General features: G+C 53.2%; 67 protein-coding genes and 1 tRNA gene (2 of these 68 running past the window's edge). 54 read left to right on the top strand and 14 right to left on the bottom strand.

Translation table 11 applies throughout. From position 1 onward, the window contains the following. The 6 genes from ETHHA_RS14625 to ETHHA_RS09100 all read right to left on the bottom strand — a co-directional run. A protein-coding gene (locus ETHHA_RS14625; protein ID WP_013485681.1) for a HamA C-terminal domain-containing protein crosses the window boundary here: on the bottom strand, positions 1–244 show its beginning. The gene continues 686 nt to the left of window position 1, outside the view; 244 of the gene's 930 nt are visible here — the first part of the coding sequence; the start codon lies at positions 242–244; the stop codon falls past the left edge of the window. Positions 245–273: 29 nt separating this feature from the next. Next, positions 274–3,369 carry a type I restriction endonuclease subunit R gene (locus ETHHA_RS09080; protein ID WP_013485682.1) on the bottom strand — a complete coding sequence of 1,032 codons (3,096 nt, stop codon included), beginning with the start codon at positions 3,367–3,369 and terminating at the stop codon, positions 274–276. A 2-nt stretch (positions 3,370–3,371) separates the two neighbouring features. Beyond that, positions 3,372–4,760: a restriction endonuclease subunit S gene (locus ETHHA_RS09085; protein WP_013485683.1), complete on the bottom strand. Its 1,389-nt coding sequence runs from the start codon at positions 4,758–4,760 to the stop codon at positions 3,372–3,374. Then, positions 4,760–6,766, bottom strand: a complete 2,007-nt coding sequence (locus tag ETHHA_RS09090) for a type I restriction-modification system subunit M (RefSeq protein ID WP_013485684.1) — start codon at positions 6,764–6,766, stop codon at positions 4,760–4,762. Before ETHHA_RS09090 ends, ETHHA_RS09085 begins: the two co-directional genes overlap by 1 nt. Positions 6,767–6,856: 90 nt before the next feature. After that, positions 6,857–7,072, bottom strand: coding sequence for a helix-turn-helix domain-containing protein (locus ETHHA_RS09095; RefSeq protein WP_013485685.1), 216 nt, complete (start codon positions 7,070–7,072; stop codon positions 6,857–6,859). Then, a complete protein-coding gene (locus tag ETHHA_RS09100; protein ID WP_013485686.1) occupies positions 7,065–7,922 on the bottom strand; it encodes an NBR1-Ig-like domain-containing protein in 858 nt (285 codons plus the stop codon). The genes ETHHA_RS09095 and ETHHA_RS09100 overlap by 8 nt, the downstream gene beginning before the upstream one ends. Positions 7,923–8,161: 239 nt before the next feature. Between ETHHA_RS09100 and ETHHA_RS09105 the strand changes: the two genes are divergently transcribed. The 47 genes from ETHHA_RS09105 to ETHHA_RS09320 all read left to right on the top strand — a co-directional run bounded on the left by ETHHA_RS09105 (position 8,162) and on the right by ETHHA_RS09320 (position 47,742). Continuing rightward, entirely contained in the window at positions 8,162–8,353 is a 192-nt protein-coding gene (locus ETHHA_RS09105) for a hypothetical protein (RefSeq protein ID WP_013485687.1), read from the top strand. Positions 8,354–8,645: 292 nt separating this feature from the next. Further along, positions 8,646–9,146: an RNA polymerase sigma factor gene (locus tag ETHHA_RS09110; protein ID WP_013485688.1), complete on the top strand. Its 501-nt coding sequence runs from the start codon at positions 8,646–8,648 to the stop codon at positions 9,144–9,146. A gap of 282 nt (positions 9,147–9,428) precedes the next feature. After that, on the top strand, positions 9,429–9,761 hold the full coding sequence (locus ETHHA_RS09115) for a hypothetical protein (RefSeq protein ID WP_013485689.1): 333 nt from the start codon (positions 9,429–9,431) through the stop codon (positions 9,759–9,761). Continuing rightward, the gene (locus tag ETHHA_RS09120; protein ID WP_013485690.1) at positions 9,751–10,893 is read left to right on the top strand and encodes a DUF2800 domain-containing protein; all 1,143 of its coding nucleotides are present in this window, start codon (positions 9,751–9,753) and stop codon (positions 10,891–10,893) included. The genes ETHHA_RS09115 and ETHHA_RS09120 overlap by 11 nt, the downstream gene beginning before the upstream one ends. Then, positions 10,886–11,464 (top strand): DUF2815 family protein, encoded by a 579-nt coding sequence (locus tag ETHHA_RS09125; RefSeq protein WP_013485691.1) that lies wholly within the window; start codon positions 10,886–10,888, stop codon positions 11,462–11,464. The genes ETHHA_RS09120 and ETHHA_RS09125 overlap by 8 nt, the downstream gene beginning before the upstream one ends. A 12-nt stretch (positions 11,465–11,476) precedes the next feature. Continuing rightward, positions 11,477–11,674 (top strand): hypothetical protein, encoded by a 198-nt coding sequence (locus tag ETHHA_RS09130; protein ID WP_013485692.1) that lies wholly within the window; start codon positions 11,477–11,479, stop codon positions 11,672–11,674. A gap of 78 nt (positions 11,675–11,752) precedes the next feature. Further along, positions 11,753–13,741, top strand: a complete 1,989-nt coding sequence (locus tag ETHHA_RS09135; protein WP_013485693.1) for a DNA polymerase — start codon at positions 11,753–11,755, stop codon at positions 13,739–13,741. Between the two features lie 96 nt (positions 13,742–13,837). Continuing rightward, positions 13,838–14,260 (top strand): DUF7768 domain-containing protein, encoded by a 423-nt coding sequence (locus ETHHA_RS09140; protein ID WP_013485694.1) that lies wholly within the window; start codon positions 13,838–13,840, stop codon positions 14,258–14,260. After that, on the top strand, positions 14,260–16,512 hold the full coding sequence (locus ETHHA_RS09145; protein WP_013485695.1) for a DUF3987 domain-containing protein: 2,253 nt from the start codon (positions 14,260–14,262) through the stop codon (positions 16,510–16,512). The genes ETHHA_RS09140 and ETHHA_RS09145 overlap by 1 nt, the downstream gene beginning before the upstream one ends. A 244-nt stretch (positions 16,513–16,756) precedes the next feature. Continuing rightward, positions 16,757–17,314 (top strand): hypothetical protein, encoded by a 558-nt coding sequence (locus ETHHA_RS09150; protein ID WP_013485696.1) that lies wholly within the window; start codon positions 16,757–16,759, stop codon positions 17,312–17,314. Continuing rightward, the gene (locus tag ETHHA_RS09155) at positions 17,311–17,598 is read left to right on the top strand and encodes a VRR-NUC domain-containing protein (RefSeq protein ID WP_013485697.1); all 288 of its coding nucleotides are present in this window, start codon (positions 17,311–17,313) and stop codon (positions 17,596–17,598) included. The genes ETHHA_RS09150 and ETHHA_RS09155 overlap by 4 nt, the downstream gene beginning before the upstream one ends. Next, the gene (locus ETHHA_RS09160) at positions 17,576–18,088 is read left to right on the top strand and encodes an HNH endonuclease (RefSeq protein WP_013485698.1); all 513 of its coding nucleotides are present in this window, start codon (positions 17,576–17,578) and stop codon (positions 18,086–18,088) included. The genes ETHHA_RS09155 and ETHHA_RS09160 overlap by 23 nt, the downstream gene beginning before the upstream one ends. Next, positions 18,072–19,424, top strand: a complete 1,353-nt coding sequence (locus ETHHA_RS09165; RefSeq protein ID WP_013485699.1) for an SNF2-related protein — start codon at positions 18,072–18,074, stop codon at positions 19,422–19,424. Before ETHHA_RS09160 ends, ETHHA_RS09165 begins: the two co-directional genes overlap by 17 nt. Beyond that, entirely contained in the window at positions 19,421–19,642 is a 222-nt protein-coding gene (locus ETHHA_RS09170) for a hypothetical protein (RefSeq protein WP_013485700.1), read from the top strand. The genes ETHHA_RS09165 and ETHHA_RS09170 overlap by 4 nt, the downstream gene beginning before the upstream one ends. Then, positions 19,639–20,052 (top strand): sigma factor-like helix-turn-helix DNA-binding protein, encoded by a 414-nt coding sequence (locus tag ETHHA_RS09175; protein ID WP_013485701.1) that lies wholly within the window; start codon positions 19,639–19,641, stop codon positions 20,050–20,052. The genes ETHHA_RS09170 and ETHHA_RS09175 overlap by 4 nt, the downstream gene beginning before the upstream one ends. Before the next feature lie 154 nt (positions 20,053–20,206). After that, a complete protein-coding gene (locus ETHHA_RS09180; protein WP_013485702.1) occupies positions 20,207–20,560 on the top strand; it encodes an HNH endonuclease in 354 nt (117 codons plus the stop codon). A gap of 136 nt (positions 20,561–20,696) precedes the next feature. Continuing rightward, entirely contained in the window at positions 20,697–21,248 is a 552-nt protein-coding gene (locus ETHHA_RS09185; protein ID WP_013485703.1) for a P27 family phage terminase small subunit, read from the top strand. Further along, positions 21,249–22,511, top strand: coding sequence for a site-specific DNA-methyltransferase (locus tag ETHHA_RS09190; RefSeq protein WP_013485704.1), 1,263 nt, complete (start codon positions 21,249–21,251; stop codon positions 22,509–22,511). Beyond that, on the top strand, positions 22,504–22,872 hold the full coding sequence (locus ETHHA_RS15885; protein WP_198009331.1) for an HNH endonuclease: 369 nt from the start codon (positions 22,504–22,506) through the stop codon (positions 22,870–22,872). The genes ETHHA_RS09190 and ETHHA_RS15885 overlap by 8 nt, the downstream gene beginning before the upstream one ends. A gap of 406 nt (positions 22,873–23,278) precedes the next feature. After that, positions 23,279–24,010: a hypothetical protein gene (locus ETHHA_RS09200; RefSeq protein WP_013485705.1), complete on the top strand. Its 732-nt coding sequence runs from the start codon at positions 23,279–23,281 to the stop codon at positions 24,008–24,010. Continuing rightward, entirely contained in the window at positions 24,007–24,231 is a 225-nt protein-coding gene (locus tag ETHHA_RS09205) for a DUF4314 domain-containing protein (protein ID WP_013485706.1), read from the top strand. Before ETHHA_RS09200 ends, ETHHA_RS09205 begins: the two co-directional genes overlap by 4 nt. A 1-nt stretch (position 24,232) precedes the next feature. Continuing rightward, positions 24,233–24,418: a DUF5049 domain-containing protein gene (locus ETHHA_RS09210; protein WP_013485707.1), complete on the top strand. Its 186-nt coding sequence runs from the start codon at positions 24,233–24,235 to the stop codon at positions 24,416–24,418. 120 nt (positions 24,419–24,538) lie between these two features. Next, entirely contained in the window at positions 24,539–25,015 is a 477-nt protein-coding gene (locus tag ETHHA_RS09215) for a DUF7698 family protein (RefSeq protein ID WP_013485708.1), read from the top strand. Between the two features lie 2 nt (positions 25,016–25,017). Then, entirely contained in the window at positions 25,018–25,245 is a 228-nt protein-coding gene (locus ETHHA_RS09220; RefSeq protein ID WP_013485709.1) for a DUF7678 domain-containing protein, read from the top strand. A gap of 161 nt (positions 25,246–25,406) precedes the next feature. Further along, the gene (locus tag ETHHA_RS09225; protein ID WP_175405630.1) at positions 25,407–26,972 is read left to right on the top strand and encodes a terminase large subunit; all 1,566 of its coding nucleotides are present in this window, start codon (positions 25,407–25,409) and stop codon (positions 26,970–26,972) included. 78 nt (positions 26,973–27,050) lie between these two features. Continuing rightward, on the top strand, positions 27,051–28,397 hold the full coding sequence (locus ETHHA_RS09230) for a phage portal protein (protein WP_013485711.1): 1,347 nt from the start codon (positions 27,051–27,053) through the stop codon (positions 28,395–28,397). Then, positions 28,394–29,140 carry a head maturation protease, ClpP-related gene (locus ETHHA_RS09235; RefSeq protein WP_013485712.1) on the top strand — a complete coding sequence of 249 codons (747 nt, stop codon included), beginning with the start codon at positions 28,394–28,396 and terminating at the stop codon, positions 29,138–29,140. The genes ETHHA_RS09230 and ETHHA_RS09235 overlap by 4 nt, the downstream gene beginning before the upstream one ends. A gap of 19 nt (positions 29,141–29,159) precedes the next feature. Beyond that, positions 29,160–30,365, top strand: a complete 1,206-nt coding sequence (locus tag ETHHA_RS09240; protein ID WP_013485713.1) for a phage major capsid protein — start codon at positions 29,160–29,162, stop codon at positions 30,363–30,365. Positions 30,366–30,433: 68 nt separating this feature from the next. Then, the gene (locus tag ETHHA_RS09245; RefSeq protein ID WP_013485714.1) at positions 30,434–30,712 is read left to right on the top strand and encodes a head-tail connector protein; all 279 of its coding nucleotides are present in this window, start codon (positions 30,434–30,436) and stop codon (positions 30,710–30,712) included. After that, complete coding sequence (locus ETHHA_RS09250) at positions 30,712–31,044, top strand: phage head closure protein (RefSeq protein ID WP_013485715.1); 333 nt, start codon at positions 30,712–30,714, stop codon at positions 31,042–31,044. Before ETHHA_RS09245 ends, ETHHA_RS09250 begins: the two co-directional genes overlap by 1 nt. Then, positions 31,041–31,421, top strand: a complete 381-nt coding sequence (locus ETHHA_RS09255) for an HK97 gp10 family phage protein (protein WP_013485716.1) — start codon at positions 31,041–31,043, stop codon at positions 31,419–31,421. The genes ETHHA_RS09250 and ETHHA_RS09255 overlap by 4 nt, the downstream gene beginning before the upstream one ends. Beyond that, complete coding sequence (locus ETHHA_RS09260; RefSeq protein ID WP_013485717.1) at positions 31,418–31,744, top strand: hypothetical protein; 327 nt, start codon at positions 31,418–31,420, stop codon at positions 31,742–31,744. The genes ETHHA_RS09255 and ETHHA_RS09260 overlap by 4 nt, the downstream gene beginning before the upstream one ends. A 5-nt stretch (positions 31,745–31,749) precedes the next feature. Further along, entirely contained in the window at positions 31,750–32,346 is a 597-nt protein-coding gene (locus tag ETHHA_RS09265; RefSeq protein ID WP_013485718.1) for a major tail protein, read from the top strand. Positions 32,347–32,357: 11 nt separating this feature from the next. Beyond that, positions 32,358–32,735, top strand: a complete 378-nt coding sequence (locus tag ETHHA_RS09270; protein WP_013485719.1) for a hypothetical protein — start codon at positions 32,358–32,360, stop codon at positions 32,733–32,735. Continuing rightward, on the top strand, positions 32,732–32,896 hold the full coding sequence (locus ETHHA_RS15890) for a hypothetical protein (RefSeq protein ID WP_013485720.1): 165 nt from the start codon (positions 32,732–32,734) through the stop codon (positions 32,894–32,896). Before ETHHA_RS09270 ends, ETHHA_RS15890 begins: the two co-directional genes overlap by 4 nt. 15 nt (positions 32,897–32,911) lie before the next feature. Beyond that, positions 32,912–35,626, top strand: coding sequence for a phage tail tape measure protein (locus ETHHA_RS09275; protein ID WP_013485721.1), 2,715 nt, complete (start codon positions 32,912–32,914; stop codon positions 35,624–35,626). After that, complete coding sequence (locus ETHHA_RS16445) at positions 35,626–37,530, top strand: distal tail protein Dit (protein WP_013485722.1); 1,905 nt, start codon at positions 35,626–35,628, stop codon at positions 37,528–37,530. The genes ETHHA_RS09275 and ETHHA_RS16445 overlap by 1 nt, the downstream gene beginning before the upstream one ends. Continuing rightward, on the top strand, positions 37,527–38,906 hold the full coding sequence (locus ETHHA_RS16450; protein WP_013485723.1) for a phage tail spike protein: 1,380 nt from the start codon (positions 37,527–37,529) through the stop codon (positions 38,904–38,906). The genes ETHHA_RS16445 and ETHHA_RS16450 overlap by 4 nt, the downstream gene beginning before the upstream one ends. 12 nt (positions 38,907–38,918) lie before the next feature. After that, positions 38,919–39,113, top strand: a complete 195-nt coding sequence (locus ETHHA_RS09285) for a hypothetical protein (protein ID WP_013485724.1) — start codon at positions 38,919–38,921, stop codon at positions 39,111–39,113. Between the two features lie 2 nt (positions 39,114–39,115). Beyond that, the gene (locus tag ETHHA_RS09290; protein WP_013485725.1) at positions 39,116–39,697 is read left to right on the top strand and encodes a hypothetical protein; all 582 of its coding nucleotides are present in this window, start codon (positions 39,116–39,118) and stop codon (positions 39,695–39,697) included. Further along, positions 39,694–42,174 carry a glycosyl hydrolase family 18 protein gene (locus ETHHA_RS09295; RefSeq protein WP_013485726.1) on the top strand — a complete coding sequence of 827 codons (2,481 nt, stop codon included), beginning with the start codon at positions 39,694–39,696 and terminating at the stop codon, positions 42,172–42,174. Before ETHHA_RS09290 ends, ETHHA_RS09295 begins: the two co-directional genes overlap by 4 nt. A gap of 87 nt (positions 42,175–42,261) precedes the next feature. Further along, entirely contained in the window at positions 42,262–42,675 is a 414-nt protein-coding gene (locus tag ETHHA_RS09300) for a phage holin family protein (protein WP_013485727.1), read from the top strand. A gap of 2 nt (positions 42,676–42,677) precedes the next feature. Further along, positions 42,678–43,628, top strand: coding sequence for a GH25 family lysozyme (locus ETHHA_RS09305; RefSeq protein ID WP_013485728.1), 951 nt, complete (start codon positions 42,678–42,680; stop codon positions 43,626–43,628). Between the two features lie 121 nt (positions 43,629–43,749). Then, positions 43,750–44,172 (top strand): hypothetical protein, encoded by a 423-nt coding sequence (locus tag ETHHA_RS09310; protein WP_013485729.1) that lies wholly within the window; start codon positions 43,750–43,752, stop codon positions 44,170–44,172. Next, positions 44,165–44,329: an SHOCT domain-containing protein gene (locus tag ETHHA_RS15895; protein WP_013485730.1), complete on the top strand. Its 165-nt coding sequence runs from the start codon at positions 44,165–44,167 to the stop codon at positions 44,327–44,329. Before ETHHA_RS09310 ends, ETHHA_RS15895 begins: the two co-directional genes overlap by 8 nt. A 57-nt stretch (positions 44,330–44,386) precedes the next feature. Continuing rightward, positions 44,387–46,180 (top strand): recombinase family protein, encoded by a 1,794-nt coding sequence (locus tag ETHHA_RS09315; RefSeq protein WP_013485731.1) that lies wholly within the window; start codon positions 44,387–44,389, stop codon positions 46,178–46,180. Then, complete coding sequence (locus ETHHA_RS09320; RefSeq protein WP_013485732.1) at positions 46,159–47,742, top strand: recombinase family protein; 1,584 nt, start codon at positions 46,159–46,161, stop codon at positions 47,740–47,742. The genes ETHHA_RS09315 and ETHHA_RS09320 overlap by 22 nt, the downstream gene beginning before the upstream one ends. Before the next feature lie 44 nt (positions 47,743–47,786). On the opposite strand, the gene ETHHA_RS09325 is transcribed toward ETHHA_RS09320, so the two are convergent. Further along, entirely contained in the window at positions 47,787–48,113 is a 327-nt protein-coding gene (locus tag ETHHA_RS09325) for a hypothetical protein (protein ID WP_013485733.1), read from the bottom strand. 129 nt (positions 48,114–48,242) lie between these two features. Between ETHHA_RS09325 and ETHHA_RS09330 the strand changes: the two genes are divergently transcribed. Then, positions 48,243–48,806: a hypothetical protein gene (locus ETHHA_RS09330; RefSeq protein WP_013485734.1), complete on the top strand. Its 564-nt coding sequence runs from the start codon at positions 48,243–48,245 to the stop codon at positions 48,804–48,806. Between the two features lie 69 nt (positions 48,807–48,875). Here ETHHA_RS09330 and ETHHA_RS09335 read toward each other — a convergent pair whose 3' ends face one another. From ETHHA_RS09335 to ETHHA_RS09355, 5 genes are all read right to left on the bottom strand, one after another. Further along, complete coding sequence (locus tag ETHHA_RS09335) at positions 48,876–50,255, bottom strand: hypothetical protein (RefSeq protein ID WP_013485735.1); 1,380 nt, start codon at positions 50,253–50,255, stop codon at positions 48,876–48,878. Next, on the bottom strand, positions 50,252–50,806 hold the full coding sequence (locus ETHHA_RS09340) for a hypothetical protein (RefSeq protein ID WP_013485736.1): 555 nt from the start codon (positions 50,804–50,806) through the stop codon (positions 50,252–50,254). The genes ETHHA_RS09335 and ETHHA_RS09340 overlap by 4 nt, the downstream gene beginning before the upstream one ends. A 72-nt stretch (positions 50,807–50,878) precedes the next feature. Then, on the bottom strand, positions 50,879–51,574 hold the full coding sequence (locus ETHHA_RS09345) for a type I restriction-modification system subunit M N-terminal domain-containing protein (protein ID WP_013485737.1): 696 nt from the start codon (positions 51,572–51,574) through the stop codon (positions 50,879–50,881). Then, positions 51,564–51,782: a type II toxin-antitoxin system Phd/YefM family antitoxin gene (locus tag ETHHA_RS09350; protein WP_013485738.1), complete on the bottom strand. Its 219-nt coding sequence runs from the start codon at positions 51,780–51,782 to the stop codon at positions 51,564–51,566. Before ETHHA_RS09350 ends, ETHHA_RS09345 begins: the two co-directional genes overlap by 11 nt. A 498-nt stretch (positions 51,783–52,280) precedes the next feature. Beyond that, positions 52,281–52,356 (bottom strand) — tRNA-Ala (locus tag ETHHA_RS09355). A 494-nt stretch (positions 52,357–52,850) separates the two neighbouring features. Between ETHHA_RS09355 and ETHHA_RS09360 the strand changes: the two genes are divergently transcribed. After that, positions 52,851–53,207 carry a hypothetical protein gene (locus ETHHA_RS09360; RefSeq protein WP_013485739.1) on the top strand — a complete coding sequence of 119 codons (357 nt, stop codon included), beginning with the start codon at positions 52,851–52,853 and terminating at the stop codon, positions 53,205–53,207. Between the two features lie 98 nt (positions 53,208–53,305). Here ETHHA_RS09360 and ETHHA_RS09365 read toward each other — a convergent pair whose 3' ends face one another. Both ETHHA_RS09365 and ETHHA_RS09370 read right to left on the bottom strand, forming a co-directional pair. After that, positions 53,306–53,623 (bottom strand): type II toxin-antitoxin system RelE/ParE family toxin, encoded by a 318-nt coding sequence (locus ETHHA_RS09365; RefSeq protein WP_013485740.1) that lies wholly within the window; start codon positions 53,621–53,623, stop codon positions 53,306–53,308. Then, complete coding sequence (locus tag ETHHA_RS09370; protein WP_013485741.1) at positions 53,607–53,891, bottom strand: type II toxin-antitoxin system Phd/YefM family antitoxin; 285 nt, start codon at positions 53,889–53,891, stop codon at positions 53,607–53,609. Before ETHHA_RS09370 ends, ETHHA_RS09365 begins: the two co-directional genes overlap by 17 nt. Positions 53,892–53,994: 103 nt before the next feature. Between ETHHA_RS09370 and ETHHA_RS15615 the strand changes: the two genes are divergently transcribed. The 5 genes from ETHHA_RS15615 to istB form a co-directional block, all read left to right on the top strand. Then, the gene (locus ETHHA_RS15615; RefSeq protein ID WP_013485742.1) at positions 53,995–54,210 is read left to right on the top strand and encodes a hypothetical protein; all 216 of its coding nucleotides are present in this window, start codon (positions 53,995–53,997) and stop codon (positions 54,208–54,210) included. A 108-nt stretch (positions 54,211–54,318) separates the two neighbouring features. Beyond that, positions 54,319–55,017, top strand: a complete 699-nt coding sequence (istA, locus tag ETHHA_RS16105; RefSeq protein ID WP_106919231.1) for an IS21 family transposase — start codon at positions 54,319–54,321, stop codon at positions 55,015–55,017. A gap of 261 nt (positions 55,018–55,278) precedes the next feature. Next, a complete protein-coding gene (locus ETHHA_RS16350) occupies positions 55,279–55,428 on the top strand; it encodes a hypothetical protein (protein ID WP_423219390.1) in 150 nt (49 codons plus the stop codon). Then, entirely contained in the window at positions 55,395–55,538 is a 144-nt protein-coding gene (locus ETHHA_RS16110; protein ID WP_156793973.1) for a hypothetical protein, read from the top strand. Before ETHHA_RS16350 ends, ETHHA_RS16110 begins: the two co-directional genes overlap by 34 nt. Further along, a protein-coding gene (istB, locus tag ETHHA_RS09385) for an IS21-like element helper ATPase IstB (protein ID WP_013485743.1) crosses the window boundary here: on the top strand, positions 55,535–55,810 show its 5' portion. 522 nt of this gene lie beyond the right edge of the window; only the first 276 of its 798 coding nucleotides appear in the window; it begins with the start codon at positions 55,535–55,537; the stop codon falls past the right edge of the window. Before ETHHA_RS16110 ends, istB begins: the two co-directional genes overlap by 4 nt.

Genomic DNA, 55,810 nt, shown 5'->3' on the forward strand with positions numbered 1-55,810 from the left:
TCACAAGGTCGAAATTGCCTGTATTCCGATAGTTCTCCTGCTTTGCCCGAGAGAACACATACTGCCCGATGTTGAGCATGGTAAATTTCTCAAGATCGGATGATTTGATGTTTCCGTTTCTGACGTTGAGGCAAAAAAGGCGCAGAGAACCAGGGCGTACCATTCCGCTGATCGTCTCGGAATGCTCCACCTCTGTAAAGTAATCATCGAATGTCTTGTCCTTTACAGTTTTGGATAACTCCACGCTTGCTGCCTCCCTTCATTTGCGTCTGTCTACTTTTTAGAATCGCTGTCCTTCTTTTCACCGAACGTTACTTTGCCATCGGCTACCATCATTCCGCTTCTTGGCGCTTCTGTTGGATATCGATAGCTTGTGAAATTGTCGCTGGCGACTTTCGGAGAATCCAAATCGTCTGGTGCTTCATACGGTTTCCCCTCCTTGTTGTACGTCATGTTGAATACCATATTCGTAAGCCACTTCTTGAACGACGGATTGTCCTGAAACTGCTTAAAGAGCTCCATGTTGTCCGCCATGATGGAGAAGATGACCTTCTGCAGGGCGCGCTCGCTTTCTGTTCGGGCTTCCTGCTCATCAGAATTCTTCATGGCATTCTGGTATTTCTCGTCACGAGAAACCATCGCCGGAATCTGGAGGATCTGGCGCTGTACGTTATCAGCGTCATTCCACTGGATGTTTCCGAACATATCGTTGAAATCCATGATGATCTTGGAAAGCGGATCAAGTTCCGGCTCAACGTTATGGCCGACCTTTCCGGCAGGGACCGGAGCAATCTCGGCCTCCTCGTCCTCCAGTTTTATGGCCACGGCCTCCTGTGCTTCATTCCGATAACTGTCCAGATCAATCGTAGACAAAATGCCCTCTGACAAATCATCCTCACGAGGTGACGGAAGTTTCGGTATTAGCAGATTCAGGAAGATCGACAACTTTTCCCAGTCCACATTCCCATAGGGAAGAATGGAACCAAGGAAACCGTATGTACGGACAAATGACTTTGCTGCGCTCTTGAACTTGATCTGATCGTCCGTTTCGAGTTCGTTGTAGGTAGCCACGCACGGATCAAGCAACGGATCAAGCCTGTCTCTCTCAGCTCCGCCAAGGAACAAATCAACTACGTGCTCTACATCGTCAGCGTCATATACCTGATAGCTCTCCATGAGCGTGATCAGGTCGTAAAGCTTGTTCGGATCAGTCTCTCCAGACAGTATCGTTGTCCTGTAGAACTTCGAGAAGGCGTCCTGAATCGTCGATGTCTTGTTTGCAAAGTCCAGCACATAGACTTCGTCCTTCCCGGGAGCCGCGCGGTTCAGACGGGAAAGCGTCTGCACTGCCGCAATGTCATAAAGCGGCTTATCCACGTACATGGTCTGCAGAAGTGGCTCATCAAATCCGGTCTGGAACATGTCTGCAACTACCAGAAGACGATACGGATCTTTCTTGAACTCCTTCGGGATCTTGGCGTCCGGGAACCCGTTCAGTCCTGCCGACGTCAGGGCAGGTTCCTGTCCGTTGTATTTGCACTCGCCGGAGAAAGCGATAATCGCCTTGTACGGACTATGTCTGTCTGCAAGGCACTTGTTGATGGCATAGTAGGTCTCGATGCAGCGTGGGATGCTCGCGGTCACCACCATTGCGCGGGACTTTCCGTTCAGCTTCTTCTTAGCGATGATCTGCTCATGGAAGTGATCCACCATCATGGCAGCCTTCTTGGCGATGACATCCGGATTCCCCTCGACAAAGGAACGCAGTTTTTTCTGGGCGCGCTTCTTGTCGAACATCGGATCGTCCTCGACCTTCTTGGCAATCTTGTACCAGCTGTCGATCGCCGTATAGTTCTTCAAGACGTCAAGGATGAAGCCTTCCTGAATGGCCTGCTTCATGGTGTAAACATGGAAAGGCCTGTGCTTGATTTCGCCATCCTCTTCATATGGCGTTCCGAAAACCTCCTCGGTCTTGTTCTTTGGGGTCGCGGTGAACGCAAAATAGCTCGCGGTCTTTACGAGCTTCCGGCCCTCGACAATCGCATTGATCTTGTCTTCATTGTCCATTTCGTTGTCTGAAGCCATGCCGGAAAGCGCCAGATTCATATTCGCGGAATTGCGCCCGCTCTGGCCTGAGTGTGCCTCATCGATGATAATGGCAAAATGATTATTGATATGTTCCTGACCGATTTCCTGCGAGATGTACGGGAACTTCTCAACCGTGGTTATAATGATCCGCTTGCCATCCTGGATTGCCTTTTTCAGGTCTCCGGAATGCTGTGCCCAAACGACCGTGTTTTTCACCTGCATGAACTGCTTGATGGTATCGCGGATCTGCTTGTCCAGAATCCTGCGGTCGGTGACGACGATAACGGAATCGATCATCGGATGGCCGTCTTGTTCCAATCCAATCAGCTGATGAGCAAGCCATGCGATAGAATTCGACTTTCCGGAGCCTGCACTGTGCTGGATGAGATAGCGCTTACCGACACCGTTTTGTTTCACATCTGTGAGCAGCTTCTCCACGCAGTCCAGCTGATGGTAGCGTGGCCAGATCTGTTTCACGGTTTTCTTCTTCGTGTCCGGATCTTCGTCAACGACGACCTGAGCGTAATTCTCGATAATGCGGGAGAGCTTCCACTTCGTCAGAATGTCCTTCCACAGATAGTCTGTCATGATGCCGTCCGGATTCGGCGGATTGCCCGCGCCATCGTTATAGCCCTTGTTGAATGGCAGGAACCAGCTGTCTTTACCAGCAAGCTTCGTGCAGAACATGACGGTCTGGTCATCGACTGCGAAATGCACCATGCACCGTTTGAACGAGAACAGCGTGTCCCGCGGATCGCGATCTTCCTTATACTGCTCAACGGCATCTGCTGTCGACTGACCAGTGAAATGATTCTTGAGCTCAATCGTGACGACCGGAAGACCGTTGATGAACAGGCAAAGGTCGAGTGCGAGCTTTGAAGCGTCGATGGAATAGCGAAGCTGCCGTGTCACACTGAAGATATTCTTTTCAAACATCTGCTTCGACTTCTCGTTGTTCTCAGTCGGCGTGAAGTAGAACATGATGAGGTCAGCCGGATACGCTTTCACACCGTTTCGCAACACATCAATAATGCCGCGCTTGGCAATCTCTCCGGAAAGGCGGTTTAGGAACTGCCGCTTCTTCTGATCGCTGTTATTTACACCAAGCTTTGCCATTTCCCTCGGCTGCGTATCATTCAGGAACCGGAAGAGGCGGGTTTCGTCTACGGCGTATTCCTTACTGTAGTCGTCATTCGTTCCCTGCTCGTAGCCATTCTGCTCCACGAGCCAGTTCACGATGATCGTCTCAAATCCCCTCTCGGTTTTATCCGTAAAAGCCATGATCAGCCCTCCTCTCCATCGATTTCTGTTACCTCTGTTTCTTCGCCGTCCTCATTGTTATCATCGTAGATGTCGTCGATGTGCTCATATTCGGGAATAGTGACATTGCGGACATCGATCTTTCCGGTGACTACATCCGAGATGATTGTTGACTTTAGCTCCTGAAGCGCTTTTATTTTGCTTTCTGCTAATTGAATAGCTTTATCAAGCATGTCGCATTTATCGTCCAAATAACAAGCAATTTTCTCTTGCTCAGTAACATCAGGATAAGCAAGTTTTAACTGTTCCAATACTCTCATGCCGATGTTTTGCTGAGTACCATATGACCAACCATCCTGCACCTGTTGTTGATATGGCAAAGCCTGCAAAGCGTAAAAGAGAAAACGCGGTAACATCACTTCTTGATTGCAACGGAAAACGGCAAGTGGAGACCATATAGTAAATATTCTGTCTGTATCTACAATTGATACTCGTCCAGTAGTCGCGCCAGATTTGATCATGTATATATCATCAATCTTAGGCACATATTTCTTACAACATTCTTCATAAAAGTCCTGAGAAATAAATCCTCGAATATGATTAAAATCAATTTTTCCATTACCACACGAAACAGCTTCTGCAGAAACAAAGGGGATACCCTCCTCATATAACTGTGGAGTTGTATGTGGGCCGTCCGTCAGCGGTTGTGAAAGGACACGGAGTGTTTTCGTAATTCGCCATCCTTTTGGAATCATCCGATAGTAGCTATTATCTGTCCCACAAAGTTCTTCTCGTTTTAGTCCTGTAGTTACAGTTTTAGTAATAACCGTGTTCTTCAGTTGATTGAATTCCTGTATTTCCTTCCGGCGGATTCCGATCAACTTGTTGATTTCGGAGACCTTCCAGTCAAGAAAACGCACAATTTGATCCTGCTCAGCGCGGGGAGGAACAGGAAGGAGAATGGTCCTCATCTCGCTGTAGCGAGTGGTCCAAAGATCAGCAACAATTCCTCTGCCATTCCTATAGTATTCTTCCGAGAATCTATAGTTGCGAAGCAGGTAATGTACATAGTCATTGTTCAGCTTGCTTCGTGGTGTCAGAACAAGATTGATAAGTGAAACTGATCCGTCCAGTTTAGATACACCACAGGAGCCTTTTCGATCTGAACGGCTATTGATAACAAAATCTCCAGCTTTCACCAGTTTGCGGTTATCACTGTCGTTTGATTTTGCGGCGTGCTCAAGCTGAGGAAGAATACCTTTTTTCGTTACTGACAGTGGCGCATAATCCTTGTCCGATACTTTTGTCTTTCGCTCTGTGAAGAGGGCGTCTATTTTCTGCAATTGCCAATGCGCTGGGATCTGCGGGAGCCATGCGGCATCTGTGTTAATAACATCTGTGTATTCAACCATTACTCCATTCCCTCCACGATCTCATCCATGACGCCATCCGATTCCCTCTCGAGCTCCTTAAGCGAGGCAAGGATGTCTTTCATATCACGGAGTTGTACCGGCTTGTAGAAGTACTTCGTGAAGCTGATCTCGTAACCGATCTTTGTCTTGCTCTCATCCACATAGGCGTCCGGTGCATATGGCTTGACTTCCTTTTCGATGAATGCATCGATCCCACCATCGTAGTTGAACGGTATGTTTTCCGAGTCGCGGAGGTTCGGATCGGATTCGCCTTCAACCTCTTTTGCATGTGGATCAGTTTCCGTGATAAACGGACGGATCTTCTTGAGTTGCGTCTTTTTGAGCTTTGTCGCCTTGGCAAAAGCGTCCCAATCGTCCAGTGGAGTTCCGACTGGAGCATTGGCAACCGCCTCACGAACAGAATCAAGCTCTGACTGCTTCTTGAATGTATCTTCCGGGATTTCTCGTTCCGGGAATACGCGCAGGCGCAGCGGGCGCTCGACAGTTACATTCCAGTAGCCGAACTCACTGTTATCGAATATCATGCTTACGTCGCTTTCCTCCATGTCGAGGAAGATGCGGACAATTTCCTTACGGATTTCCGGCGTGAATTCGCAGTTCTTATTGCCCATGTTCTTGCGCAGCGAGGACTTCATATTTGTCGCGTCGATGAGCTGAATCTTGCCTTTGCGGCGTTCTTCCTTCTTATTGGAAAGCACCCAAATGTATGTGCCAATGCCTGTGTTGTAGAACATGTTGTCAGGCAATGCGATGATGGCCTCTACCAGATCACGCTCGATCATATACCGGCGGGCATTGCTCTCGCCGCTTCCTGCATCGCCCGTGAACAGGGATGAGCCGTTATGTACTTCGATGATACGGCTACCGAGTTCCGTATCGGTTTTCATCTTGGATACATTGTTAAGCAGGAAGAGAAGCTGTCCGTCACTTGTGCGCGGGATCATCTTTAGCTCCTCACCGCCGGGAAGGTATGCATTGAAACGAGTGTCAAGGATTTCACTCTTGCCACCCATCTTGTCTGCATCTGTTTTCCAGCTTTTCCCATACGGTGGATTGGAAAGCATGAAGTCGAACTGCCGCGACGGATTCCCATCCAGCGATAGCGTTGAGCCATAGAAGATGTGTTCGGCTTCCTCGCCATCGCCCTTGAGCAGCATGTCTGCTTTGCAGATGGCGTATGTTTCCGGCTGAACCTCCTGACCAAACAGGTGAATAGAGACATTCTTTCCGCGACGACCCGCGAGTGTCAGGAGTCGTGCCTGAGCAACCGTAAGCATTCCTCCTGTGCCACAGGCACCGTCATAGCAGGAGTATGTTGCATCTTTGATCTGGTCTTCAACGGGATAGAAAGCAAGGTCAGCCATGAGCTCGACAACGTCCCTCGGTGTCCAGTGTTCTCCGGCTTCCTCATTGTTTTCTTCGTTAAATCGGCGGATTAACTCCTCGAAGATTGTTCCCATGCCGTGGTTATCGAGTCCCGGCAGCTTCACGATCTTTTTCTCCGCGTCCTTATAGACAGGATCCGGGCTGAGATTGATATCCGATGACGTGAACTTATCGATGACCGCGCCAAGGATATCCGCATCGACCATAGTCTTGATCTGGTCGCGGAATTTGAACTTGTCGAGGATCTCCTGAACGTTCGGAGAGAAGCCGTCCAGGTATGCCTTGAAGTCGGCTTCAAGCGTCTGCTTCTTCGCGCGGCTCGTCAGATCCTTTAAAAGGAACGGCGAATCATTACAGAATGCTTGTCCAGCCGTATTGCAGAGCGCAGGCCACTGGTTATCGATCTTGGCGGCTTCCAGCTGCTTCTTCATGGTAAGGACGGCTTTCTTTGTTCCTTCAAGCATTGCATCAAGGCGGCGGATGACTGTCATCGGCAGAATAACGTCACGGTATTTACCACGGACATAGACGTCGCGCAGGCAGTCGTCTGCAATTCCCCATATAAAACTGACTATCGAGTTGTACTCCTGATTGTCCATTGACTTTCTCCTTCGCACCGCTGTTTCTTCGCAGCGGCCTTTTTCATTTATTATGTATTACCGGCTGTCCAATAGTCTGGACTTCGCCGATCAGTTTTCCTTGTTTTCCTTTTCGCTGTTTTCTTCGGCAGCTCCGCCGGAGCGAATCCAGTCATCGACTTCGCTCAGTTTGAATTTCCAAAGTCGCCCGACTTTGTATGCAGGCATGTTGCGCTTGTTGATCCATTGCATGATGCTTTCGCGGCCTACCCCGAGGTATTCCTGCACTTCCTTCATCGTTGACCATTTTTCTATATTCTTATCCACGCGTGTCTCCTTCGTCCGACGTATGGAACGTCACCTGAATCCTTATATTGAAATCCCACCGCTTATTCGGAAAGCAGTTTTCTCCATCAGCATCCTGCATTTCCCACTTGCATTCGAAGTTTCCCTCGAAGCCACGGGCATCTATGTCTGTGGCTATTTTTGTAAATTCGCCCGGTCTTGTATCCAGTACCGGAATAACTGTTTTTAGGGGCCGAGGATGTATTTCTGTCTGATTCACCAGAACCAGCTTCCGGTCATGCCATTTACATGTTCCACGGTTCTGTAATTTCCATTCGTGGTGAATGATCTCATAGCAGTCCGCTTCATGACGCCTGCCGCCGAATTCAACCATAACATCATCGCCAGCATACCGAGGGCCGCTTATGTCATCTGCAGATATCGGTTGCCCTGCCAGAAGCGTCTGATACATCTCCCAGACTGCGTTGTCAACGTCGTCACCGGGAGTTGTCACGAACAGACTGAACTGTGCTGCAAGAGCATGAGCGAACTTGGCCTTGTCCAGTTGCGCTCCAGAAGGAATTCCGAACTCCGCCATGCAGGCTGCGAGCTTGTTGGCGGGCAGGTTCTTGTCAATGAATGCAGCAAGCCCATCCAGGTTAATCGGATTCGGGAACGACTCCTTTATTTCCGGGATGAGCGGTCTGTCCTTGGCATAATGCCTCTCGCCTTCAAGAGCTTCATTTGTCCTGTTCTTATATGCAAGAGGCATCACAAAATAATGGCTTCCAGCAGCATTGAAGAACTCGATGATATAGGTTCCTTGATTCCGCTGATTATCTAAAAAGCCATACAGCTTATTGAGAAATTCGTTGCTCTTAATACTGATCACCTCCTCAGGACCTGATTCAGGACCTGCAAGACCTGATTTGCTGCGTGCCTCCCTTTTTCAGGACCTAACTGTCATTCGACAATAAGGTCAGTTGATCGAACGGGCCCTGAAGACAACAAAAGACAGACCTCTGAAATTAATTATACGAGTTCTTTATAAACAAATCAACAGTATCAGATTTCAGAAGCGTCAAACACACATAAATCGACAAATACAGGCAAACAAATGGAGGTGAGACAGTGACTCACGACGATAGAGAAACGTGGCGCATCAATATCGAGAACGATGCTGACCAGGTCTGCTCCATCTACGGAGAGGCAGCTGTCGATGGCGTGTTTCAGCGCTACGACGCGACCTGCTTCGACGATCTCTGCCCTTCCTATTACGAGGAAGTGTTCGGCGATCTGGAGCTGATGATTAACGACAACTGAGAATCTCCTATGAAACATATCGAAAAAGGGCTACAAAACAGCCCACAAAGCTCCATATGTTAGGAAGTTCGGATTTGCCCTGAACAAGGCGTTAAAAGGTTCACCGCCATAGCCGTTCACCCCGGTGCACAGAGGTGGCTCGAGCGGGCCTAGCGGTCACAAGTGAACAAGAAACCAGTCTACGAGCGTGGCTGGCCGAACGAAACGAGTTGAATTCCCGTTCCGTCTGGCCTGTCACGCCTTCTTTTTTGTGCGGCCTCCGGTTCGGGAGAAGCGAACGGAGGTATCGCACATGAAAAACAATGTCAACCAGAGTAAACGCATCTACGACAAGACCACCAAGCAGTGGTACGAGATCCCGGAGGACCAGTATCGCGAGTACGACCGCTGGCGCACGGCGCTGAGGAAACGCATGCAGTATCGCGGCGAGTGCTTCTGCCCGCGCAGCAAATGGTGGCTGTGCGACGGCAACTGCCTCGACTGCGAATTCCACAACAACACGACCGTCTCTCTTGACGATCCACTGCCGGACGGCGAAGGAACGCTCGCCGATTACGTTCCGGACGACGCTCCTCTTATTGAAGAGGTGCTTTCCGAGAAGGCGGAGCTGGACCAGCTCTTCGAGCGTCTGCAGGAGCTCATGCCGGAGGCCAAGCGTATCGGAGAGCTCCGCGAGGAAGGCCTCTCCGACGAGGCCATCGCCGACACCATCGGCATCAAGCGCACGACGTTCCTGTCCCGCCTGAAGAAGGCCGAGGGGAAGCTGTCTCAGGAGTTCCCCGACTGGTTCTAATCATGCGGCTCCGGCTGCCCATCGTGGTGGCCGGAGCTTTTTCTGAAATTCTTCTTTTCCCTTCGTCAAAACGGCCCGCCCGCCTCCAGTGGGAAGTGTAAGGAGCACGAAAACAGATGCTCCGGATTGGAGGAAACGTGATGAACAAGACACGCAACAGAAGTCCTGCGGACACCGAGGTTATCGCCGTTCTTATCGCGATAAGCCATGTATCCGCAAGACTGGCAAGGAACCTCTCGATCCTTGCCGCAGACAGACAACCATTGGAAGGAGGCAAAGAGAATGTCAAAAATGGCAGAAATGGATCAGACCATCAAGGAACTGCGCGATGCCGCCGCTGCTATTAACAGCGCGGCCGACTGGCTCTACCAGCAGTTCTCCGGCAACGACGAGGAACCCGCTCCGCAGCCTGAAGAGACGCAGGCCGAGCCTGAGCCGAAGAAGGAGCTGAAGCTGGAGGATGTGAGGAAGGTTCTCGCCGAACGGTCGCGCGCAGGCTATACGGCGCAGATCCGCGAGCTGCTCCACAAGTACGGTGCGAGCAAGCTGTCGGCTGTCGATCCGAAGGACTACGAGGCCCTGCTCTTTGATGTGGAGGGACTCAATGAATTCTGAAAGACAGCATGCGGTCCTCTCCGCATCAAGCTCCGACCGGTGGATTCACTGCCCGCCGTCGGTACGGCTTAGCGAGGGATTCGAGGACAAAGGAAGCGACTACGCACTGGAAGGCACCTGCGCTCACGCGCTCGCCGAATACAAGCTCCGCAAGGCGCTCGGCTACCCGGCACAGGACCCGACCGAGGACCTCGCCTTCTACAACGAGGAGATGGAGGAAGCAACAGACGGCTATGTCAGCTACGTACTGGAAAAGGTCGAGGCCGCAAAAGAGGCCTGCTCTGATCCGGTTGTTCTGGTCGAGCAGCGCGTGGACTACTCCCGCTGGGTGAGACAGGGCTTCGGCACATCCGATGCGCTGATCATCGCGGACGGCACGCTCCGGATCATCGATCTGAAGTACGGCACCGGCATCGCCGTGTCGGCGGAGGACAATCCGCAGCTCAAATGCTACTCGCTGGGTGCCTTGGAGCTGTTCGACGACATCTACGACATCGATTCGGTCGCCATGTCGATCTACCAGCCGAGACGGCAGAACGTCAGCGAATGGCAGATCAGCAAGAATGACCTGCTCGCATGGGCGGACGAGGTTCTGAAGCCTACGGCGGAGCTGGCCTGGGACGGCAAGGGGGAATTCTCCTGCGGCCCGTGGTGCCGGTTCTGCAAGGCGAAGACCATCTGCAGGAAACGGGCCGAGGAGAACCTGAAGCTCGCGCAGCATGAGTTCAGGCTGCCGCCGGAGCTCTCCGACGCGGAGATCGAGGTCATCCTTTCCCAGGTGGACGAGCTGGTCTCGTGGGCGTCCGACATCAAGGAGTACGCGCTCCAGCAGGCGCTTTCCGGCAAGGAGTGGCGCGGCTTCAAGCTCGTAGAGGGCAGGTCCGTCCGCAAGTACGCCAATGAAACCGCCGTCGCCAAGACGGTCGAAGACGCCGGATTCGACCCGTATGAGAAGAAGCTGCTCGGCATTACTGCCATGCAGAAGCTCCTCGGAAAGAACCGGTTCAATGAACTCCTGTCAGGCTTCATCGAGAAGCCGCAGGGCAAACCAACACTCGTCCCGGACTCCGACAAGCGTCCGGCGATGAATACAGCAAAAAACGACTTCAAGGAGGTCAAAAATCATGAGTAAGACAACTATGCACAATCCGATGAAGGTTATCACTGGCCCGAACACCCGCTGGTCCTACGCGAACGTCTGGGAGCCGAAGTCCATCAACGGCGGAACGCCGAAATACAGCGTAAGCCTCATCATCCCGAAGTCCGACACCGTGACGGTCGCCAAGGTCAAGGCCGCCATCGAGGCTGCCTATAAGGAGGGCGAAGCCAAGCTCAAGGGCAACAGCAAGTCCGTTCCCGCGCTGTCCGTGATCAAGACGCCGCTTCGTGACGGCGACGCGGAGCGTCCGGACGACGAGGCCTACCGCGGCTCCTACTTCGTGAATGCGAACGCAACGACCGCTCCGGGCATCGTGGACGCGGACCTGAATCCGATTCTTTCCCGCAGCGAGGTGTACTCCGGCGTGTACGGCAGAGCCAGCATCACGTTCTACGCGTTCAACTCCTCCGGGAACCGCGGCATCGCCTGCGGCCTGAACAACCTGCAGAAGATCCGTGATGGCGAGCCGCTCGGCAGCAAGGCCAGCGCAGAATCCGACTTCGCGGATTTCACAACCGACAACGACGACGATTTCCTGAACTAAGGAGGCAAGCCAATGGAAACCATCATGAACATGATTCTCTGCATCATCTACGACCTGCTCGGCCTCAGCGGCATCGCGCTCCTGATCATCATCTCGGTCACGAGCGCCCGCTCCTACCGGGAGGACAAGGAACTCAGGCTCCATCAGGAGGAGCGCGACAAGGAGTACCACGAGCGCCGCATGAAGGAACTCGAAGCGCATCGCAGCTAATCCACAGAACATAAAGCTGTTGGCGGGCGGCAGGGACCTATCTCCCTGCCGCCTTATTCGTGAATTGAGGTGAAAAATGTGAAGACAATCAGCATAGATATCGAGACGTTCAGCGACGTCGATCTTGGCAAATGCGGCGTTTATCGCTATTGCAGTTCGCCTGCCTTCGAGATTCTCCTGTTCGGCTACAGCGTGGACGGAGGCCCGGTTAAAGTCGTCGACCTTGCCTGCGGTGAAAAGATCCCGGAGGACATCCTCGACGCGCTGACCGATGACACGGTTCTCAAATGGGCATTTAACGCAAACTTCGAACGCGTCTGCCTGTCGCGCTACCTGCGGGACATGGGCCGGGGCCTTGACCCGTTCCATGACAATCATCCGCTGTCATTGGAGCATGCCCGGTTCCTGAATCCGGAGGGCTGGCGCTGCTCGATGGTCTGGGCGGCGACAATGGGACTCCCTCTCAGCTTGAAAGGCGTCGGCGCAGTCCTGCAGCTTGCCGACCAGAAGATGGATGAAGGCAAGGCCCTCATCAAATACTTCTCCGTCCCCTGCGCACCCACCAAGGCGAACGGCGGACGCACTCGGAACCTGCCATCGGATGATCCCGGCAAATGGGCGACATTCAAGAAGTACAACCAGCGCGACGTCGAGGTCGAGATGATGATCCAAAGGAAACTGCGGAGCTTCCCGGTGCCGGACTTCGTGTGGGACGAGTACCACATCGACCAGGAGATCAACGACCGAGGCGTGCGCATCGACATGGATCTCGTGGAGAAGGCCATCGACATGGACACCCGCTCCCGCAGCGAGCTGACAGAGAAGATGCAGGCGATTACGAATCTGGAGAATCCGAACAGCGTCCAGCAGATGAAGCAGTGGCTCTCCGACAACGGCATGGAGGTCGACAGCCTCGGCAAAAAAGCAGTGACAGCCCTGCTCAAAACCGCGCCACCTGAACTCACCGAAGTGCTGGAACTCCGGCAGCAGCTTGCGAAATCCAGCGTGAAGAAATACCAGACCATGCAGCGCGCCGTATGCTCCGATAGCCGTGCTCGCGGCATGTTCATGTTCTACGGCGCGAATCGCACAGGCCGCTGGGCCGGACGGCTCATCCAGCTTCAGAATCTGCCGCAGAACCATCTGCCTGACCTGGATGCTGCAAGGGCGCTTGTGAAGTCCGGCGACTACGAGGCCGTGAAGATGATCTACGAGGATGTCCCGGACACACTCAGCCAGCTTATCCGCACTGCCTTCATTCCGAAGGACGGCTGCCGGTTCTACGTGGCGGACTTCTCCGCCATCGAGGCACGCGTCATCGCATGGTACGCAGGCGAAAAATGGAAGTCCGACGCGTTCGCGAACGGCGAGGACATCTACTGCTCGACGGCAAGACGCATGTTCCACAAGCCGGTCGTCAAGCACGGCGTAAACGGCGAGCTTCGCGCCAAGGGCAAGATCGCTGAACTGGCGTGCGGCTACGGCGGCTCGACCGGCGCTTTGAAGGCGATGGGCGCACTCGAAATGGGCCTGTCGGAGGATGAGCTTCCGGACATCGTCTCCTCATGGCGTGACGCGAACCAGCAGATCGTGAAGTTCTGGTGGGACGTCGACAAGGCCGTCATGGCTGCCGTGAAAAACCACAAAACCACCCGGCTCGGCAGGCTCGCCTTCTTCTGGCAGGCGGGCATGCTGTTCATCACCCTGCCCTCCGGGCGGAACCTCGCCTATGTGAAGCCGAAGGTCGGCATGAACCGTTTCGGCGGCGAGTGCATCACCTATGAGGGCGTGGGCGGCACGAAGAAATGGGAACGCCTCGAATCGTACGGCCCGAAGTTCGTGGAGAACATCGTGCAGGCCACAAGCCGCGACATTCTGTGCAATTCGATGAAGATGCTCCGTCATTGCGACGTCTGCATGCATATCCACGACGAGCTGGTTATCGAAGCCGATCCGCGCGTATCGCTTGACACCTTGTGCGAGCAGATGGGACGCGTCCCTGCGTGGGCGGACGGTCTGGTGCTCCGCGCGGACGGTTACGTCTGCGATTTCTATAAGAAAGACTGAATCTGTTTCGTCAAAAGCGGTCCGTCTCCTCCAGTGGGAAGTAGAGGCGGGCCGCTTTGTTTTGTCCGCCTGAATTTTTGAAAGGAGGATACCGGTTTGGATTACAGAAACTTTGAGGGCTATCCGGACCCGACATGCTGCGAGGCCTTGAGCCGCATCGAAATGGCGGAACGCAAGGCGCTCCGCGCGTTCCGGCCCATCATCTACGTCTGCTCGCCATACGCAGGAGACATCAAACACAACGTGGAGGCCGCACGCCGCTACTGCCGGTTCGCAGTCGAACAGGGATACATTCCGATTGCGCCGCATCTGCTGTTTCCGCAGTTCCTTGACGACACCGATCCGACTGAGCGTGAGCTCGGATTGTTCTTCGGCAATGCGCTGATGAGCAAGTGTACGGAGGTCTGGGTGTTCGGAAGACACATTTCTCGCGGCATGGCTGCGGAGATCCGGCGAGCCAGATGGAAAGGCCATCGCCTCCGCTACTTCACGGAGGATCTGAAGGAGGTGTACGACTGATGTTCACCATCTATACGTCCGACGCCTACCAGCAGGAATCCAACTGCACCTACCCGCACCTAGTCCAGGTCACCGACGAGGCGAGCTTCAGGAAAGCCGTCTCGCACGACCACGTGTGCGCCAAGTACAGGAACAACTACCGCGGCAACGAGAACTTCATCTCCTCGGACTGCCTGCCGGTCGACTGCGACAACGACCACTCAGAGAACCCGGCGGACTGGAAGACGCCAAGGGATATCGAGGTGGCGCTGCCCGGCGTGTTCTTCGCCGTCCACTACAGCCGCCACAACAACCGGCCCAAGGACGGCAAATCCGCAAGGCCGCGCTTCCACATCTTCTTCCAGATCGACCCGATCTCAAACTACGAAGCGTATGCCGCATTGAAGCAGCTCCTACACGACATATTCCCCTACTTGGACGGGAATGCGCTCGACGCGGCACGCTTCCTCTACGGGACAAGGAACCCGGAGGTCGAGTTCCATCCCGGAGGCAAGACGCTCACGGACTTCCTGTTCGGCGACGAGTTCGACAGGGACATGCCGGGCGGCTACGAGAAGCAGGCCACGATTCCGGAGGGCAGCCGGAACAACACGATGTTCCACTGGGCAGTACGCTCCATGAAACGCTATGGCGATTCAGAGGAATCCAAGAACGCGTATTTCACGGAAGCGGAGAAATGCCAGCCGCCGCTCTCCACGGAGGAGCTGAACCACATCTGGAGAAGCGCACAGAAATACTATGCGAAGATCGCAAGCCAGCCCGGCTACGTGAACCCGCAGGAATACAACAATCCGAATCCCGGCTGGGACGAGCCGCTGCCGTTCTCACGGTACACGATGGCACCCTTCCCGGTCGACGCCCTGCCAGCTTCAATAGCCGACTACGTTCGCGCCGTCGCGGAAAGCACGCAGACCAGCGTCGACATGGCGGGCTCGATCGCAATATCCGTTCTCTCAACCTGTCTTCAGAAGAAGTACCGGATACAGGGCAAGTCCGACTGGATGGAACCCTTGAACACGTATGTGATCGTGATTGCGCCGCCTTCGGAGAGGAAGTCCTCGGTGCTGCATCTGATGCTGCAGCCTGTCAACGACTACGAGGTCGAATACAACAAGACCAATGCCGCGGCGGTCGAGGCCGGGCGCATGCAGAAGCGCGTACTGGAACGCAGGCAGAAGGCCCTCGAGGAGAAGGTCGCCAAGGGCAACGCCGATCCGGAGGAGCTTGAGCGCATCGCGCAGGAGGTCGCCGACTTCGAGGAAGTGAATCCGCTGCAATTGTATGTGGATGATATTACGACCGAGAAGCTCGTCTCCGTCATCGCCAGCAACCACGGCCACGCCTCGCTGATCTCCAGTGAGGGCGGCATCTTCGACACGCTCTCCGGCATCTACACGCGGAACGTGAACATCGACGTCATGCTCAAGGGCTACTCGGGAGACACGATCCGCGTCGACCGTATTGGCAGGGACAGCGAAAGCATCATGGACCCGGCGCTCACCATCCTCCTGATGGCGCAGCCGAACGTCGTATCCGCTGTCCTCAGCAACACGACCTTCCGCGGACGAGGCCTCACCGCAAGGTTCCTCTACAGCATGCCGGTCTCGAGTGTGGGAAGCCGCAGGTACCGGAGCGAGGCCGTGACCGACGGCATCTACCGTGCCTACGAGCGTCTGGTCGTAAACCTGCTGGACGACGAGTACCCGGCGAAGCCGCAGATTATAACGCTCTCGCCGGAAGCGGACTCTGAGCTTGAGTCGTTTGCGAACTGGCTGGAGCCCAAGCTTACGACCGATTATGCAGAGATGGCCGACTGGGCAGGAAAGCTCGTCGGCAACGTGCTGCGCATGTCCGGCCTCCTCTGCCGGGCTGGCACCTACCAGAGCCACGACTTCCTTGACACCCACGGCGCGTTGACGGTCTCCGGCAAGACGATGGCGGACGCTATCCGGCTGGGCCGCTACTTCCTGAACCACGCGCAGGCCGCGTACTCCGTGCTGCCGGAGGATGCGATGTACCGGAATGCGGGCATGATCCTGCAGCGCATCAAGGAGCGGAAGCTCACCGCTTTCGACAGGCGTGCCGCGATGCGCATGTGCCGCACCTTCAAGACGGTCGACTCCATCCAGCCAGTGCTGGACTTCCTTGAGGACTACGGGTACATCGCGCAGAAGCCTCAGAAGTATTCCGGCACAGGCAGACCGCCGCTTCCCAAGTACGCCGTCAATCCGTGGCTGAAGGAGCACAAGTGAGTTTTGTCATTTCGTCCTATGCCTGTCCTGACCTTCAGGACAGGTTCAGGGACACGAAAACATCAGCATCCATGCGGCTTTCAGGGTTTTGTCCCTTTTGTCCGAACCCCTATAAAAAGCAAAAAAGACTTATTTATTTATTATCAATTCTTCTACAAAACCATATGGAAATACGGATAGAGGGACAAAAGCGACAAAAGGGACAAAGCCTCAAAAACGTTGAAAGCACGGAGGTTTTAACACCATGAACAATTCAGGACAAGTCTTAGGCATTGACGGCCTAAAGGACAAAAGCTATCTCGCCCGCTGCCAGAAGACACTACGCAGCTGGGGAGCACCGTTCTCCGGATGGACATGCAAGGAGATCTACGACGTACGTGATGACGACTGGAACGCACCGCTCCACGCATGCGAGCTGTGCGGCTGCACCAAGGTCCGCTACGTTCACGTCATGACGCACCCGGACTACTTCGAGGATGTATCCGTCGGCTGCATCTGCGCCGGAATCATGGAAGGCGACATCCTCGCCGCCAAGGACCGCGAACGGCTGATGAGAAACCGCTCCAAGCGGAAACGCAGCTTCCCGAAACGCAAATGGACAAGGACGACAAACGGCTGGAGTCTCACCTACCACGGAGAGCAGATCCTCATCGGGCGCAGCCGCCACAACCCGGAGCGCCTCGGCGTCAAATACAACGGCCAGTGCGTCTGGACATACAAGGGAAAGCCGATCACCGACTTCCTCTCCGCAGCCTACGCCGCATTCAACCTGGCCGACCCGGTTCCGGAGGCGAAACCATGAGAAGTGAAAAGCAGATCGAGCAGAAACTCGCCAGCGAGGTGAAGCGCCGCGGCGGCATCGCGCCGAAGTTCGTCTCACCCGGCTTCGACGGGATGCCGGACCGGATCATCCTGCTGCCCGGCGCACGCATCGCCTTCGCAGAGCTCAAGGCACCCGGAAAGAAGCCAAGAAGACTGCAATATGCACGGCACCGACTCCTGCGGAAACTCGGATTCCGCGTCTATGTCATCGACAATCCAGAACAGATCGGAGGTGTGATAGATGAAATTGAAAATAGTCTGTGATTGGTGCGGACGTGAATTCTTCCGAGATTCAGCCCAGCTTAAAGGCAAGAAGCACCACTTCTGCAGCAGACAATGCCTCGCGGATTTCAGCAGCAAAGCGAAGAACCCAGACGGCTATGCCAGCCTCAAGGACTTCACTAACATAAGCCAGCACATAACAAAGCTAAACGAGGAACTCAACCCGGATCGTATGACGCCTGAGACCAAGGAGAAACTCAGAGAATCCCGCCTCGGAAAAGGCAGATGCGACGGTTATTCCAAAATCCATGGACTCGCCGCACATCGCGTCGTAGCTGAACAGATGCTTGGAAGGTCATTGATGCCCGGAGAAGTCGTACACCATCGTGACGGAAACCGATACAACAATTCTCCCGAGAATCTGGTCGTTTTTCCGTCGCAAAGTGCACACGCTCACCACCACAGCGAATTGAGATGGTTCATCAAGCAGATAAAAGAAATGGAGGCCGAAGAAAATGCAAAAACTAAGTGACCTTCATTCCTACCAGAAATACTGCGTCTCCTATATCGAGACTCACAACACAGCTGCCATCTTCCTTGATTGCGGTCTTGGGAAAACCATCATCACGCTGACTGCTGCCGTCGACCTTCTGTTTGACAGCTTCGAGGTCAGCCGGATTCTCGTAGTCGCGCCTCTTCGAGTGGCCCGCGACACCTGGCCCGCTGAAATCAGGAAATGGGAGCACCTCTCCGGTCTCACCTACGCCGTTGCAGTCGGAACCGCACGGGAACGCAAGGCGGCACTCATGCAACAGGCGGATATTACGATCATCAACCGGGAGAACCTTGGATGGCTGATCGACGACTCCGGCATTCCCTTCACCTACGACATGGTGGTATTGGACGAGCTCTCCTCCTTCAAGAACCACAAGTCAAAGCGGTTCCGCGCCCTGATGAAGGTCAGGCCCAAGGTGAAGCGGATCATCGGCCTCACCGGCACGCCATCAAGCAACGGATTGATGGATCTGTGGGCGGAGTTCAAGGTGCTGGACAAGGGAGAACGTCTCGGACGCTTCATCACCCAGTACCGGACGGCCTACTTCATGCCCGACAAGCGCAACGGCGAGATCATCTACTCCTACAAGCCGCTGCCGTATGCAGAGGACGCGATCTACCGGAAAATCTCGGATATCACGATTTCCATGAAGTCGACCGATCATCTGAAGATGCCGGAGCTCATCTCCACGCAGTACGAGGTGCAGCTGTCCGCCGAGGAGCGCAAACGGTACGAGGAGCTGAAGAACGATCTGGTGCTGGAACTTCACGGCGACGAGATCACCGCAGCGAACGCGGCAACGCTTACCGGGAAGCTCTCTCAGCTTGCAAACGGCGCGATCTACTCCGACGACGGGAAGATCATCGAATTCCATGACCGGAAGCTCGACGCCTTGGAGGACATCATCGAGGCCGCGAACGGGAAGCCGCTGCTTGTCGCCTACTGGTTCCGGCACGATCTGGAGAGAATCCGCAGACGGTTCGACGTCCGGGAGATCAAGTCGTCGCAGGACATCGATGACTGGAATGCGGGCAATATTCCTGTAGCAGTCATCCACCCGGCCTCCGCCGGTCACGGGCTCAACCTGCAGTCCGGCGGATCGACGCTTGTCTGGTTCGGCCTCACGTGGTCATTGGAGCTCTACCAGCAGACGAACGCAAGGCTCTGGCGGCAAGGCCAGAAAAGCCGGACCGTCGTCATCCAGCACATCGTCACTGCGAGCACCATTGACGGGCAGATCCTCAACGCCTTGAAACACAAGGACAAGACGCAGTCAGCGCTTATCGCTGCGGTGAAGGCGGTGATGCGATGAACGACCCCTACGAGAATCTCGCCAACGCCGTCATCCTGCAGGCTGTCCGCGACTACCGGACAGCACTGAAGGCCCTGCGCATGAACCCGCGGAACAAGGCCGCGCAAACGGAGAAGGAATCCGTCGAACGGTTCTTCCGGTCCCAGTGGTATCAGGCGCTGACGACGGTTGACGGCGAGATGCTGATAAAAAAGCTCAACGAGGAGGTGATGAGATGACTCCGAAGCAATATCTGAATCAGGCCAAGCACCTGGATGCGCTGATCCACTCGCGGCTCCGGGAGATCGACTACTGGAGGGAAATGTCCACCAGCGTCAGCGGCATGCGCTACGACGGCATGCCGAGGAACCCGAACACGCCAAGCGACGCGCACTTCGTCACCTGCCTCCACAAGATCGACGAGATACAGGCCGACGTGGAGAAGAAGGTGGCGCAGCTCATTACGCTGCGGGACGAGATCAACGCGCGTATCGACCTGCTGGCTGATCCCGAGGAGCAGCTGGTTCTCCGCTACCGGTACATCGACAACTGCACATGGGAGGAGATCGCCAGCATGCTGAACGTCAGCCTCCGCACCGTACACCGCATCCACGGATCGGCACTTCAGAACTTCACAATGCCGGATTAGAAAAGTTGGCACGGTTTGGCACACTTTGGCACAGAATGGCAGACGCCTTCTGTGTTATCCTTACAATAGCGAAAACCATAAGAAGAACCACGAAGCCTTGCGAGCACCGCGCCCGCAGGGCTTTTCTTATGCCCGAAGGGAGGCGGCAAACGCTATGCCAATGAAACCGAAACGGCCCTGCCGCTATCAGGGCTGCCCGAACCTGTGCGAGGACGGCGAACAGTACTGCCCGGAGCACAAGGCTCTGATGGAGAAGCACTACGAGAAGTTCACGCGCGGCTACTCGACCGGCAAACGATACGGACGCTCCTGGCAGCGCATCCGCACACGCTACGTCCACAAGCATCCTCTCTGCGAGATGTGCCTGAAGCAAGGACGTTACGTTGCGGTCGAGGAAGTCCACCACATTGTTCCCCTGTCGGAAGGCGGCACGAACGACGAGAGCAACCTCATGAGCCTGTGCAGGTCGTGTCACGAGAAGATACATAAAGAGCGCGGCGACCGGTAGGGGCGGTTGAAATCTCTACGAGGCGGCGCTGCGGAAAACGGCGCGGGGCTTTCTGTACGAAAAAAGCGAAATCAAACGGGTAATAACCCGGCTCCTTATCTATTACGCGCGTACATGCGAGAAAGGCGGTGACGAAATGCCTACAAAATCGAATAACACTGGCGGTCGCGGCGGCAGACGTCCCGGCGCTGGCCGGAAGAAAACCGCCGTCAAGGAGAAATACGAAAACGGGAATCCGGGCGGACGAAAGCTCGAAGTGCTCGACATCCCAGACACCGAGGGCGAGGACATGCCGGAACCGCACGAGTTCCTCTCGGCTCGGCAGCATGACGGCTCCACTCTGGAGGCCGCCGACATCTACCGCGAGACTTGGGAATGGCTCGACAAGCTCGGCGTCGCAAAAGCCGTATCACCGCAGCTGCTGGAACGGTATGCGATGTGCTCCGCGAGATGGATTCAGTGCGAGGAAATGACGACCAAGCTCGGATATTTGAGCAAGCATCCGACGACCGGAAAGCCGATCCCGTCGCCGTTCATCAATATCGGCATCAACTACATGAATCAGGCGAACCGCCTGTGGGACGAGATCTTCCAGATCGTGAAGGAGAACTGCTCCACCGAGTATGGCGGCGCGAATCCGCAGGACGACGTGATGGAGAGACTGCTTCGTGCCAGAAAGGGAATGTAAATGAACACACAAAGACTTGAACAGGTACCGATTGACAATCTGGTGCCATATGCCCGGAACGCCCGGACACATAGTAAAGAACAGATCGCGCAGCTCCGCTCCTCCCTCCGGGAGTTCGGATTCGTAAGCCCTGCGGTCATCGATCAGGATTACAACATCCTCGTCGGCCACGGACGGATTGCTGCTGCACGAGAGGAAGGGTACAAGACCGTCCCTTGCGTATTCGCCGAGGATCTGACCGACGCGCAGAAACGCGCCTACATACTCGCCGACAACCAGCTCGCGCTGAACGCCGGATGGGACGAGGAAATGCTGTCCGTCGAATTAGCTGACCTGCAAGAGAACGCGTTCGACCTCTCCCTGCTCGGTTTCGACGACAAGGAGCTGGAGAAGCTGCTCGGCAGCGATACAGAGGCTGAGGAGGACGATTTCGATGTTGATGCGGAACTGGAAAAGCCGTGCTTCTCAAAACCCGGCGACCTCTGGCATATCGGGAAGCATACGGTCGTCTGCGGAGACTCCACCGACCCGGAAACATTCGCGAAGCTGCTCGGCGACAAGAAGGTCAACCTCGTCTGCACCGACGCGCCGTACTTCGTCAACCTGGAGAATGCGTCCGGGAAGATTGCCAACGACGACCTCAAGGGAACGCAGGCTTATGACTTCCTGATGAAATGTTTCTCTAATTTCAAGAACGCTATGGCGGACGACGCTTCGATTTACGAGTTCTATGCGACCATGCAGGCGCGCGTGTTCTACGACGCCTTCGAGGACGCCGGATTCAAGGTCGGAGCCGGACTCATCTGGAAGAAGCCGCGCGCTCCGCTCATGCGCACCGACTGGAAGTTCAACATGGAGCCGATCATCTTCGGCTGGCGCAAGGACGGCAAGCACAAATGGTACGGCGACCAGAAGCAGAAAGCCGTATTCGAATTCGACGGCGTGAAGAACTCCAAAGAGGACGGCTTCGGACACCCTTCCAGCAAGCCCGTGCCGCTCATCGCCTACCTCATCGAACAGAGCACCGCGACAAACGGACTCGTGCTTGACGGGTTCCTCGGCTCCGCCTCAACGCTCATCGCCTGCGACCAGATCGGACGCATATGCTATGGCGTGGAGCTTGAACCCAAATATGTAGATGTAGCCGTCGTCCGTTACCTGCATTCACATAATGAAGATTCAAGCGATGTGAAGCTCGTCCGTGACGGGAAGGAATACACATACGAACAGGCGCTTGAAATGATGGAGGCTGTTGATGAGTAATGTGAAATACAACTTCTCGGATGATGGAACTACAGCTTATGGCGAATTGCCCAGCGGCGAAGTCTTTGTCCTCGACGCAGACATGCTTGCAGCAATCAATGGCATCAATTTCTATATAGGAAGCAAAGGACCACACTCTTCCGGTTTCTACGTAATTGACTGCAACGGACGCGCTCTCCACGATTACTTGTTCGAACATAGAGATGGATTTGAAATTGATCACATCAATCTTGATACGCTCGATAATCGCAGATGCAACATCCGATATTGCACCCACCAACAGAATCAGATGAATCAACCGCTCCAGAAAAACAACACATCTGGAGTAAGCGGAGTCAGCTATTATCCTTCGCGGCACTAGTTCCGTGCAAGGATCAAAGTCAATCAGCATGAGATTCATCTGGGCTATTACGACACCTTCGAAGATGCCGTCATGGCAAGGAATGTCGGAATGCTCTGTATGTTCGGGCAATATGGCCGTTATAACGATGTCGGGAGAACCCCAGAATGGATTAAAAACAATGTTGCAGATAGATGTGCGCGCTTTGAGGAGTTATCTCAGAGTAGCGCATTTTTTGATTTCTGGAGAGTCGACGAAGTCTGATTCCTTTGTGTACTAAGCACAGTTTCATGCCCTGATAATCGGCTTATTTTCTACCGGATAAATCTCGAAGATTCGCTTGCTATTACAGGCCTTCAGAGTGATGTATATACATGCCGAAAGGCACATGGCCTTCGGACAGACGCATACCAAGGAGGTTAACACAATGCGAATCAACTACAACGTAACCGGAGCAAAGAGAAAAGAACTGGTGAAGGTCATCTCCGACACCACCGGAGCCAGGGCGGAATACAAATTCATGCCGACCTGCAACTACGAGATCGGCTTCTTCACCGTCACCAAGGACGGCGCGCTCGAGTTCGACGACATGGCGGACAGCGAGGAGGTCGAGAAGGTTCTCGAAGCCATCGCAGCCGCAGGATTCGAGCCCGAGCCGCAGGAACCCACGGAACCGGAAGCCGCAGCCGAGTCGGAGGAAGACGCCGAGGAAGCGCCGGAAACCGAGGAGATGGGCCTGACAGTTGAGCTTCCGCTCGACAAGGTCGCGGTCGGAACGCTGACCAACATCCTCGAAGCCAAGGGAACGCTCATCAAGAAGGCGCTCGGCATAGACGACCTGCGGTTTGAAATCAAAGAGGGCCGCATCGCATTCCCATGGTTTCCGGAACTGCCGGAGCCGGACGAGGTCAAAGCCTACACCGAGTTCATTTCCCTGCTCTGCAAGCTCTCGAAGGAACTGAAGCGGGCAAGCTCCACGGAAACGCCGGTGACGAATGAGAAGTACGCATTCCGCTGCTTCCTGCTCCGCCTGGGATTCATCGGCAGCGAATACAAGAAGGAACGCAAGATTCTCCTGCAGAACCTCTCCGGCAACTCAAGCTGGAAAAACGGCGCTCCTGAAAAGAATACCAAGAACAGCGAGGAGGTGCAGGCATGAGGCTGATCAGACCAGAGGAGCTTGAACGGCTTCGCAAGACTTACCCGAACGGCACCCGCGTGGAGCTTATCAAAATGGATGATATCCAGGCTCCGCCCATCGGCACGAAAGGCACTGTTTACGGCATTGATGATACCGGAAGCCTGCTCGTCCACTGGGACAACGGCGGCGGACTGAACGTCATCTACGGCGAGGACATTGTGAGAAAGGCTGGTAACTGATATGGATGAGAAAGTCAGAGAACAAATTATGGCCATCCGGGATACCGGCAAGGTCAACATGCTCTCAGTCATCGAGGTTCAGCGGCTGGCGTTCGATTCCGGATATTACGAGCTGGTCCTCTACATTGAAGAACACCGCCGCGAATACTGGCACTTCATCATGACCGGCGAGACGGAAGAATCCTGATTTTTAAGACACAGAAAGTTATCAATTTATCTTGCAGAATTGACTTGCTATATGTGCCAAACAGAGTGATATATGTACACACCGAAAGGGAAAACCACAGAAAATCAGGAGGAAAGCACGATGACAGAGAACAGATTTTTCGAGGAAATGAGAGCCACAGCAATCGCCTACAACGAGGCGCAGGCCATCCGGAAGGAACAGCGCGACGCGATGATCGAGGCTGACGACTGGGACGGCGTGAAAGCCTTTGACGAGCGGGAAAAGAAAGAGTTCCCTTACCCTTTCACCTCCGGCGAGAACAAGGCGCTGGTACAGTACGACAGATCCTTAAGGAACGGCGCAGACGCATTCGAGGTCGAGGACCTTCCCTGGGATTACGAGCTTGCAGACTTTGTCGAAACGCTCCGCAAGGCTGACATCGACAGGATCACGGTAACCGACCAGAGCACCGGCCTGATGGACGGCATCTACGGACTTACCGCCCTCGGCTGCAAAATGAGCGGACTCAAGACCGTCACCAGAGCCAACGACCACCGCTTCGGCAGCAAGGAGCCGGAACGCAAAAACGGCATCGAGTTCATCATCGAGGAGGCTTAACCATGTGGGAAAAAGGATCACTGCTCATCGAAGGAACGGTCGTTAAATACTGGGTAAAGCACTACGAGGAGCCTTCCGAGGAATACGGAATCGAAGGCGGACGCATTTCCAAGATGGAGCTCAGAATTGGCGGCGAAGTCACGCTCAGCTACGAACGCGGCTGGGGCAAGGAACCCGAGGACGAAATAAGCCAGCTCGCTTACGCGATCCTCATGAAGAAATACAACTAAAGAAACACCACTGAATTTGAATATTCCGAAAGCAGAGCCTGAGAACGGCTCTTGCTCTCGTACTGATAGACAGATCGCTTCGGCGGTCTTTTATTTTGCCCTGAAAGGAGGTCTGGTCCGTGGCAGTAAGGAAACTGAAAAACTATAAGACGACGCGGTTCATGGAGCCCAGCTCCCACTACGACGAGAATCTCGCCGATTACGCCTGCCTCTTCATCGAGCAGCTCTGCCATACCAAAGGAACCTGGGCGGGTAAGCCGTTCGAGCTGATCGACTGGCAGGAGCAGATCGTCCGCGACCTGTTCGGCGTGATCAAGGAAAACGGCTACCGGCAGTTCAATACAGCCTATGTTGAGATACCCAAGAAGCAAGGCAAGTCAGAGCTTGCCGCCGCCATCGCGCTGCTCCTCACCTGCGGCGACAACGAGGAACGCGCCGAGGTGTACGGCTGCGCAGCCGACAGAAATCAGGCCAAGATCGTATTTGATGTCGCTGTCGATATGGTGCGGTTCTGCCCGGCACTCTCCAAGCGTGTGAAGATTCTGGAATCACAGAAGCGACTGGAGTACCTGCCGACGCACAGCTTTTATCAGGTGCTCTCCGCCGATGTCGCGAACAAGCACGGCTTCAATACCCACGGCGTTATCTTCGATGAGCTGCATACGCAGCCGAACCGGAAGCTGTTTGATGTTATGACGAAGGGCTCCGGCGACGCGAGGATGCAGCCGCTGTTCTTCCTGATAACCACCGCCGGGAATGACACCCATTCCATCTGCTACGAACAGCACGAAAAAGCCCTCGATATCATGAGCGGACGAAAGCATGATCCGACATTCTATCCGGTCATCTTCGGCGCGGATGAATCCGAAGACTGGACTGACCCGCAGGTCTGGAAGAAAGCGAATCCTTCTCTTGGCATCACGGTCGGCATCGACAAGGTGAAAGCCGCCTGCGAGTCGGCAAAGCAGAATCCCGGCGAGGAGAACTCCTTCCGGCAGCTGAGACTCAACCAATGGGTGAAGCAGTCCGTCCGCTGGATGCCGATGGACAAATGGGACGCCTGCGCGTTCCCTGTCAATGAGGATGAGCTGGAAGGCCGCGTCTGCTATGGCGGTCTGGATCTGTCCTCCACCACTGACATCACGGCTTTCGTGCTTGTCTTTCCTCCGCTTGATGAGGACGACAAGTACATGATCCTGCCGTACTTCTGGGTACCGGAAGAAACGCTCGACCTTCGTGTCCGGCGCGACCATGTTCCGTATGACCTGTGGAACCGTCAGGGAGTCCTCGAAACGACCGAGGGAAATGTCATCCACTACGGATATATCGAGAAGTTTATTGAGAACCTCGGCGAACGGTTCAATATCCGCGAGATTGCCTTCGACCGCTGGGGAGCGGTTCAGATGGTGCAGAACCTTGAAGGCATGGGTTTCACAGTCATTCCCATCGGACAGGGCTTTAAAGACATGAGCCCGCCGACAAAAGAGCTGATGAAGCTCGTACTTGAGAAGAAAATCGCCCACGGCGGGCATCCGGTCCTCCGGTGGATGATGGACAACATCTACATCCGCACCGATCCGGCAGGCAATATCAAAGCCGATAAGGAAAAATCCACAGAAAAGATCGACGGCGCAATTGCGACCATCATGGCGCTCGACCGGGCGATCCGCTGCGGGAATGACAATGCTGCTTCTGTCTATGACAGCCGCGGCATTCTTTTTATCTGAGGAAAAACAAATGATTCTGATTTCACTCTTGGGCTTCCTGATTATTAAGGAAGCCCTTAATCAAATGGAGGTGTGGCAATGAGCATATTTAACAGATGGTTCAGAGGGCGTGATGCTCCCAAGGACTCAACGACCGGCAGCAGCTATCGCTTCTTCTTCGGAGGCACGACCTCCGGCAAGACGGTGACGGAACGCTCCGCCATGCAGATGACTGCGGTCTACTCATGCGTCCGAATTCTTTCCGAGGCTATTGCGGGCCTGCCGCTGCATTTATACAGATATACAGACACCGGCAGCAAGGAAAAAGCCATCGACCATCCTCTCTATACGCTTCTGCATGATGAACCGAATCCGGAGATGACGTCGTTCGTCTTCCGGGAGACGCTCATGACGCACCTGCTCCTGTGGGGAAACGCCTACGCGCAGATCATCCGCAACGGCAAAGGCGAGGTCGTGGCACTCTATCCGCTGATGCCGAACCGCATGACGGTCGACCGTGATGAGAACGGTCAGCTCTACTACGAATATCAGACCTCGCAGGATGAGGCGCACACGATGAAAGGCTCTCTTGTTAGATTGTCGCCGCACGATGTGCTGCATATTCCGGGACTCGGCTTTGATGGCCTAGTCGGCTACTCGCCCATCGCGATGGCCAAGAACTCTATCGGCATGGCGATTGCCTGCGAGGAATACGGCGCTAAGTTCTTTGCCAACGGCGCGACTCCCGGAGGAATCCTTGAGCATCCCGGCGTGGTAAAAGATCCGGAGCGCATCAGGGAATCGTGGAACTCAGCCTTCGGAGGCTCTGCCAATTCCAACAAGGTGGCCGTTCTCGAGGAAGGTCTTAAATATACGCCGATCTCTATCAGCCCGGAACAGGCGCAGTTCCTCGAAACACGCAAGTTCCAGATAGATGAGATTGCGAGGATATTCCGTATCCCGCCGCACATGATCGGAGACCTTGAGAAGTCGAGCTTCTCGAACATCGAGCAGCAGTCTCTGGAATTTGTGAAGTACACGCTTGATCCGTGGGTATCGAGATGGGAACAGTCGATGAGACGCGCCCTGCTCCGCCCGGAGGAAAAAGCGGAATACTTCTTCAAGTTCAATGTGGACGGGCTGCTGCGAGGCGATTACCAGAGCCGCATGAACGGCTACGCCACCGCCCGTCAGAACGGGTGGATGTCAGCAAATGATATCCGCGAGCTTGAGAACCTCGACCGTATCCCGGAAGAATCCGGCGGCGACCTTTACCTTATCAACGGAAACATGACAAAACTTGAGGATGCCGGAATATTCGCGGCGTCCGCATCAACGCAGGAGGAGCAGCCTGATGAAGAACAGGAATCGACCGAGCAATCGGAAGAAGAATCACAGGAGCCGGAGCAATCCTCAAATCTCCGGGAAAGGAGGAAACCGCTATGACCAGAAAATTCTGGAGGTGGGCGCGAAACGAAGCGCCGGACAGTTTTGGCAGCGACCGAACGCTTTACCTCGACGGGGAAATATCCGATGAGACCTGGTACGGCGATGAAGTCACACCGCAGGTTTTCAAGGATGAGCTGAACTCCGGCAAAGGCAACATTACGCTTTGGATCAACTCGCCCGGCGGAGACGTATTCGCGGCTGCCCAGATCTACAACATGCTAATGGACTATCCCTATGACGTGACCGTCAAGATTGACGCTCTCGCGGCATCTGCTGCAAGCGTCATTGCGATGGCAGGCACGAAGGTGTGCATGAGCCCGGTTGCGATGCTGATGGTGCATAATCCCGCGACTATCGCTATCGGCGACAGCGAGGAAATGCAGAAAGCCATCGACATGCTCTCCGAGGTGAAGGAATCCATCATGAACGCCTACGAGATCAAGTCCGGCCTGTCCCGGAACAAAATCTCGAAGCTCATGGACGCCGAGACCTGGATGAACGCCAAGGAAGCCAAGAAGCTGGGATTTGCTGATGAGATTCTCTTTGCGGACGGTACAGAGCCTTCCGGGGACAATGACAGCACAGAGCATGATGACGGCGAGATCGAGATGCTTTTCTCCCGGAAAGCCGTCACGGACTCACTGCTTTCGAAGCTGATACCAAAACGAAAACCTGAAATAAAGACACAGACCATTAAGGTCGCAGATCTTGAGAAGCGGCTCTCGCTTCTCAGCCACTAATGAATGGAGGATAACAATTATGACCAAGATTATGGAACTTATGGAGCGCAGAGCTAAGGCGTGGGACGCGGCGAAGAACTTTCTCGATACCCATTCCGATAACGGCGGCAATGTATCCGCGGAGGACGCTGCCACCTATGACAAGATGGAAAAGGAAGTGACCGACCTCACTCATGACATCGAACGCCTGCAGAGGCAGGAGCAGATCGACAAGATGATGAGTCAGCCGACTTCTTCTCCGCTTACCACAAAGCCGGGAGCCAAGGATGAGCCTGACGACAAGCCGGGTATCGCGTCCAAGGCGTACAAGACCGCCTTCTGGGATTCTATCCGCAAGAGGAACTGGTACGACGTTCAGAACGTTCTGGAAGTCGGCACTGACGCCAACGGCGGCTATCTCGTGCCGGATGAATACGAGCACCAGCTGATTCAGGCTCTGACCGATGAGAACTTCTTCAGAAGTCTTGCGCATGTGATTCAGACCGATTCCGGCACTCACACCATCCCGATTGTCGCTTCTCACGGCACTGCTTCGTGGATGGAGGAAAACGGGCTGTATCCGGAGTCTGACGACACCTTCGATCAGATCACGCTTTCGGCGTATAAGCTCGGAACCGCGATCAAGGTATCCGAGGAACTGATGAACGATTCTGTTTTCGATCTCGAGTCCTACATCTCCACGGAGTTCGCAAGACGTATCGGCGCTGCCGAGGAGGAGGCTTTCCTTGTGGGCGACGGTCAGAAGAAGCCGGAAGGCGTCTTTACCAAGGTCGCTGCGACCGAGGGAGCGACTACGGAGATTGCCAATACCACGCTGACCTTCGACTCCATCATGGATGTATTCCACAGCCTGAGAAGCGTGTACAGGAACCGCGCTGTGTGGATTCTGAACGACAGCACCGTCAAGGCTCTCCGCAAGATCAAGGACGGAAACAACAATTACATCTGGCAGCCCTCTGTTGTGGCTGGCCAGCCGGATACGATTCTGAACCGTCCGTACAAGACGAGCATTTACGCTCCGGAGCTTGCGGCGGGCAACGTGCCGCTCCTGTTCGGAGACTTCTCCTACTACTGGATTGCCGACCGTCAGGGACGCAGCTTCAAGAGGCTCTCTGAGCTTTACGCTGCAAACGGTCAGATCGGGTTCCTCGCTTCCGAGCGTGTGGACGGCAAGCTGATCCTGCCGGAGGCTGTGCGCGGTCTTTCCGTCAAGGCTGCTGGCTGATTTACGCAGTAATCATCGAATGGCCGCTCTCACTATGAGGGCGGCTGTTCCTTTTATGGAGGTATCTCATGGAAGTAACGCTTGATGAAGCAAAAACATATCTGAGAGTCGCATCGATCGATGAGGATGAGCTGATCACAAGCATTATCGGCTCTGCCACAAAGCTCGTGCAGGATGTGTCAAGGATATCTGATGAGGATTGGGAAACCGCCGACTCTGCGGTTATCCGCATAGCGATCCTCTACACCATCGCCTATCTCTATGAACACCGTGAGGAAGCTGATCATAGCCAGCTGAACCTGACGCTTAGGGCGCTGCTCTTCGGCGTTCGTGAGGAGGGATTCTGATGAATATCGCGGCAATGAGAGTCCCAGTGACCTTTCAGAAGAATACGGTCGCCACGGACAAGTACGGCAACCACACGGCTTCATGGACGGACTACTTCAAATGCTGGGCGACCATCGGAACACAGAGCGGATCGGAGTCAAACGGCGAGGTGATAAACCCGGAGGAATCTCTCGATTTCACCTGCCGATGGTGCTCAGAGCTTGCGGCTGTGGAATCCACAAAGTACCGGATTCTCGCCGAGGGCAAGACCTACAACATCACCTATGTGAATCCGATGGGCTATAAACGCAACAGCATCAAATTCAACTGCAAGCTGGAGAAAAGCTCATGAGCAATACCGTATCAATAGACCAGATGGATTCAGCCATCATGGACGAGCTGACGAAATACGCCGGACTTGCGGCGGACGACCTCAAGGATGCCGTAAAGGATACAGCGAAATCTGTACGCAAGGACATCATGGACAACGCTCCCGTGGATACGGGCAAATACAAGAAGTCGTGGTCCGTAAAAAATGTGCATGAGGACGCGGAATCTATCGACCTTGTCGTGCATTCGAGGAACCGCTATCAGATAGCGCACCTTCTGGAGCATGGCCATGCCAAGCGAGGCGGAGGCAGAGTCGCCGCCCGTCCGCACATCGCCGCTGCTGAGGAACGCGGAAACGAAAAGCTCGTGCAGACATTGGAGGAGAAACTGAAAGGATGACTTACGACGAAATAGTAACCATGCTCGAAGAATCCGGCCTGCCGACAGCCTACGACCACTTTGCCGAGGGCGAGTCTCCCGATCCGCCCTTCACCTGCTTCCTCTTTCCGGGAAGCGACAATGTTTTCGCGGACAACGTGGTCTGGCAGAAAATCGATGAACTGAATATCGAGCTTTACACAGACAAGAAGGACCCTGACATCGAATCGAAAATCGAGGATATCCTGACCGCTCACGAGCTTCCCTATGAGAAGTCCGAGGTCTGGATTGAGGACGAAAAGATGTACGAGGTTCTTTATCAAACTGAGATTATTGGAGGTTAACGATTATGGCTAACACAAAGAACAAGGTCAAGTTCGGCCTGAAGAACTGCCACTACGCCATTGCGACGCTTGCCGAGGATGGCACCGTGACATTTGCGACACCTGTGGCTATGCCAGGAGCGGTCAGCCTGTCCCTCGATGCTGAGGGCGACAACGATCCGTTCTATGCGGATGATTCTGTTTACTACATGGTATCGAACAATAACGGATATTCCGGCGACTTCGAGCTCGCGCTGATTCCGGAGAGTTTCCTCACGGACGTCATGCATGAGACTGAGGACGCGAATGGCGTGATTGTCGAGAACAAGGATGTCGAGCCGGAGCATTTCGCTCTGCTTTTCGAGTTTTCCGGAGATCAGCGGAAGATCCGCCACTGCATGTATTACTGCTCTGCGACAAGACCTTCTGTTTCCGGTCAGACCAAGGAGGACTCCACAGAAGTCCAGACCGAAACGCTGTCGCTGACTGTTTCTCCGCTGCCTTCCGGACTCGTGAAGGTCAAGACCGGCACGAATACCACGGACGCTGTTTACAACGCCTGGTACGACAAGGTCTACGAGCCGAGCGCGAGCGCGACAACGAGCGGCTCTACTACTGAGTGAGGTGACGAGATATGGCAGTAACAAAAACTATCACGATTGACGGTCAGGAGGTCACATTCCGTGCCTCCGCCGCTATTCCGCGGCTTTACAGAAATAAGTTTCACCGGGATATCTACCGGGACTTAAACGAGCTGCAGAAAGGCATCGATGAGAGCAACGCCGAGAATTCAAATCTCGACACCTTCTCTCTGGAGCTTTTCGAGAACATCGCATGGCTCATGGCAAAGCATGCGGATTCATCTGTTCCCGATACGCCGGAGGAATGGCTCGACGCATTCAATACTTTCTCGATTTACGAGATACTCCCGCAGATTATCGAGCTGTGGGGACTGAATACCGAACAGCAGGTCAGTTCTAAAAAAAACATCGCCAGACAGAGCGGGAAATGACGACTCCGCTCTTTTTGCTGCGGTGTGTGCAGATCGGATTGAGTATCTCTGAACTTGACCTGCTCACCATCGGCACGGTCAACGATATGTATGCCGAAATGAGCAACGACGACTGGGATTACCCGGAAATCGCGACACAGGAAATGATGGACAGATTCTAACGAGAGGAGGTCTGTATGGCTGACAGAATTAAAGGCATAACTGTTGAAATTGGCGGCGATACGACCGGCCTCTCGAAGGCTCTGTCTGGCGTCAACAAGGAAATCAAAAGCACCCAGACACAGCTGAAGGATGTGAATAAGCTCCTGAAGCTCGATCCGACCAACACCACTCTGCTCGAGCAGAAGCAGAAGCTCCTGCAGACCGCTATCACGGAAACAAAGGATAAGCTCTCCCAGCTCAAATCCGTCCAGGACCAGATGGATGAAGGCCTGAAAAACGGCACCGTCACGCAACAGCAGTATGACGCGTGGCAGCGGGAAATCATCGAAACCGAGAACGAGCTGAAGAACCTCGAGAAGGAAGTCAAGAATACCGACTCCTCTATCGAGGCGACGCTCAAAGAAACCGGCTCCAAGATGCAGGAGGTCGGCGGGAAAATATCCGGCGTGGGCGAATCTCTCTCCAAAGGCGTGACGGCTCCGATTGCTGCTATCGGCGCGGCTTCTCTCGCGGCGTTCAGCGAGGTGGATTCCGGGCTTGATATCGTCGAACAGAAAACCGGCGCTACCGGAGATGCCCTCGAGGAAATGAACCAGATCGTAAAGGACCTGGCTACAGAAATCCCGACTGATTTTGAAACCGCTGGCTCCGCAGTCGGCGAGGTCAATACCCGTTTCGGACTTACCGGGCAGGCCCTTGACGACCTTTCAGCGAAGTTTATCAAATTCGCATCTCTGAACGATACGGATGTTTCGACCTCTGTCGATAACGTCTCCTCGGTTCTAAACGCCTTCGGCCAGTCAACAAACGATGCCGGGAACCTCCTCGATGCTCTGAACGCCACAGGTCAGGCGACCGGTATCTCAATGGATACGCTTGCCAACGACCTCTCCCAGAACGCGGCGCAGTTCAAGGAAATGGGACTGACCGCGCAGGAGGCTGCCGGATTCATGGGCATGGTCGAGATGTCAGGTCTTGATACCTCCACTGCTATGGCAGGTCTTAAGAAAGCCATGAAGAACGCCGCCGATGACGGCATCTCCCTTGACGATGCGATGAAGAATTTTTCGGAGACGATGAATTCCAATGCATCCGATACTGATAAGCTATCCGCCGCCTATGACCTATTCGGCAGCAAGGCAGGTGCGGCAATCTACAATGCCGTGCAGACCGGGAAGCTGAACCTTGATGATTTATCCGGCTCTCTCGGCGACTTTGCGGGAAGCGTCGACAACACATTTAATGAAACCCTCGATCCTATCGACCAGTTTCAGATGACGCTGAACTCGCTGAAGGAAGTCGGCGCGGATATCGGAAACAGCCTCGCGACCGTCCTTCAGCCGGTGCTGCAGGATATCTCGGCTGCCCTCCAGCGGTTTGCAGATGTGTGGAATTCCATCCCCGCTCCCGTTCAGGAGACCATTGTAAAGATCGCCCTTGTCGCGGCTGCAGTCGGACCTGTGCTGATTGTAGTCGGCAAGCTCATCACATCGGTCGGTACGATTCTCACGATCATCCCGAAGATATCCTCGGCGATGGCTGTGGTGAAAACCGGCATGGCCGCGTTAAACGGCGTAATGGCAGCGAATCCTATCGGGCTGATTATCACAGCAATCGGACTGCTGGTAGCCGCATTTATTTATCTCTGGAACAACTGTGAGAGCTTCCGGAACTTCTGGATAAATCTCTGGGACAACATCAAGGAAGTCGCAGTCACTGTGTTTACGGCGCTGAAGGACTTCTTCGTCACAATATGGGAGGCAATCAAGAATGTATTCACATCGGCTGTAAACGGAATCAGCAGCTTTCTGTCCGGTGCGTGGAATGGAATAAAAACTGTCGCAACAACCGTGATGAATGCCATCAGCACGGTGATCCAGACGGTCTGGAATGGCATCAAGACATTCTTCACCACAATATTTTCTGCAATACAGACTGTCGTGACGACTTATTTCAATATCTATAAAACTGTGATAACCACGGTGCTGAACGCGATAAAAACCGTGGTTACGACCGTATGGAACGCCATAAAGACAGCCATCACGACTGTGGTCAATGCCATAAAGACTGTGGTTACTACGGCTTGGAATGGGATAAAGACGGTCACCTCAACGGTTTTCAATGCCGTGAAATCCGTAGCAACTTCCGTCTGGAACGGCATCAAGTCCGCTGTGATGAATGCCGTGAACACGATGAAATCCGGAATCAGCTCCGCCTTCAACGCGATCAAGAGCACGATCAGCGGAATCCTGAACGGCATCAAGAGTACCTTCAGTTCCGTATTCAACGGCATCTGGAGCTTTGTCTCCGGCATCGTGAGCAAGCTGAAATCGGTATTCAACTTCAGCTGGAGCCTGCCGAAAATCAAGCTCCCACATTTCTCTATCACAGGCAGTTTCAGTCTGAACCCGCCAAGCATACCGCACTTTTCCGTCTCCTGGTACAAGAAAGCGATGGACGGCGGCATGATTTTGAAAGACGCGACCATCTTCGGACAGTCCGGCAATACGCTCCTTGGCGGAGGCGAGGCTGGCGCAGAAGCTGTGGTCGGCGTGAACTCCCTGCGGAACATGATAAAGGACGCGGTCAGCGAGAACATCGGAAACAGCGGTCCGGTTATCAATATTGAAACCATGAGCGTCCGCAGTGACGACGACATACGGAAAATCTCTCAGCAGCTCAACAACCTGCTGGTGGCAAGCAGACGCGCGAAAGGATCGGTGATCTGATGGGCTTTAAATTCAACGGCATAACTTCCCAGTCGATGGAACTTGCTACCCGGCAGACTGCCGAGAACCGCATGCCGGACTTTACAAACAATACGATCACCGTTCCCGGACGCGAGGGCGTATTCGACTTTGGAGAAACCATCGGCGAACGCAAGATAGAAATATCCTGCTTTATACCGCCGGGCAAGTCTGACGAGGACTTTCTCGCCCGGAAGGATGAGATCATCGCGTGGCTTAATCCCGACATCGGACTATGCCCGCTCATCCTCGACAAGGAGCCGGGACGGGTGTATCAGGCAAGGCTTGAGGGCGGATTTTCCTTCGACAAGGCCGTGCGGAACTCCTGCACCTTCGACCTGACATTTTTATGCCCTGATCCGTATGCGTATGCGGAGAATGATGAAACCTACGAGATAACAGATACCGGCGAGCATACAGTCAGCCGTTCCCTCGGTAACGCCGACTCCCTTCCGGTCTATTCCGTTGTAGCCGACCTTGCCAAGGGAAAGAGCACCATCATCACCACGAACGGCAGCAGCCTGCAGATAAACGGCGTGCTTACGGAAAGCGAGATTCTTGTAATCGACTCCTCGCTTATGACTGCGAAGGTCACGGACGCTGACGGCAATACGCTCCGAAACGGCCTGCCGCTTCTGGAGAGCTTAAACTTCCCGGCGCTCAAGGTCGACGATAATACGGTAAAGGTTGAAGCGGACAGCACCACGCAGGTAACGGTACAGACATTAAATTCGCAGGACAAGTTCACCGGTCAGGTTCCTTCTTCATGGGGAGCGGACGGCCTGTGGCGGTTCAACGAGTCAGCGCCAGATTCCGAGTATTATCTCGCTGATTCATCCGGAAATGACCGCAAGGCATATATCAATAACTGGAGCGGCACGACAGCGTCACTTCAGACCGGACACCTCGGTCGCTCCTTCCGCATGAACATCAATAATCCGTCCACAGAGCAGTCCTATCTCAAGGTCAGCAATGACGGCACGATCTTTGCAAATATCGGCAAGACGCTCGTTGTCGGCGGATGGTTCATGCCTACGACCTATTCCGTCGGAAATACCTTTTGCCCACTGCTCAATACCCGGTACGGCTCCGGCAATCCGATATTCTACCTGTCGCTGCATTCCGGGAAGCCGAGACTGATGCTGTACAACTCATCCGGGACGCTGATCCTCGACAAGGACTACACGCCGAGCATCACGCTGACAAACGGACAGTGGTATTTCCTTGCCGCTGTCATACGACCGGACGACAAGGTGGCGCAGTATGTCCTTGGCAGCCGCTCATCAGGAGAAGTTTGGATATCTGATGAGACGAGTTATTCCGGCGAGCTGAACCGCTCCTGCACGGCTGACCTCATCTGGGGAATGCATGCCGATTCCTACTGGTTCGCTGGAAACTTTGACGACTGGTTCTTAGACTGCGACTCCTCACTGACGGCGGACGATATCGCTCTGTGGTTTCAGGAATCGCTTTCGGCAAACGCGGCGGATTCTACGGCGGATGTGGACGGGCTTACGGCCTCGGATACGGTGACGCTCAAAGCGACTGATTCTGTCTACGCGACGAGCGGCTATCTTACGACCGCCGCTGTGGAATATGGCATCACTGGGAAATGCTATGCTGCGGTTTCCGCTGATACTCCGACAGGAACATCTGTCGTTTTGGAAACATCCACATCGGATGATCTTTCCACCTGGAGTGACTGGGCAACGCCGGATTCAGTCGGTCTGATCCAGTCTGATTCGGCAAAGTACATCAGGTTCCGTGTGACGCTTGCGACGACGGATTCATCGGTAACACCAACGGTAAGAAATATTACGATCTCTACGCCCGGAGAGTCGGCTTTTAAGAAATTAACGATACAGGCACGGAGCAGATGGAGATGACGGCTGTGGCTGATACAAAACTTGTGGTCCTCGACCAGAACGGCAGTCAGGAAGCCGTCCTCGACAACGCCTACGACATCATCATTACCGGCGAGATAAACGGCATCGACACGCTGGAATTTAACCTGCCCTTCCGGGATGAGAAAAGGAAATATCTCGAAAACGAGAAACAGGTCAAGGTCGGCGATGATGCCTACCGCATAAGGACTCTGACCGATGAGAAAAATGAACAAGGCACAACGATCACCTCTGTGTATGCCGAGGCAGCATTCTACGACCTCGGCTTTTCTGTCAAGAAGGCAGAGACCACATTCAATGCCGATACCGCTGATGTGCCGATTGAATATGCCCTGAAGGACACGGACTGGACGCTCGGTACGGTTACCACCCGCACGAAGCGCACATGGACCTGTCAGGAGAAAAACGCGCTGGCTATCCTCCGTCAGGTGCAGAACCTTCACGGCGGCGATCTGATTTTCGATAATGCCAACAAGACCGTGAGCCTGCTGACCTTCAGCGGGACGGACTCCGGAGCACTGTTCTGTTACAAGAAGAACATGAAGTCGATAAAGCGCGTCATCGATACGCAGAGCCTGATCACCCGGCTGTACGCTTATGGCAAGGACGGTATGACCTTCGCAAGTATCAATGACGGCAAGGAATATGTCGAGGACACGACTTATACAAACGAAATCCGGGTATCAACGCTCGACTGCTCCAGCTTCACAAATCCTTATCAGATGCTGGAATACGCCGAGATGAGACTGGCAGATTACGCCGCACCGAGGATTTCCTATGTTCTGAACGCGATGGATTTATCTGTTCTTACCGGCTACGAGCATGAAGCGTGGAAGCTCGGCGACATCGTGACGGTCAAGGACGACGAGCTGAATCTTTCCATCAAAACGAGAATCGTCCGCAGAGAATATAACCTACGGGAACCGTGGAACACGGTTCTGGAGCTTTCCACCACGCTCCGGGAACTTGGCGATTCGTCCTCGCAGTGGGACGCCGCCGCGGATATGCTCTCCGGCGCTGACCTCGTGGACAGCCAGGAAATGAAGGACCTTGTACCGTTCAACCATCTGAAAAATTCCAGAGCGGATTCCGGCTTAAATTACTGGGAGAACTCCGGCTTTGAGGTGGATTCAGAGAACGGTGTGTCCGGCACGGCGTCCTTCAAATGCGAAGGTGCTCTCAATACGACAAAGAGCCTGACGCAGACCGTCACTCCGGCAAACCGCGACAGCTATACCTTCTCCTGCCAGATCGCGTCCGAGGATTTATCTATGGGCGACAACGGCCAGGTCGGTATCGAGGTGACATTCGAATATGAGGATGGTACGACCGAGACTCGGTTCATTGACCTGATTTGAGGAGGTATTCAGATGGCTTCTTTTAATCATATGGCGCAAGCGGTTTCTCCGCAAAATGGACGCGTGAAGAAAATCCGCATCCGCGTCTGCGTGACGGACTGCACCGGCACAATTTACATCACGGATATGTTCCTGCAGGGCGGCTCTATCGCGACCGGCTGGGTGGGACATGTCAGCGAGATTCAGTGGACGCAGGACGGTGACTGATTATGCCGATATTCACAAGATTCACGGAGACAATCGATAAGAAAGAGGATAAGCGGATCGTGAGCGTCACCGTAAAGCCTGTGGTCACCGACTGCACCGGGACATTCTGGTTTACAGACCTCATGCTGCAGGAAGGCGCGATGCTTTCCGGGTATGTCATCAATACCGAGACCTTGCAAAAGAAGTATGCGACCGGCGATGAATACGCTGTTTCCGGGAAGCGGTTCTTCAACGGTATCGTCAGAGGGAGCGCCACCTGCATTATTTTTAATCTCGGCAAGACCTCGACCGGACTTGACTGGAAAATCTATCCAAACCAGAACATGGCTGCCGGGAGCATTTCTCTCGGACTCGGTGCGGGAGCGCATAAGGCGACCTTCACGAAAGCGGCAAGTGCTGGTGATGAACTCTCGCTCCTTGCCTCAACAAGAGAATGCCTGAAAAACGGATCAGCGACAGACAAGGACGGCTTCTTTCAGTACTCCGCCGCCGGAGACAGCAAGCATCCGGTTACGGTTGAGGAGAAGAAGTCGGCAAGGCTGTATGTGGAGTTTCAGGAGATGGAGGACGGTGATGTGATATGAGTCTGGATATCTTAAAAGGCCGCAAATGCATGGTCTGGACGTTCATGGGAAACGCCCGGATGTACACTGCTCTTAAGAATTACGGAGACCGCCTCTCGCAGGTAGGTCTCTTTTCTTTTAAGGTGGACGCTACAGGGACGATTACCGAGAGCGGTGTAGCCATATCCGACATGCTGACGTACATCAATAAATATCCGCATATCACATGGCTGCTGACCGTCCGCAATGACGGCGTGGCGAGTGTGTTCACCTCTCTCCGGGATAATACCGATGGAGCGCAGGACACCTTTCTCTCAGAGCTTGTGCGGATCATGGAGAAATATCCGTGGTGCGACGGCGTGGATATCGACCTCGAGCGCGGCGGCGATTATTCCACGGCGGCAGCTTCAACCACTATGTTCCGTAATATCTGGAACACGGTAAAGAGCTACGATTCCTCGAAGCTCGTCAATATCTGCCTTCCGGGCATGGATTCCATAAACGGCTCGGTCGGCGGCGAGAACTGGTGCGTGTATGCTGACCTCAATCCGTACTGCGACACAGCGGCCATCATGAGCTACGGCATGGCGTGGGCAGGCTCCGCTCCCGGGCCGGTCTCTCCAAAGGACTGGCTTGACGGCATCTACGATTACGCCGTGACAGCTATGACGCCGGACAAGGTATTCATGGGACTTCCGGCTTACGGATGGAACTGGCAGATTTATGATCTTCCGGAAAACCTCGGAAAGACCTACCGCGGCACATCCAACACCTACTATGCCGCCAAGAACTGGATGACCGGCAAATACAACTTCACGGACGACGCTGCTCCGCAGCCGTTCATTCCGATCCTCGCCTACTGGGACGACTACAACAAGGTGCCGTATGCCTTCCCGCAGGTCTACGACTTCATGGAAGGTCAGGACGCTGCAAGCTATGAATATCCTCTGATGAGTGGAACCTACAACCGCAGGCGGTACCTTACTGCCTACAGCAAGCAGCAAAGTGTGTCATTCGGTACGATAACCGTCGACCGTGACGGAACGCCTGACAGTTACTCGGGCATCGTATCCTATGATAACGGCATCGCTGTCCTCGGCGACGAGGGCGAAGCAACATATACCTTCAACATCTCGTCTGCCGGAACATATGACATCGCCGTTCGGCTTTGCTATCCGTTCTGGGATAAGAACGGGATCTATGTGAGCATTGACGGAACGCAGACGCACTTCACCGAGTCGAGGCTCTGGTGGCCGTACTGGAGAAGTACCTTCTGGGCATCGCTTGAGGACGGCATCACGCTTTCCGCCGGAACGCATACCATTACAGTTTCAGTCGACGTGAAAGGCGTGCAGTTCTACGGCTTTCGTGTCTGCTCTGATTTCTCGGAGAAGCCGACCGCAGGAAGCGCGTCATTTACGCTGTCTCCACGGCATTTCATCGATGTGGACGGCAACGAATGTCAGCCGGACAAGGGCTTCAAGCTGACGACTGAGGTCCTCCGAAGGAAACCGGACTCGGCACTCATCTGGTATGAGGATTTCGAGGACTACGGTATTCTCGACACCGCTTATTGGAATATTATCAGCGGTTCATGGAAGGTCTGGCGGTCGGATGAATATTCCGAGAGCCGTGTTTATTCGCAGCTTGACGGCAGCGGACAGTTTGCGTGGAACTATGACGGATTTAAGGACATCCACCTGCGGGCGAGATTGGCGTTCCCGGCAGGAAGCACTGGCAAGGCTGGTATCTTCTGCGGCAGTCTTTTCTGCTGCCTGAACTACAACAGTCAGGCCGTAGAGCTGTGGAACGGAAGCACCAAGCTCGGCAGCTACTCGCAGTCGATCCAGCAAACACCATCGTCAGACCTGCGAACTGATCCGACAACCTACACCATCGAGATGCGGATCAGAGGCAGCACGGTGCGCGTCTATTCCGGCGCGTCAAACACGCTGCGGTTCACGGCTACGGTCAACGGATTCTCAGGAGGAACCGCCGGATACCAATCAGACCAGAGAACAGTCTGCGAACTGCTCCGCATGGGCGACTCTTGGACGTATGAGCCTTATGAGCAGTTCGACGTCACCTTCCCAGATGGCTCGGTCACGCAGTACGGCAGAATCAGCCGGAGCAACTGCACCTGGGACGAGGAGTTTCAGGTATTCACGCTGACATCGGATATTGAGGAATCGGCAACACGGTCTGAATCCATCTCAATGGACTACGAGTTCTACCACTCTGGACAGCTCAACCTCGAATGCGGGAAGGACTACACGGTGACGATCACGCCGAAGGACATCGACATCTGGATCTCGCGGCTTTTCCTCGGAGACGCGGACGGATTTTCCATCCTCTATTATCAGGACGTGGATTCGCTCGTCTACTGGGCGAATCAGGCGGCGTACCACTGGGGACTTCGCGGCATCGCGATCTGGTCGCTCGGGCAGGAGGATTTAAGGCTCTGGGAGGCATTGCCGAAACAGACCGACACCTCATAACTTCATAAATCACAGAGTTTTTTCAAGGCTGTCAGCGTACCACTGGCGGCCTTTCATTTTGCTCAAAATCAAAGGAGGGACATTTTGATGAAGGAATTCTGGAACACCATACAGCTCATTTTCGCGGCCATCGGAGGATGGCTCGGCTACTTTCTCGGAGGATGCGACGGGCTTCTTATCGCGCTGATCATCTTCGTGGTCTGCGACTACATTACCGGCGTGCTCTGCGCCATCGCGGACAAGAAGCTCTCGTCTGCAGTTGGATTCAAAGGAATCTGCAGGAAAGTCTTGATCTTCATTCTGGTCGGCATCGCCAACATCCTCGACATCCACGTGCTCGGACATGAGGGCGTGCTGAGAACCGCAATCATATTCTTCTACATTTCGAATGAAGGTCTTTCTCTCACTGAGAACGCCGCACATCTCGGACTTCCGATTCCCGGCAAGCTCAAGGATGTGCTTGAACAGCTTCACGACAGAAACGACAAGGAGGAACAGTAATTATGGCTATCAAGGGAATAGACGTATCGGTCTGGCAGGGAAACATCGACTTTGGCAAGGTCAAAGTGTCAGGCATCAATTTTGTGATTATCCGCGCCGGATACGGCAACGGGAACAAGGACAAATGGTTCGATGAGAACTACCGGAAAGCAAAAGCAGCCGGGCTCCACATCGGCGCATACTGGTATTCATACGCCACATCCGCTGACGGTGCGAAGCAGGAAGCGCAGTCCTGCGCCAAGGTGCTCTCAGGCAAGCAGCTTGATTACCCGGTCTACTTCGACATCGAGGAGAAGTCCCAGCTTTCGCGCGGGAAGGATTTCTGCTCATCGCTCATCACGGCGTTCTGCACCGAGCTGGAGAATCATGGCTACTACGCAGGCTTTTATACTTCACTTTCCAGCCTGAACTCTGTGGTATCGGATGCCGTAAAGAAGCGCTTCACCGTCTGGGTGGCGCAGTGGTCGGGCAAATGCTCGTACTCCGGCGCTTACGGCGTCTGGCAGTATTCGTCCAAAGGCAAGGTCAGCGGCATCGGCGGGAACGTCGACATGGACTACTCCTACATCGACTTTCCAACCACGATCAGAAACGGCGGATTCAACGGCTACGGCAAAGGCGCTGCATCCACCAGCACGACAACCGTGAAGAAGTCCGTTGACGAGATTGCTTCAGAGGTCATTGCCGGGAAATGGGGCAACGGCTCCGACCGCAAGAACCGTCTGACGGCCGCTGGGTTTGACTACAACGCCGTGCAGGCAAAGGTCAACGAGAAACTCGGCGCTTCCCAGAAGAAATCGGCCGCCACCTACTACACGGTTCAGCGCGGAGACACACTTTCCGGCATCGCCAAGAAGTACGGCACGACCGTATCCGCAATCCAGAAGTTGAACAGTACGCTCATCAAGAACGTGAATCTCATCCAGGTCGGATGGCGGATTCGCGTGAAATAGCTGCATCACATCTCAGGCCCACTGGCTATTCCTTATCGGAATTGTCGGTGGGCCTTTTTTCGTTTCTGCTTCGTCAAAACAGGCCTCCAGCCTCCAGTGGAAAGTGACTGGAGGTTTTCTCATGAATAAAGAACAGAAGCAGCAGATCCGCAAGCTGCGCGGTGACGGCCACGGGTACGCTGCGATTGCCAATGCGCTGGGACTCACGAAGAATCAGGTATCAGCCTTTTGCCGCAGGAACAACCTCACCGGAAAGATTGCCGACACAGGCGACGAGAATACGCCGGATGGCTCCTACTGCCAGTACTGCGGAAAGCCAATAAAACAAATTCCCGGTCGAAAGGAAGTCCGGTTCTGCTCGGACGCCTGCCGACTCAGCTGGTGGAACGCCCACCCGGAACAGATCAACCGGAAAGCCGTCTACACATTCAACTGCGCCCACTGCGGAAAACGGTTCTCGGCCTATGGAAACCGGCACCGTAAGTACTGCTCGCACGCCTGCTATATCGCAGACCGTTTCAAAGGCGGTGACGGCCATGAGTGATGAGCAGTTCGAGCGGGAGAAACTTTACCAGGCGAGCATGGAAATGTTCAAAAGGATGCTGGATCAGGGCCTTATCACCGAGGATGAATACGCGGTCATAGACACCAAAATGAAGGAGAAATACAGCCCGATAATCGGCACATTATTATCCCCGTAACGCTTGCTATGTGTCTGAAACAGAGTGATAGATAGACAAGACGAAAGGAGTGATACAATGCCGAAAATCACGAAAATTGAGCCTAAAATCAAGGCTCTACCACAGCGGAAGAAGGTGGCGGCATACGCGCGTGTGTCGATGGAGACCGAGCGCCTGCACCATTCCCTCTCCGCACAGGTCAGCTACTACTCGGAGCTGATCCAGAAGAATCCGGAATGGCAGTATGCAGGTGTCTACGCGGACGAAGGCATCACCGGTACAAGCACCATGAAACGGCCTGAGTTCCAGCGTATGCTCGCTGACTGCGAAGCCGGGAAGATAGACATCATCCTCACCAAGAGCATCAGCAGGTTCGCGCGGAACACGGTCGACCTGCTGGAGACCGTCCGGCATCTCAAGGAGCTGGGCATTGAGGTGCGGTTCGAAAAGGAGCACATAAACTCGCTTTCCGGTGACGGCGAGGTCATGCTCACCTTGCTCGCCTCATTTGCACAGTCTGAAACCGAAAGCATCTCCAACAATGTGAAGTGGGGAATCCGCAAAAGGATGCAGGCCGGACTGCCTTATGCAAACGGTCACATGAACGTCTACGGGTACCGCTGGGAAAGTGACGAGATGGTCATCGTCCCGGAGGAGGCCGCCATCGTACGCCGCATCTACCAGAACTTCCTTGACGGGAAATCCCGGCAGGAAACCGAGAAGGAATTCGCCGCCGAAGGCATCAAGACGCGTGCCGGAGCGCCGTGGGTGGATTCCAATCTGAAGGTGATCCTCACGAACGTTACCTACACAGGCAACATGCTCTACCAAAAGGAATACATCGCTGATCCGATCACGAAGAAGGTCAAGAAGAACCGCGGCGAGCTGCCGCAATACTATGTGGAGAACACGCATCCGGCCATCATCAGCAAGGAAACATTCGACTACGTGCAGGCCGAAATGGCGCGGCGCAGGGAGCTTGGCTGCTTTGGCAACAAGGCGCTCACCCTGAACTGCTTCTCCACGAAAATCAAATGCGGACAATGCGGCAGAAGTTTCGTCCGCTCCACACGGAGGAACCGAGCAAAGATGAGCAGGCTCGGAGAGAAATACACCTTCTGGGCCTGCACCTCACACAAGAAAACAAACTGCTCGTCCTGCAGCAGCGGAACGATCCGCGAAAGCGTCCTCAAAGAGGAATGCGCCAAGGTGCTCGGCATCCCGGAATTTGACGAGGACATCTTCTCTGAGCGTGTCGAACGGATTACGGTTCCTGAGTCCGGGACGATGATCTTCGAATTCACGGACGGCACCACGCTTGAACACCACTGGTACCGGAATGCGAAAAAGGAATCGTGGACTGAGGAGAATCGGAAGCGTGCATCTCAGTACCGCAGACGGCACCCGGTCACCCGTGACGATATCACCTGCTTCACCACGAAGATCCGCTGCGAGGAATGCGGCTGCAACTACCGCAAGCAGACATGCGTCATGGCCGACGGCCACCAGAACGCCTATTGGAAGTGCGCCGACAAGAAAAACCATCCCGGCAAAAGCCTGCGCGAGGATCACCTGAAGGAAATCATCAACGAGGTCCTCGGGCTCGACGAATTCGACGAGCAGGTCTTCCTCGAACGGATAGACCACATCAGCGTCCGGAACCTGACACACCTGACCTTCCACTTCACCGACGGCAGCACAGCCGAACGAGACTACGAATACTCGAAGGAAGGCGTCCCGTGGACAGATGAGCGCCGGGAAAAACAGACTGAGGCTATCAGGGATAGCTTCACGCCGGAGCGCAGGAAGAAAATCAGCGAAAACATGAAGAGAATAAGGAGTGAGAAACATTGGAGCAGCAAAAGAAAGTAACCACTATCCCGGCGTCCCGGACGCGCTTTTCCTCCACTCCTATCACAGAGAAAAAGAAACGCAAGGTCGCCGGATACGCCCGCGTCTCAACAGACCATGACGACCAGTTCACGAGCTACGAGGCGCAGATCGATTATTACACCAACTACATCAAGGGCCGCGACGACTGGGAATTCGTGAACGTCTACACGGACGAAGGAATCAGCGGAACCGGCATCAAGAAGAGAATTGGATTCCAGAACATGATCGAGGACGCGCTCGCTGGGAAGATCGACCTGATCGTCACCAAGAGCGTCAGCCGCTTCGCCCGGAACACCGTCGACAGCCTGACAACCATCCGGAAACTCAAGGAAAACGGCGTCGAATGCTACTTTGAAAAAGAGAACATCTGGACCTTCGACGGAAAAGGTGAATTGCTGATCACCATCATGTCGAGCCTTGCGCAGGAGGAATCCCGTAGCATTTCCGAGAACTGCACCTGGGGACAACGTAAGCGATTCGCAGACGGCAAGGTGACGGTTCCGTTCCACCGGTTTCTCGGCTACGACCGCGGTCCGAATGGCGAGCTCATCGTCAACCCAGAGGAGGCAGAAACCGTCCGCCGCATCTACCGGCTCTTCCTGCAGGGCCTGACCTACAACGGCATCGCCAAGCAGCTTACCAATGACGGCATCAAGACACCCGGCGGCAAGGATCACTGGAGCATCAGTACCGTCAAGTCCATCCTCGGAAACGAGAAATACAAGGGCGACGCCCTGCTGCAGAAATCCTACACAGTCGACTACCTCACGAAAAAGACGAAGGTCAACGAGGGCGAAATCCCGCAGTACTACGTGGAAGGCGACCATGAAGCGATCATCGCACCGGAGACCTTCGACCTGGTCCAGCGCGAGATGAAGAAGCGCGGCAACGGCATCATGTACCACAGCGGCGTACACGTCTTCTCCAGCAAAATCCGCTGCGGGCAGTGCGGCTCCTTCTACGGCTCCAAGGTCTGGCATTCCAACAGCAAATATCGGAAAACTATCTGGCGCTGTAACCATAAATACGATGGCTGCAAGAAATGCACCACGCCAGCCATAGACGACAGCGAAGTGAAAACCGCGTTCCTCTCGGCGGTGAACAAGCTGCTTGAAACAAAAGCCGAGGTCATCGCCAACGGCAAAGAGATGCTACCGTTCCTCTTCAAGACCGACGAACTGGAAGCCGAGCGCGACCGGCTCCTGGATGAGGCACAGATGGTGGCGGACGCAGTGCAGCAAAACATCGTGGAGAACGCCCGGACGGCTCTCGACCAGAACGCCTATAAGAAGCACTACGACGACCTTGCCGACCGGTACGATAAGCTCAAGACCCGCATCGAAGAGCTCACCGCAAAAATCGAAGAAACTCAATCCCGGAAAGCCGGGTACGAGGACTTCCTCAAGGCATTCGAAAACACGCCCGAGAGCCTGACGGAATTCTCCCTCGATGCCTTCAACGGACTCGTCGATCACCTGACGATCTACGCCAATGACGACATCCGCTTCACCTTCCGCAATGGACAGGAAATCAAAGCCTAAAGAAGGCCTGACTGCCGACGAAGTGCTGGTGGTCAGGCTTTCTCTCATGCGATTAAACGCTGTACATTTTTTACAATAGCAGGACCACCTGTTGCTAACCCGACAACTCCAAGACTCATCGCTCCAAAAATGATAACTCCTTGCCAAACTTCCTGTGCATGACGATCATAGTTCTGATCAAGTGCCTCAAGTTTTTCCTTTGTAGTCATATCTTTGGCTTCCTCAATCAGCTTTGCCTTCTGATCATACTTACTCTTAGATACTGCATAAAGGCTACTCCCAGCCTTATGAATCTGATTCTGTATAACCTGAGCGTTGAATTCATATGCATCGAATTCTGAATCATTCTGAATTACATCATATTCTGTCATAAATACATCCTCCGTTTTTTTATTACGCAGGTATCATCATTGATATCTGCTCTTGTTTCTGTTATCATGTTACCAGACAATAATGTCTGTTACAACTGACAAAAAAGGTCAATAATGTCCGGAGGAATTATGGCTAACAAAAAATCAGAAAAAGTACCAATCAGCAGAGACTGCTTTTTAAGAATAATCCATGAAAAGGGATATACTGTAGAAGAACTTGGTGAACAGCCCCAAATTGATCGCAGCGGAAAAACAATTCAAAGAAGTCTCAGTGCCGGAGAAATGAGTCCGGAACTACTTGACCGCATCGGGAAATTTCTTAATGTTGATCCTACTTATCTTGCTGGGGAATATGATAGAAAATTTGAAGAAATGAAAGACTCTCTTCCTTCTCCTGACTTGACTCATTACCTGTGGACAAGAACAGACCGTTTCCCTTATTCCAAACACGAGACCGAAAACATCGATTATAAGGAATATTTACTGGACACGCTATTAATTAACAACATCTCTAAAGAACAATTTTTTGCTTTGGAGCCGCAAAAGAAGAGATCCTTTCAGTTTGATCTTGGTCTTGCCCTTCATAATGTAATAAAACAATATTTTGATGTGGATTCACAAGGCAAAAATGTAGAAGAATTTGGAATGATTTCTGAAGGTTTGACCATGCTTATGGGAGATTGGATCAAATAATCTCCAAAACAATATCAATTCAAAAAGTGCCTGACTGTCTGAGCTAAACCCGTGGCCAGGCGTTTCACTTTATTCAAAAACAACTATGTAATCAGCGGAAACATCATCAAATGTCTTATCCACTGATTCAATAACTTCTCTAAGTTCCTCGTCGATAATCCCACGTACATAGGCATCTCGTGCATTCGGTTTCTCCAGAATCACCCATTTTAATTGCTGGTACGAGTATTTTGCAAAGGCTATCCACTGCGGATAATTGATGGCCATAGGATTCTTGGTGAAGAAAACTTTTCCTGCATTTACAGCAGTAGCGGCTGAATGCCCGATAAACAACATCGTCGTCAGTTTTGGATTCTTGTCTCGATTTGTAGAAAACGGAATAGATTCTTTTACGCTATGTCCCTCCTTGATCCGTTTAATCGAGTACCCAATTCGCGTCACAACCTCGACAATCATCACTGGAATTGAAAGCGTACAGAAATGGATGAAGTCATAACCCTCATAATACATTCCCTGTACAATCTCTGCGATGGTCTGCTCCTCCTCGCTAATTGATCCAAACTGCATCAAATTGAACAATGCCATCATTGGTGCCGGTAATCCCATTGATGTTATTATGTCAGACTTGTAATGAATGATCTGCTTTGCAATAGCCGCGAATATGTCGCTTTCCTTGCGATCAGCGTAGTTCTCCATGACCTGCGAGACGATCTTACCCGTCCTGCCAATCGTGGTCATTCTCCCGGTAAGAATATCCGACACTCCAAAGATTAATCCCAGCAGAGGATCATGCCCCAAGGACATCAGCCTGTGATAGTAAGCCGATAATCCATCAACGTATATCTTCGTGTTCCGGTTATCCTGGGCATCATAAGGAACTTTGCTGACCTTGGAATTGGCAAGCTTCTCCATTTCTTCTTCCGGGAACTTCTTGTCAAATTGATCGCGGATAAAGTTGGCAAGAGTACCGCCCTTGAGACCTTCCGGTGTTTTCTGCGGTATTCCAATGAGAAGTATGTCTGCAGCAGCACCGAGCAGACCAGCTGCCACACATATGGCAATGTCGTATTTATCCAGATGATACAACTGATTGTATTCGTAATTCAGCTGATGACCTGCCCACTCATTACTCAAAAGCTCCTCTGGCGTGAATAGTTCCTCCAGATCATGTCCTGTGCCGACATGCGCCTCGGCTTCTTTGCATAAGTTCTCCCAAGAAGGAACCACCATAACCTTGTGTGGTTGTTCGGCAGGAACTTGCAGACCGGATGTCCTTAAAGAAGCAAGTTGATCCCCGTATTCAAGATTTTTTAAAAGCTCTTCGCTCTCAGATATTCGGGCGTCAATTTCGGAATGATCTGGTCGATTAATCTCGCGGAGCTCTTTATCCTGATGAGCCAGTACAGTATTTATCTGCCGCTCAATTTCTGAATATTCAAATTTACTCATGAAGCTATACCAAGATCCGCACGAAGATCATTAATCGCGCGTTGAAGCATAATATTCAAACTTTGAAGATAATCCATTCTCTCCTTATCGGCATGTGCTTCTTTTTTCATTTCCCTGATGATTGCTTCATGTTTAGCGAGCGCCTCTTTGTACAGACGCTCCTTTTCCTGTCTCAGCTGCTTATTTTTAAGCGCAGAAGCAACTCCAACACCGACAGCAGCAAGTCCTGCAACCGGAGCAGCGAGGACAAAAACGCCAGCAACCATTCCACCGCCGACAACTGCTCCTGCTGCTGCAAGCCCAGAAGTGATGCCCGCAGCAGACAGACCAACTACACCAAGACCATAAAGAGCGGCAAAGGAACCGACACCACCTATCCCGGCACCAAGTGCTCCCGCCAGAACCTCAGGAATTGCGCTTTCTCTTATAGTACGATTTTTATCGTTTAAAGCCGCTGCTGCTTCATTGACGACATTCACGACTCCCTGCATCGACTCAACGCTTTGGAAGTTCATTTTCTTTTTATCTTTTACATAAGTGTCCTTGGCCATGCCATCCTCCAATACTATGTGGCGTTTTCCTTTACTCCTATACCTCTCCTGTAAAACCGACACCCCTAAACCTCAAGCGACACCCCTCAGAGGGCAATCGTTGAATTGTATCAAATTTTGCGTCTTGTTTTCGTACAGCTTCGCCATGAACCCTGGTTCGGTGATAAGGCGCATATCCGGATCAAACAGCATGGCGACCATCAAACGAATGACCTCACGCGGGGTGAAGTGTTCGCCGGCGGTCTCGTTGGACATTTCGGAGAACTTGCGGATAAGTTCCTCGAAGATGTATCCCATCTCGTTGTTGGAAACGCGGTCGGGGTGCAAGTCTATATCGTCCACGAATCTGGTCACAACAAGATAGAGCAAGTTTGCCTTGTCCAAGCGGGCAATCTGCGAATATATGTCAAAGGACTCCAAAATCATGCGCGCGTTCTCGGAGAAGCCTTTTATGTAGTCGGTCAGGTTGTCGGCGATGTTTGCAGCATCGTCCTTTAGCTTGGCGAAGGTAAATTCACTGATGTTGTAAAACTTCAGACCGCCTGTAATGCTCTTGAACCCCGCCAACTTTGCGTACTCCGTCTTGAACATTCCTTGCCTATGAATCTCCATGACGCGCTCCTTGGTAGGGGCGAGGACGCTATCCAGACGACACAGCACGGTAAACGGCAGTATGACGTCGCCATACTCGCTCTGCTTGAAGTCGCCGCGCAGGATGTCGGCTATCTTCCATATGAAGTTGGATTTCTCCGAAATGTTAATACTCATTGATATCGACTCCTTTCTCGCATAGGCGCAGATAGCGTTCATAGGACATCACTACCGCTATGGGTTTGCCGTTCTTCTGAATGTAGGCTGTTTTGTCTGCGGCGGCCAGTTCCTTTAGCAAACGCGAGGACTGTCCTCGGTTGAATTCGGCTATGTTCAAGTGCTCCATTATCGGCACCTTGGGGGGCGAGGTTTTCTTGTCCGGCATTACACTTCCTCCTCTGGACACGACATGCTCATACTACCTTCTGTTTTAACACAAATAGATTGTAATTACAAATTTTATTGTAAAATCATTTCAAATGATTTTTACTGTTGGAAAAGTAATTACTTTTTGGGTGTAAATGCCTACTCCTAATCTCCTTTAAGAGCCGTCATTCAAGCGGAGGGACCGGTCGGAAGCAGCTTGCCCTGCTGCTGAATTGCGTCGAAGATTATATTGGGGGAGAACCAATCCGGTGCGCGTAAAAAGGTATCATGGCGCGCATTATTTCCTCTGCAGGGCGAGGAAAAAGCCACGGCGGAACTGGGGCTGAGCTTTCTTGCGTATAATCTGAAACGCGCGATCCATCTGGTCGGCGTAAGGAATCTGGTTGCTACGATGCAGGGACGGACCCCTTGTTTTTATCAAAGTGGGGAATAAACGTTAAAAATGGGCATAAAAAATCTGAAAAGCCTGATAAAATCAGACTTTTCAGACGAATTGTGGTGGAGATGAGGAGGATCGAACTCCTGACCTTACGGATGCGAACCGTACGCTCTCCCAGCTGAGCTACACCCCCATATGAAATTGTGAGGAACTGTGCTATATTTTCAAACCACCCTGGGGGGATGGCGAAAACCCAAATAAAATCTGTGACTTCGAAACCAAGGGGAATTTGTATGTGGTGAGACAGGTTACCGTGGAAGTTTCGCTCAAGTCCGCTTTGTGGTTTTACAACCACCTCTTGACCTTACGGATGCGAACCGTACGCTCTCGCGCAGTGTTCAGTTTTCGTTAAAAATCTTATACGAATATTGAACAGTACAGCGGGATCGCCTGCAATATTTTGTGTAACTTTTACAGTCAAATGCAAAAAATGCGTTTGGCTGTTTCTTTTTGTCCCGGATTTCACCGCGCCATTCCAGAGAACTGCCTCACCGAAAAAACGCACACTCTGGAAAAACAATATGCATAAAAATGTATACGGCGTGGGGTGTAGCCACATCGACCGCGAAGGGTTCGCCTCCCACATAAATTCAGATGCCCTCTGACTGTAAATGGAGGGATCATTTTATGAAGGAAAAACCGATTCAAAGCAAGGCCTCCCCTGCCCCTTTGATTGACACAGGGCAACTGGTTTTGACCGCCAATGCAGTCGTGCAGCCATTTGTGGAAACCGTGTGGGAGATCGCGCAAGACGATGAAGAACTGATTAACCGACTCCGTTCCCTGTTTTCGTTTCTGGATGAGGAAAAACGATACGCAGAGATGTTCGGCGTATTGCAGATTTTATATCGTCAAATCGGCCTTGAATTCACCAGCAAATTGAAAACTGAATTTCAAAACGACGCAGCTTTTGCGTATTTTATGCATGTTTATGCACTGGATTTCAACGAAACAATGGAGGATTTCATAGCCGGGGTACGGTAAATCCGGCTTTTTATAAGAGCAATATAAAATATCCGATCCCGTTCGCATTTCAAACGAACCGGATCGGATATTTATGCAGGTCGTTCCACACAGCAAAGTTACTTCAACCAACCATAATCCTGCCTGCAATCCACCACATAATCAATGTAAACGGAATCCGACCGGACTTGATAAAGCATCAGCAGCCATTTTCCCAATGGGAGCTTCCGATATTTCCTTTCCGGCAGATTCGGATCATCTGCCCAGGGATTACGTCCGGGAAAAGATTCGAGGGATGTTGCTTTTTCAGTAAATTCGGCAATCAGGTCGTTAGCTGCTTTTTCGCTGACTTTTGCCAAAAAACGCGCATGCGTGACGAGCATCTGTGTCGCGCCGTCTGATACGATCACCTTGTATTTTTTATTGTCGGCTTCCATGCAATGTCTCCTGAACGGCTTTTTGCATCAAAGCGGCAACATCCTTGATAGAATGGCCCGCATTGCCATTCAGTCGGCTTTCTTCGGCTTCCACAAGGCGCTCCCGTAGGCGGAGCATGCTTTCCCGTCTGGCAAACGTCTCAATGTCCATCACGACGAGATCGCCTTCCCCGTTTCGGGTCAGGTAGATCGGTTCGCCGGAAGTTTTGCAGAGTTCCGCAATTTCATTGTAATTTTTACGAATTGCCGCCGATGGCTTGATCGTCATAGCTGCACCTCCACTTGTATCATCATTGTATGCTTATAATACCCTTATTATACTATGCGCGGCATTCGGTGTAAAGCAGTTTGAATGTCAAAAGGAGGGCCAATTGCCCGGCGTTAACAAGGAACAGATTGCCCGCGCCAAAGAATGGGACTTGCTTTCCTATATGCAGCGATACGAGCCGGACGAGCTGGTACGCACCGGCCCCCATGAATACAGCACGACCACGCACGGCAGTCTCAAAATCAGCAACGGTTTCTGGCATTGGTTCAAGGGAAATATGGGCGGAAAGGATGCACTTTCGTACTGTCAGCGCCAGTGATAAAATGAAGAAAAACGCCGGTCAAAAAATGTAGGTTTGCAGCGGAAAGGGATGCAATATGGTACACTCAAATCTGTCTGTTAAGCAGCAGGCGGAAAGGGTGTCAAAATGGAAGGAGCAAACCGGATGGATATCCGAAGCGACCGGCAAAAAGGACTGAGCTACACAGAGATAGCGCGCAAGTACAACATTGACCCGAGGACGGCGAAGAAATACGCCGAGAGCGAGGCGCGACCGGTATACAGCCTGAGCGCAACGAAGCCGTCGAAGCTGGACCCCTACAAGGAGCAGATAACGGTATGGCTGGAGGAAGCGCCGTACTCAGCGGAGCGGATACTGGAGAAAATTCAGGAGCAGGGCTTCGAGGGTGGGCACAGCATCGTGCGGGAATACGTGCGAAACAAGAAGGAACAGTTGGACGAGAAAGCAACGGTGCGGTTTGAAACGATGCCGGGACTTCAAGGGCAGATGGACTGGGCGTTTTTTGAGGATCACACCGTGCCGGAGGATGGGAAGCTGAAAAAGCTGTACTGTTTTCTGTTCATTTTGGGGTACTCGCGGACACGGTACATAGAGTTTGTGACCGACATGAGTACCAACACTCTGATCCGCTGCCATGCCAACGCGTTCCGGTATTTAGGCGGTTACCCGGAGGAAATTCTGTATGACAACATGAAGCAGGTCGTCATCAAACGGCTGCTGAAGCAGGAAGACAGTACCCTCAACCGGCAGTTTGAGGATTTCGCCGGATTCTATGGGTTCAAGCCATGTGCTGTGCCGGCCATACCGAGGCCAGACAAAGGGTAAAATAGAGCGCACGGTACAGTTCGTACGGGATAATTTCATGATTGGCATCAAGTACTCTTCACTTGACGACCTCAATGGCCAGGCCCTCGCATGGTGTAATAAGGTCAATGGGAAAGTCCACGCCACAACAAATGAAATTCCCTTCGAGAGACTAAAAAAGAGGGCCTTAACCCTCTTAAACGTGAATATATCATCGACAAAATCAATCTGCGCCGGGTACAAAAAGACTGCCTCATCTCGTACGGCGGTAATCAGTATTCCGTGCCATCGGAATACGCCGGCGAAGATGTGGCAGTCGTAGCATTGGACAACGTGCTTGCTGTCTACTATGAAGGAAAGCAAATTGCCCTGCACCGAATATCCTACCAGAAAAAGACATGGTCGTCAATGCCCATCATTATCGCAGGCTGACCGTCAAGCAATCCTTTGATACAGAAAACACCCTGCTGGACGGCGACAGTGTCATCGACCTTCCTATCCAACAACACGATTTGAACCGGTATGACGAGGTGCTGCTATGACGGAACTGACGATGGAACGTCTCAGGGAAAACCTCGAAAGCCTTAAGATGAAAAACACGCTGGAGATATTGGACAATTATCTTGAAAGAGCTGTAAAGGACGAACTTAACGTTGTAGATGTGCTCGACCATATCTTTGCCGAGGAAGCATTGTCAAAACGGCGACGCGCCTATGAAAAGCAGGTGCAAATGTCCGGATTTCCCATCAAAAAAACGTTGGAGGATTTTGATTTCAGTTTCCAGCCCTCCATTGACAAGCGCCAGATTGAAGAA

This window comes from Ethanoligenens harbinense YUAN-3, assembly GCF_000178115.2.
Classification (GTDB): domain Bacteria; phylum Bacillota; class Clostridia; order Oscillospirales; family Ethanoligenentaceae; genus Ethanoligenens; species Ethanoligenens harbinense.

Excerpts from the sequence above, each read along its gene's own strand:
- ETHHA_RS09080 (WP_013485682.1), bottom strand. The coding sequence starts at position 3,369 with ATGGCTTTTACGGATAAAACCGAGAGGGGATTTGAGACGATCATCGTG.
- ETHHA_RS09085 (WP_013485683.1), bottom strand. The coding sequence starts at position 4,760 with ATGGTTGAATACACAGATGTTATTAACACAGATGCCGCATGGCTCCCG.
- ETHHA_RS09090 (WP_013485684.1), bottom strand. The coding sequence starts at position 6,766 with ATGGACAATCAGGAGTACAACTCGATAGTCAGTTTTATATGGGGAATT.
- ETHHA_RS09110 (WP_013485688.1), top strand. The coding sequence starts at position 8,646 with ATGAAAAACAATGTCAACCAGAGTAAACGCATCTACGACAAGACCACC.
- ETHHA_RS09115 (WP_013485689.1), top strand. The coding sequence starts at position 9,429 with ATGTCAAAAATGGCAGAAATGGATCAGACCATCAAGGAACTGCGCGAT.
- ETHHA_RS09120 (WP_013485690.1), top strand. The coding sequence starts at position 9,751 with ATGAATTCTGAAAGACAGCATGCGGTCCTCTCCGCATCAAGCTCCGAC.
- ETHHA_RS09125 (WP_013485691.1), top strand. The coding sequence starts at position 10,886 with ATGAGTAAGACAACTATGCACAATCCGATGAAGGTTATCACTGGCCCG.
- ETHHA_RS09130 (WP_013485692.1), top strand. The coding sequence starts at position 11,477 with ATGGAAACCATCATGAACATGATTCTCTGCATCATCTACGACCTGCTC.
- ETHHA_RS09145 (WP_013485695.1), top strand. The coding sequence starts at position 14,260 with ATGTTCACCATCTATACGTCCGACGCCTACCAGCAGGAATCCAACTGC.
- ETHHA_RS09150 (WP_013485696.1), top strand. The coding sequence starts at position 16,757 with ATGAACAATTCAGGACAAGTCTTAGGCATTGACGGCCTAAAGGACAAA.
- ETHHA_RS09155 (WP_013485697.1), top strand. The coding sequence starts at position 17,311 with ATGAGAAGTGAAAAGCAGATCGAGCAGAAACTCGCCAGCGAGGTGAAG.
- ETHHA_RS09160 (WP_013485698.1), top strand. The coding sequence starts at position 17,576 with ATGAAATTGAAAATAGTCTGTGATTGGTGCGGACGTGAATTCTTCCGA.
- ETHHA_RS09165 (WP_013485699.1), top strand. The coding sequence starts at position 18,072 with ATGCAAAAACTAAGTGACCTTCATTCCTACCAGAAATACTGCGTCTCC.
- ETHHA_RS09170 (WP_013485700.1), top strand. The coding sequence starts at position 19,421 with ATGAACGACCCCTACGAGAATCTCGCCAACGCCGTCATCCTGCAGGCT.
- ETHHA_RS09175 (WP_013485701.1), top strand. The coding sequence starts at position 19,639 with ATGACTCCGAAGCAATATCTGAATCAGGCCAAGCACCTGGATGCGCTG.
- ETHHA_RS09180 (WP_013485702.1), top strand. The coding sequence starts at position 20,207 with ATGCCAATGAAACCGAAACGGCCCTGCCGCTATCAGGGCTGCCCGAAC.
- ETHHA_RS09185 (WP_013485703.1), top strand. The coding sequence starts at position 20,697 with ATGCCTACAAAATCGAATAACACTGGCGGTCGCGGCGGCAGACGTCCC.
- ETHHA_RS09190 (WP_013485704.1), top strand. The coding sequence starts at position 21,249 with ATGAACACACAAAGACTTGAACAGGTACCGATTGACAATCTGGTGCCA.
- ETHHA_RS15885 (WP_198009331.1), top strand. The coding sequence starts at position 22,504 with ATGAGTAATGTGAAATACAACTTCTCGGATGATGGAACTACAGCTTAT.
- ETHHA_RS09200 (WP_013485705.1), top strand. The coding sequence starts at position 23,279 with ATGCGAATCAACTACAACGTAACCGGAGCAAAGAGAAAAGAACTGGTG.
- ETHHA_RS09205 (WP_013485706.1), top strand. The coding sequence starts at position 24,007 with ATGAGGCTGATCAGACCAGAGGAGCTTGAACGGCTTCGCAAGACTTAC.
- ETHHA_RS09210 (WP_013485707.1), top strand. The coding sequence starts at position 24,233 with ATGGATGAGAAAGTCAGAGAACAAATTATGGCCATCCGGGATACCGGC.
- ETHHA_RS09215 (WP_013485708.1), top strand. The coding sequence starts at position 24,539 with ATGACAGAGAACAGATTTTTCGAGGAAATGAGAGCCACAGCAATCGCC.
- ETHHA_RS09220 (WP_013485709.1), top strand. The coding sequence starts at position 25,018 with ATGTGGGAAAAAGGATCACTGCTCATCGAAGGAACGGTCGTTAAATAC.
- ETHHA_RS09225 (WP_175405630.1), top strand. The coding sequence starts at position 25,407 with ATGGAGCCCAGCTCCCACTACGACGAGAATCTCGCCGATTACGCCTGC.
- ETHHA_RS09230 (WP_013485711.1), top strand. The coding sequence starts at position 27,051 with ATGAGCATATTTAACAGATGGTTCAGAGGGCGTGATGCTCCCAAGGAC.
- ETHHA_RS09235 (WP_013485712.1), top strand. The coding sequence starts at position 28,394 with ATGACCAGAAAATTCTGGAGGTGGGCGCGAAACGAAGCGCCGGACAGT.
- ETHHA_RS09240 (WP_013485713.1), top strand. The coding sequence starts at position 29,160 with ATGACCAAGATTATGGAACTTATGGAGCGCAGAGCTAAGGCGTGGGAC.
- ETHHA_RS09245 (WP_013485714.1), top strand. The coding sequence starts at position 30,434 with ATGGAAGTAACGCTTGATGAAGCAAAAACATATCTGAGAGTCGCATCG.
- ETHHA_RS09250 (WP_013485715.1), top strand. The coding sequence starts at position 30,712 with ATGAATATCGCGGCAATGAGAGTCCCAGTGACCTTTCAGAAGAATACG.
- ETHHA_RS09255 (WP_013485716.1), top strand. The coding sequence starts at position 31,041 with ATGAGCAATACCGTATCAATAGACCAGATGGATTCAGCCATCATGGAC.
- ETHHA_RS09260 (WP_013485717.1), top strand. The coding sequence starts at position 31,418 with ATGACTTACGACGAAATAGTAACCATGCTCGAAGAATCCGGCCTGCCG.
- ETHHA_RS09265 (WP_013485718.1), top strand. The coding sequence starts at position 31,750 with ATGGCTAACACAAAGAACAAGGTCAAGTTCGGCCTGAAGAACTGCCAC.
- ETHHA_RS09270 (WP_013485719.1), top strand. The coding sequence starts at position 32,358 with ATGGCAGTAACAAAAACTATCACGATTGACGGTCAGGAGGTCACATTC.
- ETHHA_RS15890 (WP_013485720.1), top strand. The coding sequence starts at position 32,732 with ATGACGACTCCGCTCTTTTTGCTGCGGTGTGTGCAGATCGGATTGAGT.
- ETHHA_RS09275 (WP_013485721.1), top strand. The coding sequence starts at position 32,912 with ATGGCTGACAGAATTAAAGGCATAACTGTTGAAATTGGCGGCGATACG.
- ETHHA_RS16445 (WP_013485722.1), top strand. The coding sequence starts at position 35,626 with ATGGGCTTTAAATTCAACGGCATAACTTCCCAGTCGATGGAACTTGCT.
- ETHHA_RS16450 (WP_013485723.1), top strand. The coding sequence starts at position 37,527 with ATGACGGCTGTGGCTGATACAAAACTTGTGGTCCTCGACCAGAACGGC.
- ETHHA_RS09285 (WP_013485724.1), top strand. The coding sequence starts at position 38,919 with ATGGCTTCTTTTAATCATATGGCGCAAGCGGTTTCTCCGCAAAATGGA.
- ETHHA_RS09290 (WP_013485725.1), top strand. The coding sequence starts at position 39,116 with ATGCCGATATTCACAAGATTCACGGAGACAATCGATAAGAAAGAGGAT.
- ETHHA_RS09295 (WP_013485726.1), top strand. The coding sequence starts at position 39,694 with ATGAGTCTGGATATCTTAAAAGGCCGCAAATGCATGGTCTGGACGTTC.
- ETHHA_RS09300 (WP_013485727.1), top strand. The coding sequence starts at position 42,262 with ATGAAGGAATTCTGGAACACCATACAGCTCATTTTCGCGGCCATCGGA.
- ETHHA_RS09305 (WP_013485728.1), top strand. The coding sequence starts at position 42,678 with ATGGCTATCAAGGGAATAGACGTATCGGTCTGGCAGGGAAACATCGAC.
- ETHHA_RS09310 (WP_013485729.1), top strand. The coding sequence starts at position 43,750 with ATGAATAAAGAACAGAAGCAGCAGATCCGCAAGCTGCGCGGTGACGGC.
- ETHHA_RS15895 (WP_013485730.1), top strand. The coding sequence starts at position 44,165 with ATGAGTGATGAGCAGTTCGAGCGGGAGAAACTTTACCAGGCGAGCATG.
- ETHHA_RS09315 (WP_013485731.1), top strand. The coding sequence starts at position 44,387 with ATGCCGAAAATCACGAAAATTGAGCCTAAAATCAAGGCTCTACCACAG.
- ETHHA_RS09325 (WP_013485733.1), bottom strand. The coding sequence starts at position 48,113 with ATGACAGAATATGATGTAATTCAGAATGATTCAGAATTCGATGCATAT.
- ETHHA_RS09330 (WP_013485734.1), top strand. The coding sequence starts at position 48,243 with ATGGCTAACAAAAAATCAGAAAAAGTACCAATCAGCAGAGACTGCTTT.
- ETHHA_RS09335 (WP_013485735.1), bottom strand. The coding sequence starts at position 50,255 with ATGAGTAAATTTGAATATTCAGAAATTGAGCGGCAGATAAATACTGTA.
- ETHHA_RS09340 (WP_013485736.1), bottom strand. The coding sequence starts at position 50,806 with ATGGCCAAGGACACTTATGTAAAAGATAAAAAGAAAATGAACTTCCAA.
- ETHHA_RS09345 (WP_013485737.1), bottom strand. The coding sequence starts at position 51,574 with ATGAGTATTAACATTTCGGAGAAATCCAACTTCATATGGAAGATAGCC.
- ETHHA_RS09350 (WP_013485738.1), bottom strand. The coding sequence starts at position 51,782 with ATGCCGGACAAGAAAACCTCGCCCCCCAAGGTGCCGATAATGGAGCAC.
- ETHHA_RS09360 (WP_013485739.1), top strand. The coding sequence starts at position 52,851 with ATGAAGGAAAAACCGATTCAAAGCAAGGCCTCCCCTGCCCCTTTGATT.
- ETHHA_RS09365 (WP_013485740.1), bottom strand. The coding sequence starts at position 53,623 with ATGGAAGCCGACAATAAAAAATACAAGGTGATCGTATCAGACGGCGCG.
- ETHHA_RS09370 (WP_013485741.1), bottom strand. The coding sequence starts at position 53,891 with ATGACGATCAAGCCATCGGCGGCAATTCGTAAAAATTACAATGAAATT.
- istA (WP_106919231.1), top strand. The coding sequence starts at position 54,319 with ATGGAAGGAGCAAACCGGATGGATATCCGAAGCGACCGGCAAAAAGGA.
- ETHHA_RS16110 (WP_156793973.1), top strand. The coding sequence starts at position 55,395 with ATGGTCGTCAATGCCCATCATTATCGCAGGCTGACCGTCAAGCAATCC.